The following is a 54,650-nucleotide window of genomic DNA, read 5'->3' as shown; positions in this document are numbered from 1 at the left end:
GTCGCGTTCGAAGCCGTGTACGACGACCTGCCCGGCGAGATCGCGCCGAAGCTCGCGCTCGGCGTCAGCGCCGAAGGCGTCGGGGACTACTTCGCCGCCGCGCGGTTCTACGAGCTCGTCTGGCGGACCGACCGCACGTACGTCAGCGCCGCCTTCGGCCTCGCCCGCGTCTACCTGGCGCAGGGCGCGCGCTCCAGCGCGGTCGAAGTGCTCGAGACGGTGCCGCCGTCCTCGACCCACTACGTCGACGCCCAGGTCGCGGCCATCAAGATCAAGACGACGGCGACCAAGGCCAACGGCCGCGAGACCCCGGTCACCGAGCACGACCTGCTCGACGCGTCGGCCCGGCTCGAGCGGCTCCGCCTCGACGTCGAGCGCCAGACGCGGCTCACCGCCGGCGTCCTCGAAGCCGCTTTCGAGTGGCTTCGCGGGCCGAACCCGGGCCGTCCGACGCCGGGCGCGCGCGTGCTCGGGTGTTCGCTGGAAGAGCGTGAGCTGCGGTTCGGGCTGGAGCGCTGCTACCGGGCCCTGGCGCGGCTGGCGACCACGGTCGAACAGCGCGTCGAGCTGGTCGACCGGGCCAACGCCATCCGCCCCCGCACCCTCACCTGACCGCTCGTGAGTGTTTAGGGCGGTTCTAACCGCCCTAAACACTCACGAGGCGGCGGCGCGGGATCAGGGGTTGATCTCCCAGTCGCCGCGCTGACGCTGGTTCTTCTCGTGCTGCGCGGCGAGCTTCTCCAGCGCCTGCGGGTCACCGTGGGTGCTGAAGTGCTCGAACCCGACCACGACGAACAGGGCGCGGGCGCTCACCGCGATCGGGCCGTCCGCGGCGTCGAGCCGCCCGTCCGCGCTGACGTAGATCTTGCGGCCCGCGATGCCGTCGAGCCGGGTCTCGATGAACAGCGTCGTGCCGACCGGCACCGGGCGCCGGAAGTCCGTCTCGAGCTTGCCGGTCACCGCCGGACGGCGCATCAGGTTGCCGACCGCCGAGCCGAGCGCCTCGTCGAACGCGCAGGCCAGCAGGCCCCCGTGGGCCAGGCCAGGCGCGCCCTGGTGCGCCGCGGTCACGGTGAACCGCGAGTGCACGACCTGGCCTTCGCCGACCGTCGAGCGCAGGTGCAGGCCCGCGTCGGCCTCGTCACCGCAGCCGAAGCACTCGGCGAAGTGCACCCCGAGCTCGGTGCCCGGCGCGGGCGCCTTGGGGTGCGGCTCGGCCGGCTCCACCGGGACCGGCGGCCAGGGTTGAGAAACACGACTCATGCGCTGACGTTAACTCGCCGGTAGACACGGTCCGCGCCCGACCCGCGCGGTATGCGAGCAACGTATACCTCTCAGTAGCCGGAAAGTTCCCCACCGTAGAAAAATTTCGGCTCAGACTGCCGACCCGCGAGACCCGGTTAAGACTGGGCTGATGAGCTCGAACGGCCCGATGGGCACTGTACGGAGGAGGTCGTCGCCGGCATGAGCGAAGCAGCTACGACGGGCAAGCCGTCAGTGGACGAGAGAACCGTCAAGCGCGCTGTGTGGGCGTCCGCCATGGGGAACGCCACCGAGTGGTACGACTACGGCGTCTTCACCTCGGGGGCGATCGCCGCCAGCATCGGCAGCCTGTTCTTCCCCGGCGAAGGCAACGCGGTCCTGAAGTCACTGGCCCTGCTCGCGGTCGGCTTCATCGTCCGGCCGTTCGGCGGGGCGTTCTTCGGCCCGCTGGGCGACAAGATCGGCCGCAAGCGCGTCCTCGCCATCACGATCCTGCTGATGTCCGGCTGCACGTTCCTGGTCGGCGTCCTGCCGACGTACGCCGGCAGCTACAGCATGGGCATCGCGGCCCCGATCGCGATCCTGCTGCTGCGGATCATCCAGGGCTTCTCCACCGGCGGCGAGTACGGCGGCGCGGCGACGTTCATCGCCGAGTACTCGCCGACGAAGCGCCGTGGCTTCTTCGGCAGCTTCCTCGAGCTCGGCACGCTGGGCGGGTACGTCCTCGGCAACCTCGTGGTGCTGTCGGTGACGCTGTCCATGTCGGCCGACCAGGTCGACGCGTGGGGCTGGCGGATCCCGTTCTTCGTCGCGCTGCCGCTCGGCCTGATCGGGCTCTACCTGCGGAACAAGCTCGAGGACACCCCCGAGTTCCGCCGGATGGAAGCCGCGGGCGAGGCACCGCAGAAGGCGCCGCTCAAGGAGATCTTCGTCCGCAACTGGCGGATGATCCTCAACCTGATCGGCATCGTGCTGCTGCTGAACGTCGCGGACTACCTGCTGCTGACGACGATGCCGACGTACTTCACGGACACGCTGAAGATCAACGACAACACGTCGACGCTGATCATCATCGCCGTCGAGGTCATCCAGATGGCGATCATCATCCCGCTCGGGGCGCTGTCCGACCGGATCGGCCGGAAACCGCTGCTGCTCACCGCGGCCATCGGGTTCCTGGTGCTCAGCTGGCCCAGCCTGAAGCTGATGCAGTCCGGCAGCATCCTGTGGCTGTTCGTCGGGTTCCTGGTCGTGGCGATCCTGCTCGTCTTCATCCTCGCGGTGATCGGCTCGACGTTCCCGGCGATGTTCCCGACGCGGGTGCGCTACGGCTCGTTCGCGATCGGCTACAACATCTCGACGTCGCTGTTCGGCGGCACCGCCGGGGTCGTCGTGACCGCGCTGATCAAGAGCACCGGCAACGAGGACTGGCCGGCGTACTACCTGATGGCGGCGGCACTGATCGCGATCATCCCGATCATCAAGATCCCGGAGACGTCGCAGGTGCCGATGGACCAGATCGAAACCGAGGACAGCGGCAGCAAGCTGGCTTCCGCGACCGCTCAGCGCTGAGCGGCCGCCCGATAGACGTGTGCCCCGTCCGGATCACCGGGCGGGGCACACGTGCGCGCTGAGGTCAGTTCGCGTCGCTCCGAGGAGTGAAGCGCTTGCGGGACCAAGCGGCGAGCGCACCCGCGACCACGACAGCGATTCCGGTTTCGACGATCAGTGCGGCGAGCACCATGTGCTTCCTCCTCGGTTTCTCGGGCCGGACCGCGTCCGGCTGAGCAGTTCCTGCGGTGTCCGATCGGAACACCACCCGGCATATCGCCACGACCGGGCCGGGTATTTCGTCAGGAACCCACTTCGGAGCGGTGATCTGTACCACGTCGCTGACCTGCGGAAACGCTAACGGCTCGTGGTGGTCTCCGGCGTCGGCGGCGCCGAGTTCTCCGTCGGGCCGACGGAAGGCCGCGACGTGGTCGACGGCGCCCGTGGCACCGACCGGCTCGCCGTCGGCGGCAGCGGAGCCGACCGCGGCGAGCGCCCCGCCGACGTGCGTTCCGGCTCGGCCGCGGGTGGCGCGACCGACGTCGCCGGGACCTCCTCCGGCGTCGGCGCGGGGGAGGTGGTGCCGAGCGTGGACAACCCCGGGTCGGCGGGCTGCACCGGGTCCGGCGGCCCCACGCGGTGACCGGCGAGGAAACCGGCCACCGCGAGGATCACCGCCGTCGCGGCCGAAGTGCCCGCGACGGCGAAGCGCTTGCGCCGTCGCCGGACCCGGCCGCCGCGCTCGATCACGTCGGCGGCTTCGAGGCGCATCGGCGGCTGCGCGCCACCGGCCGCGCCGGTCAGGAACGCGCGGACGTCGTCTTCGGGGTCCATGTTCGTCACCTCCTCTCCGTGGACGCGCTGAAGGTCAGCGCACCGTAGTGCGGGCCGAGCCGGGCGCGCAGCGTCGCCAGGCCGCGGGAGGCCTGGCTCTTCACCGTGCCGGTGCTGCAGCCGAGCGCCTTCGCCGTCTCCTCGACGCTCAGGTCCTCGAAGTACCGCAGCACCAGCACGGCGCGCTGCTTGGGGGCCAAGACGGCCAACGCCTGCCGGACCAGAGCGTCCTGGTCGCTCGCGGCCGGTTCCGCCGGCAGCTCCGGCGGGGTGTCGGTGAGCCGCTCCCGTTTCCACCTGCTGCGCCGGTGCTCGGCGAGGAACGTGCGCAGCACGACCTTGCGGGCGTAGGCGTCCAAGGCGTCGTGGCGCGACAGCCTCGGCCAGGCGAGGTACAGCTTGAGCAGCGCGGCCTGCGTCAGGTCTTCGGCCTGGTGCCAGTCGCCGCAGAGCAGGAAGGCGGTGGACCGCAGGCTGTGCGCGCGCTCGCCGAAGTACCGGGCGAACTCGCCGTCCCACGGCGAGCCCGGCCCGGTCGACGGACGGGAGCGGGAGATCACCTGGCTACCGGGACACCCCGACGGCCGGCAGGTGCAGGTCACCGGTCGGGCCGGCGGGCACGGCGCGGGGGACGCGCTGCGGCCGCGCGGGCCGCGTCGTCTCCCGCGGCGCGGGAGCGGCGGTCGGCGGCAGCGGAGCGCGGGTGACGGTCGGGACCGCGGACGGCGCCTCGGAGGGCCGCGCGGTGGTCGGCGGCGCGGGCTGCGACTGGTCGGCCAGCGCGATACCACCGGTCAGGGCGCCACCGGCGAGCACGAGCGCGCCGAGGGTCAGGGCGATGCGGATGCGCAAGACAGCTCCTCTTCTCGCGGGCGCGGCCGGGATCGCCGCGCCTCTGCCCCTAGTCATGCGGTGGGTGATCACCGGGGTTGCATCGAATTTCCCGCCGGCCCCGAAAGCGTTCGCGCGGTGAAACCGCGAACGGCCGGGAAGCCCAGTGGACTTCCCGGCCGCCCGGTGTTCCTCGGTGGTCTTCGACGACGGCGTCAGCCCGCCAGGGCCGACAGCTTCTGCCAGCTCGCCCAGTCGTAGGTCCAGTCGCTGTAGTCGCCGTCCTTGGCCGTCAGCGTCTGGGTGCTGCCGGTGATCTCCACCGGGTCGCCGACCAGGACGCCGTCGTAGTACTCCTTCGCCCGCGCCGGGGACAGGTTCAGGCAGCCGTGCGAGATGTTCTTCTTGCCCTGTGCCCAAACCGACGCCGCGAGGCCGTGGATGAACTCGCCGTTGTTGGAGATCCGCACCGCCCACGGCACGTTGACGTCCGTGTAGTTGTAGCGCGGGTTGCTCATCGAGTACGTCGCGTGCTTCGACATCACCACGTGCACGCCGCTGTGCGTCACGCGGCCCGGGTCGGAGTCGAGGCCGTAGCTCACCGGGTAGTCGGCGATCTGCTGGCCGTCGCGGATGACCTGCATCGTGTGCTGCGTGGTGTTGCCCTTGACGATCTGCGAACGGCCGATGGTGAAGCTCGCCGAGACGTCCTGCTTGCCGTACACGCCGTCACCGATCTTGACGCCGTAGATCTTGGCGTTGACCTTCACCTGCGTGTTGGGCTTGAAGTACTCCTTCGGCCGCCAGTGCACCGAAGTGTCGCCGTTCAGCCACGCCCAGGAGCCTTCGGTCTTCGGCGTCGTCTCGACCGACAGCGCCTTCTCGACCGACGCCTTGTCCGTGACGCGGCTCGGGAACGTCAGCGCGATCGGCATCGCGATGCCGTACGTCTGGCCGTCGCCGACGTTCAGGCTGGCCGACATCTGCCGCTTCGGCTTGACCGTGGTGAACGCGCCGCCGATGGGCACGTTCTTGCCGTCGGCGCCCTGCGCCTGGCCGGACCACGTGTACGTCTTGCCGTAGCCGAGCTGCTCGGTGGTGCTCCAGCTCTTCTTGTCGGCCGACGTCTGGCCCTGGACCTGCTTGCCGTCCGGGTTGGTCAGCGTGACGGACAGGATCGTGCCGTCGGCGACCTGGACCCCGACGGGCTCGCCGGGCGGCACGTCCTGCGCGCCGGCGGCCGGCGTCACCGTCAGCTTCGCGGGCTGGGCGGTCTGCGCCGGCGGCTGCGTCGGGCCCCCGCCCGACGTCCCGCTCGCCGACACCGTCGGTTCACTGCTGCACGCCCCCAGCGTGAGTACCGCGACCAACCCCAAAACCACAGCCGCGCCCCGGCGCCGCGTGGAAGTCCTGACCGTCACACCCATTCCCCTTTGCCCCTTTGGTGCTTCCCCTCTCCGAGACGTCCCGCGGACCGGCAACGTTGAGCACGCGCCGAGTGACTAAGGTCACAGTCGTCCACGGGGGCTTTAACGGAGGGGGCACAACCGACTCCGAGCCGTATCCGGTGATCACGGTGTCGCTGTGCTGCGCAAGACTATCCGGTGGGTCTGACAGAACGTGGCCCGGAGCCCTACGACGTTCCGGTGACCTTGGTGCGCACAGCCGGTTTTCGCCTCGATCACGGGGTTCAACTTTGGCCAGATCCCGGTAGTCTGCTCTCAGGCCGTCGTTTTGCGTGTTCGTGGCTTCACACTCGCGGAACTTCTGACGCGAGCCATGGAGCCGACACGCTCTTGACTCGTCTCGTTGGAACCGCCCGGGACGGTCGGGGTGCCGCTTCGGTGGCATTCGAAGCGGATCTGTGTAACGAGGAGTACAGCGGTGGCGCAAGGCACTGTGAAGTGGTTCAACGCGGAGAAGGGCTTCGGCTTCATCGCGCAGGACGGCGGCGAAGGCGACGTGTTCGTGCACTACTCGGAGATCGAGGGCCGCGGATTCCGCACCCTCGAGGAGAACCAGCGAGTGGAGTTCGAGGTGGGCCAGGGCCAGAAGGGCCCGCAGGCCCAGAAGGTCCGCGCGATCTGAGACAGGCCCTCTGCGTGTCTTAAGGCCTGAGCGAAGGGCCCCCGGCGATCACTCGCCGGGGGCCCTTTCTCGTGGTTCGGGTCAGCTGGTTCGGGTCAGCGGCGCCCGAGGGCCGGCGCGTCGAAGGCGTCGGCGGGGAAGTGGAACTCGTCGGTGAGGTCGCCGAGGTCGCCGGCCTGCTGCCGCTGGTCCTGCAGCGACGAGGCCTGGCCTTCCCAGTTGAGCCGCTCGAGGATCCATTCCTGGGCGAGGGCCTGGGGCGAGATCTCCCGCTCGGCGGCGATGTCCTTGAGCTGCTGGTTGGCGATGAGGCTCATCCGCAGCTGGATGACCTGGGCCTCGCCGAAGCGCTTGCCGGAGCCAGTGCTCTCGTTGTCGGCATCGGGCGCGAGGGCGGCGAGGTAGGAGGTGAGTTCCTTGTCCTCGACAACGCCATCGTCCGCAGGCTTCGCGGCACCACGATGACGTCCGGAGGACGCGGCTTTGAGGTTCGTCCGGCTGCTGAGGCGGCCAAGGGAGGGAAGAGGCACGAGGGCCACGATAACGGTTAGGTCTCGCAGCACAAACCACTGTGAGCCACAACACGCAGAGAAAGTTCCCCATTCAGAGCAACCCCCACCCACAAGGAGCAGTCCTATCGAGACGCACTGCAATGCCCCACTAACGCAACGAGTCGATCACGCCGGAGGCGCAGCGCTCGAGCTGGGAGCGCCGGGTGCGGCGGCGAAGACCGGACCGCGCCTGGGTGGAGTGGAAGGCGGCACCGGAGGGCTGGGGTCGACTTGGGGGTCGCCGCCGGAGATTGGGTGGCGCAGGGGCGGCACTGGGGGCCGGGGCGCGCTGGGAGACAGCGACGGCGCCGGAGAGCCAAGGGCGCGCAGCGCCCGAAGGCGGGGGTAACGCTGGAACGGGCACCGAGGGGACGGGACCACGCTGGAAGCCGAGCGGACGGCACCGTGGGGGTCCGGGGGCTCGGCCCCCGGGCAATACGCCGAAATGAATCGGGGCACCGCAGGGCGAAGCCCGAGGAGCCCCGAGAAATGGAGGACCCCCGCGCCAGGGGGAGGAACGCGGGGGTCGGAGGGGATCTCCACAGGCGCTGACCGGGGGTGTGTCAGCACTTCGATTGTTGCACGAGTTTCCGGGCTGGGCGAGTGGAGAGCGGGAAATTTCCTCGTGGGGTGTCACTTTGCGCGGGGGTGACGTTCGTTCGGGTGGTGTCGTTCTCCGAGGTTGCCGATTGCGCTGCGTTGAGCGGAGCGTGGCCTCAGGTTCACTCTCCGGGGGGCTGTGTGTGGCGGCCGCTGCTGGTTAGCCTCGCGGCCAAGTTGTTGTGAGCCGTGTGGAGGGGCTATGAGCGGGTCTGTTGAAGTGCGGCAGTTCCTCCTTCGGTACGAAGGTGCCGATGGGGGGAGTGCTCAGTTCGCCGGGGGGTTGCCGGCGCAGCGGAGCGGTGCGGCCGATGCGCAGCGGGTGTCGGACGATCAGGTCCGGCGGGCTCGGCTGGCGGTGGCGCATGGTGCGCTGGGGGTCGAGGACTGTGTCCAGTTGCTGGAGATGCTGGGTCTGAACCTGGATGAGGACGGGCAGGCGCCGGTCCAGCGGTGAGCGTGTGGGGGCTGGGGGGTCCGGTGGGTGCCGCCGGACCTGTCCGGTGATGTTTGTGCAGGTTGTCGCCGTTTCCGGCAAGTAATTGGCAGGGCTTGGCGCCTTCCTTGACGCTCGTTTCGTAACAGTGTTACGGTTGGCGGGTCGAAAGGGGACGGGCATGACGACGATCGAGGGCGCGGCCGGACTGGCCAACCGGATCCGGCCGGTGGTGCAGGTGCTGGGCGGGCGGTTCATGACCTCGCCGGAGCTGGCGGAGGTCGAGGCCGAGGTGGGGCTGCCGCCGCGCTCGCTGTACGTGCGGGGGCGCTCGGCCGTGCTCGGGGACGTCCCGCCGAAGGTGGCCGCGGAGCTGTTCGGGATCTTCCCGCACTGGCTGTTCGACTTCGTCCTGCCGCCCGCGACGGCCGCCCTCGACGCGCCCGCCGCCGTCCGGGCCTACGCGGAGTCATCGGCTCGCTGGTCCCGTGTCCACCTTTCGGCCGTACCGGAGCCTGGCCGCCTGGCGGACCTGCTCTTCCGCGTGGTCGACGCCGCGGACGCCAGCGGGCTGGCGCTGTTCGCCGGCTGGAAGGACGCCTCGCGTCCCGAGGGAGACGTCGAGCGGCTCGGGTTCGCGTTGATGGTGTTCCGGGAGCTGCGCGGCGGCCTGCACTTCGCGGCATTGCGGACGGTGGGCCTGTCGGTGCCCGAGGCGGTGATCGTGGACCCGGAGGGCGGCCGCGCACGGTTGCTGCGTACGGCGTGGCCGGAGGAGGCGGCGGACGAGCTCGTCGCGGCGGCCGCGCGCAAGCCGGACTTGCGCGAGCGGTGGCACCGCGCGGAGGCCCTGACCGACGACCGGGTCGACGAGCTGCTGGCGTCCGAGTTGGCGGACTTGGAGCGCGTCGAGCTCGAACACCGCCTGGCCGAGCTGTTTGCGCAGGTGGAGACGTCGCGCGGGGCTTAAGGAACCCCCTGTGCAAAGCGGTGGCGGCGTGCCCTATGCTTGTAATCGCTCCCGGGGGGACCTGAGAGCGCGGTCGGTCGGTCACCCGAAACCGGCCGGGCTCCCATCGTCCAGCGGCCTAGGACTCCGCCCTTTCAAGGCGGCAACGCGGGTTCGAATCCCGTTGGGAGTACGCAGTACTGTAGTAGATGCAAGGCCCTGTGGCGCAGTTGGTTAGCGCGTCGCCCTGTCACGGCGAAGGTCGCGGGTTCGAGTCCCGTCAGGGTCGCAAGATCGTTCGGCTCCTTGCCGGCGTTCCCGGCCAGGTAGCTCAGTTGGTACGAGCGTCCGCCTGAAAAGCGGAAGGTCGCCGGTTCGACCCCGGCCCTGGCCACTTTTCACCCCTGACCTGCGGAAATATCCGCCGGTCGGGGGTTTCTTCGTTTGCACAGTGCTCAGTGACACTCCGCTTGGAGGATCTGAGTATGCAGTTACCCCACGACTGGGCGTCCCTGATCAAGGACTGGGAGAGGGCGCTCAAGGCCGAGAACAAGTCCGATCGGACCATCGGCATCTACACCACCGCGGCCCGCGACTTCGGTCTCTGGGTCAACCGCGAGGACGACATCGCGCCCGACGAGGCCGGCACTCATGAGGTCCGCGACTTCGTTGCTCACCTCATCGAGAGGACGTCTCCCGGCAACGCGAACACCAACTACCGAGCCCTACAGCAGTGGTTCAAGTTCTTGATCATCGAGGACGAGATCGAGACGAGCCCGATGGTGAACATGAAGCCGCCATACGTGCCCGAGAAGCCGGTGCCGATCGTGCCGGACGACATGCTCAAGCGCGTATTGGAATCGTGCAAGGGCAAGGACTTCCAGTCGCGCCGCGACACGGCCCTCATCCGGATCTTCTTCGACACCGGTGCTCGCTTGTCGGAGATCGCGAATCTCACGCTTGACGACATCGACTTCAACGTCGACGCCGTCCGGGTCGTGGGCAAGGGCAGCAAAGAGCGCGTGGTGCCGTTCAGCCCGAACACGGGCACGGCGTTGTCGCGTTATCTCCGTGCGAGGAAGTCGCACAAGCTGTCTGAGCACGAGCGGGTTTGGCTCGGCATCAAGAACCGCGGCCCGATGACGCCGAATGGCATCGGGCAGATGCTTCGTCGGCGCGGTCGCGAGGTCGGTGTCGAGGCGGAGATGGGTCGGCACCTGCACGCACACCTCGGCCGACACGCTGCCTCGCACCACTGGCAGGCCAACGGCGGTTCCGAGAGCGACCTCATGCTCGTGATGGGCTGGACTTCGCCGCAGATGCCGAAGCGGTACGGCAAGAGCGCAGCAGTCGAGCGCGCCCACGCGTCGGCCCGGAAACTGCGGCTTGGTGATCGGTTCTAGTAGGTGACACGGGGTGCGCTGTGCTGGTGATCATGAGCGGATCGAAGATGACACCAGCGCAGCGCACCCTACGAGCCAAGCTCGCCGCACACGCGTCATGGGCAAATACGGCGAACCGAGCGGCCAGGACGGAAGCGGCACGCAAGGCGTCGCACGACCGATTCGAGCGACAGGTCGACCCGGACGGAACCTTGCCGCCCGACGAGCGTCGGCAGCGCGCCGAGTCGGCGCGAAAAGCGCACTACACAGCGATGGCCTACCGAAGCGCACAAGCTCGTCGCCGGCCCTCCTTGCCAAAGGATTAGGGCCGCGCAAGTTCGACGACGGCGGCATCTGGCGCCAGAGCTGCGCCGACGGCCTGTGGATGACACGCGGGCATTGCTGTGGGTACACATGTGGATAACTGACCCGTTCGTGTGGATAGTTACCGCTGTGGAGTGAATCCGCTGGTCAGAGGGTCATGCGGGCGCTAGAGCACGGCAAGAGTCGACATGTGGACTGGCGAGGGGTGTGTGCGCGGGAGACTGCCGTCGCACTCATGTTCTAGAATCCCAAAAGACCCCAGGGGTAGCTGACCTGGAAAAGGGCCAACCCCTAGGGCCTCGGGTGTTGCTGGCACTTCACCCTAACGCGGTCTGTGTAACGAACACAGGCTCATCAACCCTAAGTGTGGCCCCGGTCACAGTGCTGCCTGCATTAGGCGGGTAGCTCGAACCGGGAAGGTGGGCCCGATGGCCTACGTAACTCTGCCGACTTTCGTCGGCTTCACCACCAGATCGGGTCCGAAGCGGGCTACGTTCGCTCAGAACGCGCGTCGGCTCTACGAGAACCCCGAGAAGGGCGCGTTCGACTTCTACCTTCGGGCGGTCAACGCGATTCGTGCTGGCCGGGCGAAGGACGCCGATGAGACGGCTATGGCGTCCTTGGTAGACCAGGCCAACATCAAGTCGCGGGCGCACTTCGCCGCCGTTTCCGAGGGATGGCTCGCCTACCTCGGTCGCCGACGTCCTGAACTTGTCGACGTCGGTCGCAGTCGGTGGGGATATGGCGCCTTCGAGATCGGCATCAGCCCTCACCTGGCCATCAAGCGCGGCGGTCAGGTGTACGTGGTTTGGCTCTACCTCAAGGCCGAGCCGCTCAACCAGGACGGTGCCAACGCGGCTCTCTGGCTCATGAACGAGGTCATGGACGACCTCGCTCCTGGCGCCAAGCCGATGGTCATCGATGTCCGGCGGTCGAAGGAGTACCACCTCTCCGAACGCGACCGCCTCCGCATCGGACGGTGGGTTCGGAGCGAAGCGTCTTCGTTCCTGACCCTCTGGGACGCGGCAGCGTAAAGGGGCTGGCTGTGATGGGGCTGTGCTCCATCACAGCCAGCGTCGCGCAAGCGGCCCCCGCGTGATCTGTGTGCACCACGCGCCTTCCAGTTTTGAAGCGCCGTAGCATCTGCCTACGTGGCTATGGAACCCAACGGGCAAGAGCTGACGCGCTGGAAGATCCACGGCGAGCGACTCGTCGACGACACGCGTCGCGACCGCGTAAGCATCGCCTCGGTTGAACTGCCCGACGGCGTGAAGTTCGAGCAATGGGTGTTCCGCATCCGCCCGGCCGCGATGATGGCCGTCCTCGACGATCAAGACCGCGTGCTCATGCTGTGGCGGCACCGCTTCATCATCGACCGGTGGGTGTGGGAGCTGCCCGGCGGTTACGTCAACCCGGACGAAGACCCTGCGGTGACTGCCGCGCGCGAGGTCGAGGAAGAGACCGGCTGGCGTCCGCTCGACGTCGAGCCGCTCGGTTCGCTGCAACCCATCATCGGCAGTGCGGACGCCGAGAACCGGCTGTACGTGGCTCGACGGTCCGAGTACATCGGCGAGCCCGCGGATATCAACGAGGCCGAGCGGGTCGCGTGGATTCCTCTCGACACGGTCCGGGACCGGATATTGAAGGGCGAGATTGTCGGTGCAGCATCGCAGGTCGCGCTACTGCACATCCTCGCCTTCTACCGCTGAGCCCTACGCCGGCGTGGGAACGCCAACGGCGCTCATCTGCGCGTAGACGGAGCGCACTCGGCCGTCGGTCCGGTGGGGAGCAAGGCGCCGGCCAACGTCGGCGAGGTAGGCGCCGCCCCTGATCGACCGAACGTTCTCGCTCATCCGCACTGCCTTCGCTGCCTCGGCGCACGCTTCCTCAACGCGGCCTTGGTCAGCCAGGATCGACGAGAGAAGTGCGGTGTTGAACAACCGGCCGCGGTCGTACCCGTCGCTCATGGTGAGCGACCGACGGGCGAACTGCTCAGCTTCCGCGAGGTGACCGAGGTCGCGGAAGGTGTGCGCGAACTTGGCCGACAAGTAGGCGTTGTCGAAGTAGCTCAGCCAAGCCGGCCCGGAGCCAGGCACGAACCGCTCGAAAGCCCGTTCGGCCTCACCGAGCGCCGCGAAGCACGCCCCGGTGTTGCCCTTGAGCGCCTGGCCGTGAGCCTCCAACACAGCCGCCTCGGCTTGCAGCGCGACCAGGCCGGAACGCTTCGCCGTTCGCCTGGACGCGAGCGCCATGTCGACCGCGACGTCGCGGGACCGGTTGAACGCCGCGTGGTGCGACATGGCGGCGAGCATCTCGGCCTCGAGCGCATCGTCGCCGGCGTCCTGCGACAGCTTCAACGCGTCGCGCAAGTGCCGTTGCCCGTCCGCTGCGTTACCGACGTCGTAAGCACTCCACCCTGCGACCTGGTGTAGCTCAGCGGCTGCGGCGAACAGCTCGTTTCGAGCGGCTGTCGTTCTGCTGGTGTCGTTCAGCATCGGCGTCACGCTCGAGGTCAAGTAGCTGGTGATCGTGGTCGTTCCGCGACTGTGTCCGCCACCGAATCGGTTGTCGAGCTGGCGGAACGTCTCCGTCATGTGTCGGACGATCTCGGCGTCGGTGCTTCTGGGCTTTGCCGATCCAGCCGCGGCCGCCGGGGGCGAGCCGAGCAGGGACGCGCCAATTGCTGTGATGCCTACGCTTGCGGTCTTGAAGAACTGTCGCCGTTGCACGTCATCGAGGCTAACCGCGACTGTCGGCTCGGCCGATTCTTCGGGCGTATGGGAAACGCTGAACCAGAGCAGCGAGCGCGGCACGTGCAGAGCCGTTGCCCAACGCTCGAGCTTCTCGAGATCGCTCGGACGCCTGGCGTCGGGTGCCTCGAGGCGGCTCACCTGCGCTTGCGTGAGGCCGAGCCACAGGCCGAGCGCGGCCTGTGAGACGTGGGGCTTGTGTTCTTGACGGTAGGCCGCGAAGAACCAGCCGAAGTGACGCGCCTTGAGCGCGGTGCGGATGCTGTCGGCTTCCCAGAACGGTTCAGGCTGGGGCTGCGCTACATGGGAGATCAGCCGACGAGTGCAGGAGCCGCAGTAGTCGCTTACGCGGTCGCGAGCCAGTCGTGCGCTGCACGCTTCACACGTTCGCGCTGCTCTCCGCACCGTGGTCACCCCTCGTTCATCGTCCAACGCGCAGTGTATGTGACTCGGCACGCTATGTCACAGATTCCATGCGGGGCATGTATGGAATCCGGCGTTAAGGCGCTGTACCTGCCGGATCTCATGCGCCGTTGTCGTTTTCTGCGGACCGTCTACGGCGGACGCTCAGTGCATGTACGAGGTAGCTCACGGTAACAACGCCACGTCGCAGCGGGTGACGAGCCCGACTGTCGGGTTTCGCTCATGAGCGCCGGCGAGGTTGCCGTGCGCGCGGTGATCGGTGCTGTTGCCGGTGCTGCGGTGGTCGCTGCCTTGGTTCCGTACCTGCGCCACGTCCGCCGAGACCGTGCTCGCTTCCTTGACGAGCAGCAGTCGACGAAGCCACGCAACGGCCGAAAGCCGGAAGGCATGTCCGGCGATCCCCTCGAATTCGTGGCGGGTGCGGGGAGTGTGCCCCCCGGCCTCTCGCATCCGCCACGTTCCAACGCTGCGACCGCACGCCGGAAGGTTGCCAACACTGGCGAGGTCTTCGCTCGAGCGGCGGCGTCTATTCCCGAACGTAATCGCGTGATCGTGTGGCGCGAACTCACCGAAGAGAGTCGACCATTCCGCATCGCTTACCGTTGGGCGACAAGCTTCGGCAAGCTGTTCACGCTTGGCATGTTGTTTTTTGCGGGTTCCGTGGTTGCTCTCTTTGGTGACTATTCGCCTTTCTTTCTGTTCGCAACATTGACGGTTAGCGCGATCCTCGTGGGGCTTCCGGCGGTCAAGCTGCATCGTATCGCGTGGCAGGCGCTCAACCTGTCGGCCGGCGTGTACGTGGTCGCACTTAAAGGAGAAGATCATGTGGACGAGTGAAGACGCGCTCAAGGAACTGGTCTCCCGCAAATTCCGTGCTATTCAGCTCGCGGGTTCTCCCGGGCAGCCCGAAATGATGTTGTTCTCGCGAGGGTGGGAAGAGCCCTTTATGGACGAGGTGATAGTCAGAGCCGAAGACGACGCGACGGCGTGTAGGCGCCGTCTCGTGGATGGCGTCGACTTGCTCGAACGCAAAGACTACGTCTGGTACACCGACGGTTCGGTCGTCGAGGTTGTCGACGAGTTGATCTTTCATCTTCCGCACCCGGCCAACCCGAAGGCGCCAAAGCTTGTGATCCCCACGCCGGGCACACTTTGGCTCCCGCCTGGCGCTCGAACCGAAGTTCACGCATAGCGTTCGTCGTTCTCTGACTGTGGGGTGTTCAATGTCTTCCGTTACGATCGTCGGCGCCGTATTCGTTGTTGCGCTCGCGGTTTGTGCCGTGTTGTTCCTGCGATGCTTCGCTTTTGCCTCGAGTTCCGGTCGGCACGCCCTCGGTGTTCTGCGTGAGGATCAGGTATGTCCGATTGAAAGTCCTGAGTTGGGCGAAGTGGTTCTTGCTCCGGTTGGGCCGGAAATAGTCGACGATTACGGTGTCGGGTTGAGCGTAGATGACGACTACCCATCCGACTTCATTGGCGCGAGGCCGTACCTCGAGGAGTACTGGCGTACGTCGGGTCGGCACCTGGTCGACCAGACAATAGAATTTGCGGCCTTCGCGTGGGCCGACACGGACGACGAATACGAAAGCGTCAGCGGCCAACTCGAGTTGGTCGCGTGACACGCACGCATCGTCAAGTCGAGCGAGCGCCGCCCGCGCGAGAATGCCGGGAACCAACGCGAGAAGGGCCGAACGTGCGGCAACCGAACATGATGCTTGACCACCCCGGATGGCTGCGTGGCGACGATGGGCGCGCTCGGCGCGTGCTCCGGTCGGCCGGCTCGGTGTGGTCGGTGATCTGCACGCCGGTCCCCGCTGGCGGGCACCTGGTCGACCTTGTCCGGCTCGCCGGTGACACGGACGTCGCGCCGGTCGTCGACACCGTCGACCCGCGAACGTTGGCGGGCGACGCGGTCGTGTGCGAGCCGCTGCGGGCCGATGGTCCCGTCGCGCGCGTGCGAACCTCGGACGTATGGGAAGCGCTCGGTACTGCGGTCACCCGCCAAGTGATCAAGGCCGCGACCGCACGCGAGAACTACCGCCGGTTCTGCGAAACCTACGGCGAGCGGTACGACACCGCGGCCGGCCCGGCGTGGTTGTTCCCCTCGCCCGAGACTGTGCTCGCCCTGTCCGACACCGAGTTCGACGTGCTGCGGATGAAGTTCTTCCGCGGCGGCTTGCGCTCGGCCGCCGAGGCGAGCCTCAAGGCGGCCGACGACTGGGCAGGCATGACGGGCGAGCAGCTCGTCGCCGCGGTGCAGAGCGTTCGCCGGATCGGCCCTTGGACGGCCGGCGCCACAGTCGCCGACGTCACCAACGACTACAGCCTCTATCCCTTCGCCGACCTCGCCGTGCGCACCTGGGCGGGCAAGCTCGCCCCTTCGGTCGACTGGCCGAAACCCGAACCTGAGTTCGGGCGGGTGTGGCAAGCGATGGCCGGCGGGCAGTTGTCCGAGTGGACGCTGCTCACCCTCGCTTGGGGAGTTCGACATGCAACCGGAGTTGCCCTCTGACCTGATCGCCGGCGCCGACCTCCGCCGCGAGATCGACATCCTGTTCGTCAACGCGCCATTGCGCGACTACGACGAGCGCCCGCGGGTGAACGACTTCACGTTGCCGGTGCTCGGCATGGCCTACATCGCCACTTACGCGGCCGCACAGGGGTTCAACGTCGGCGTGCTCGACGCCGAGGCGCACGGGCTCGGCATCGAGCAGACTGCCCGCCTGGTGAACGCGGCCGCGCCGCGGTGGGTCGGGTTCAACCTGCTAGCCCCGACGTACGAGATCAGCGCCCGGATTGCCGAGCGGCTCGACCGCGACATCATGCTCATGCTCGGCGGGCACCAGGCGAAAGCCATGCCGACCGAGATCCTGCTCGACCAGCGGATGAGCCAGTGCGAAGCCCTGGTGATCGGCGAAGGTGAGACGCGAGTCGCTGCCTTGCTAGACGACCACAAGCGGCGGACCGAACTGCCCGGGGTGATGTGGCTCGACCCGATCATGCGCGAGCCGGTCACCGGCGGAATCGGGAAGAACGGGCATCACCTGGTGCCGGACATCAATGCGTTGCCGTTCGTCGACCGCGGCTACCTCACGCAAGACCCGCACCGGGACAACGGACGCCTTGAGGCGAACATGGTCGGCGCCCGCGGCTGTCCCTACGACTGCTCGTTCTGTGGCGCCGCGGTCTCGGCGAACCCGGATATCACCATCCGCACCCGCGAGCCGCACAACATCCTCAACGAGATGTACGACCTTCGCGGAACCGGCGTGAACGCGTTCCGGTTCGTCGACGACCTGTTCCTCGGCGCCGCGCGCATCATCAAGACGATGATGAACGCCTTCACCGCGGACCACGTCGGCGACTGGGCGAAGTGGGACGCAACGGGCCGAATCAACGTGTTGAACCGCATGAGTGACGACATGCTCGACACCCTCGCTGTGAACGGGCTGCGTGAGGTCGCGCTCGGTGTCGAGTCCGGCAACGCGCGGATGCTCGAGCGGATCGACAAGCGCATCACTCCGGACATGGCGCGCTCGGTGGTGGAGCGGCTCACCATGCGCGGAATCAACGTCAAGGGCTATTTCATCCTCGGGTTTCCGACCGAGACGCGGACCGAGATCGACGACACGGTGCGGCTGGTTCACGACCTGTGGGACCTCACCGACAACCAGCCGGGCCGGTTCCGCGCCTCGGCGTTCGAGTACCGCCCATACCCAGGTACGCCCGACTGGGGCGAGTTGATGAAGTCCGGGAAGTACGCGCCCGAGCAACTGCTCAACTACAGCGCCGTTGACCTCACCTCCGACGGCATCGACGAGTCGATGCGCGAGCGCGACGAGTTCAATTTCTCCGTCAACATCCAGTTGAGCGAGGCGCCCATCGACTACATCCGCCGCAACCTCGTCACGCTCTCCCGTGCGCAGTACGACCGGAAGGCGGCGGCGTGACCACCACTCACCGCGGGGCGTTCGTCACCCTCGACGGACCGGCCGGCGTCGGCAAAACCACGACAACCCAACTGGTGCGCGAGTACCTCGGCAAGCGCGGGTACAAGGTGCACGCCACGACCGAACCGTCGCACGGTGTTCTCGGCAACACAGCCCGGCACGGTACCGACACCTACCGCGGGCACACGCTCGCGTGCCTGGTCGCTGCCGACCGATATCACCACCTCGAGACCGAGGTGCGCCCCCGTGTGCAAGAGGGGCACATCGTCGTGTGCGACCGCTACGTCGCCTCGTCCTACGTGCTGCAACGCATGGACGGCGTCCCGCTCATATTCGTGGAGGCGATCAACGCGGCCGCCGACCGACCCGACCTCGCCGTCATCTTGCAGGCGCCGCCGGCCGTGACTGCGGCACGGGTCGCCGCTCGTGGTGCTCACGACCGATTCCACGCAGGCGAGGAAAGCAGCAAGCGCGAGAGCGCGCTGTACGAAGACGCTGCTAAGCGGCTCGCGCAGTGGCGGTACCCGGTCGTTGCCGTCGACACCGGGGAGGCTTCGCCGGTTGACGTCGCGACGTACCTCACCGACCGAATCGCCGACTTGGTAGAGGGTCCGGCCGCCGAGGCAGCGACGGCGTAGCCTGCCTGCGAGCCCGCCGGCGCGGGCGGGCTCGCAGGTTCGACACCGCTACCTCGTGAGGATCTCGCCGGATGCCCGACGGCCAACACACCATCATTGACGTGCACGTCTTGCTCGTCCGTGGTGACGAGCTGCTACTCATCCGGCGCCGAGGCGACTACGGCGGTGGCATGTGGCACTTGCCGTCGGGCAAGCTCGACGCCGGCGAATCGCTGCCGGCCGCCGCAGCGCGCGAAGCAGCCGAAGAGGTCGGCGTGCTCGTCGACCCGGCGGACCTGCGCCACGTGCACACGGTGCACGTCGCGAACTCCGGACCAGTGCCGCGGCTCGGCGTGTTCTTCGAGGCTCGCCGATGGTCCGGGGAGCCGCACAACCGCGAGCCCGACAAGTGTTCGGCCGTCGAGTGGTTCCCGCTCGACAACCTGCCTGACGAAGTGATCCCGTACCCGCTCGCCGGCATCCGCGCCTACCGCAACGGCGATTCGTTCGGCTTGCTCGGCTGGGCCGACCAGCCGCGGCCTGTGCTCGCCTGATCGGCTGCTCAGCGCAGCGAGCCCCAGAACTTCTGATTTGCCCTGGTCCACACGGCATCGTTCAGGTTGAGCGAGAGCGGCAACGGCGCGACCTGCCCGGACCGGTACACGCTGTACGGGGTTTCGTTGAGCAGCGCGGACGCGCCGGCGCCGGTGGTCGGCGTGGTCGAGGCGAGTCTCGGCGCGGTGCCGCTGCCGGTGGTGAGTCCGGCGAACGCGACGGCGTCGCCGCGGTTGACGGCGACCGTGCCGAGGTTGACCGGCTTCATGCCGGCGGTGGCTATCCAGCTCAGCCCGGACACAGTGACTTTCCGGTCGAGGCTGGACACGTTCGGGCCGACGTAGACGCCGAAGTCAAACCCGGTGAGCCCGGTGTGCACGGCGTAGACGCAGAACTTCGCCAATGTCGCGGCGAGCGAGCGCGACGCGATGGTCGCCCACACGGTCAGGTAACCGGGCGAGAGGGTCTCGCCCCAGATGGCATCGGCGCGCCGAAGCGTCGAGACCTGGTCGCCGTAGAGCGTGGTGTCGGTCGCCTGCGCTTCGGCGGTAGGAAACTGCCCCATGGTGGCGACGTCGACCCCGTCGACCGGGGCCGGTCCCCGGTACTCGAGTGCGCCGGCCACTACCCGACCACCACCACGCGGTAGGTACCGGCGCCGCCGAACGACAGCGCGACGTTGTCGGCGTCGGTGAGGTCCACGCCGGTGAGCACGAGCGCCGGCGTGGTGGTGCTGATGTCGTAGACCGAGACGTCGACGAACTGATTTCCGAGCCCGTGCCGGATGGTGATGGGACCGGCCGCGGTCGGGGTGACGTCGGCGATGACCTTGCGGGCGACGACGGCGGTGTCGATGGCGACGGCATCCGCGGTGACGACGATGCCGGGGCCGGCGCCGACGGCAATCGTGTCCGCGCCGACGGCGAGCAGGCCGGCGCCGGCGAGGGTGAAGCCGTCCGACCCGGTGCCGTAGACGGCCCACGTCTGCCCGGTCACTCCGGGCGAGATGCTGCCGTTGGTAGTGAGCAGGTAGAGCCGGTCGCCGTTGGTGGCGCCTTCCTCGACGGCGACGACGGCGCCACCGCGTAGGTCTCCGGGGCTGTCGGCGTCTGTGGTGCGCGCCCACGCGCCCGCCTTGGCGAGGTAGATGCCGTTCTCGATGGGGTCGGCCTGCGCCTTGACGAGCACCCGGTCGTCGGCGTTGGGGGTGATGCCGTCGACGGCGGCGAGCCCGGTGCGGGTGATCGGTCCGGTGGTGGCCAGGCGCACGGCGGCTTTGAACGAGACGCCGGCGGCCGCGGCGGCTACGGCGTCTTGGAGTTGCCCGTACGTGGCGAGGTCGCCGGCGGCCGAGCCCGGGGCGGCGTTGGTGATGCGCTGGGCGCCGGCATTGACGGGCGCGGTCGGTGCGGCGAACTCGTCGAGCCGGTAGCCGGTGACGGTCGCGCGTAGGTCGGACACGGTCGAGGCCGGCTGGTTGCCGGTGTGGTTGGCGCGGGCAGTCGGGTCGATCCAGTTGCCGGCGGCGTCGCGGATCTTCAACCGGCCGTTGTGGTAGATGACCTGCGCCTCGGCGCCGGCGGGCAGGCTGGCGACCTTGTGCGCGACCAGGTTGCGGGCTTCGTTGAGCCCATGGTCGGTGTGGGTGCCGAACTTCAAGTCGGCCATGGTCGGGACGCTCCTAGCTCAGGTAGGCCACGCCGGAGCACGGCGCGGAAAACTCGATGCGGACGTGTCCGGCGGCCGGGTAGGTGACCACGCCGAGCAGCGGCTCGCCGGTGGACTCGATGACGTGCACGCCGGCGGGGATGAACGAGAGCGGATGGAAGATGTTCCAGACCGCGGCGGCGATGGTCTGCTCGTGGCGATGGCCGAACTCGAGGACGTTGCCCGGCTCGCCGGGCGGTGCGGTGTCGACGGGGGCGCCGATGGCGAGCCAGTCGAGCGCGACCGGTGGGCCGGCTTCGGGCTCAAGGGCTGTCACGGGTCACCCCCCGAGACATGCGCACCGTGCCCTCGACGATCCGGGCGACACGGCCGGTGGGATCGATGAGCAGCACGTCGAAGACGCCGGCGAGCCACGACCAAGCGCGCGAGGTAGCCGCGGTCACCGTGAGTGTGACCCGCGAGTCCGCAGTGCTGGCGTTGCCGGCCGCGGTCGACCACTCGTGCAGCACGTCGCCGGCGTCGATCCGCTCTCGGACCTGCGCGCGCACCGTCCACCCGGAAAGGTCGAGCGGCCGGCCACCCGAGGTGACCGGCCACGCTCGACCCCACTCGGCGCCCTTCTCGATCACGACGTCGTCGTGCAGGGTGGGCACGGGTTACTCCTGCGGGTAGGTGGGTGGACGGGTCGAGCCGAGCAGGAACCGCGCGAGCCAGTTCGGCACTCGCGGCTCGAGCCAGCGCAAACCGGCGTAGACGGCGCCGAGCACGATCGGCACGGCGGCCGTCTGGCCGAGCCCGTTCGCCGGCTCGAGCAGCCACGCGGGCAGACCGAGCGCGACCAGGTACGCGACGCCGGCAGACCAGAGCCCGGGAACGACGGTGCGCACCCACGACGTGACGCGGTCCGAGCGCAGCCACGTGGCGAGCCGCTCGCCGAGCTGGTGCTGCGGGGTGGGTTCGGTCATGGTCACTTCGCCTTCTGCGGGAACGAGTAGCCAAGGCGACCGTTGGTGACGTTGCCGGCGGCATCGCGCGAGCGGTACCGAAGCGCAATGCCCTCGATGCCGCTGGGCACCTGCCAGTAGTTGCGCTGCCGGTCGGCGAGCCGGCCGCCCGTCGGCGCGGTGCCGGTCAGACCCACGAGCTTGAGCCCGCTGCCGATGGTGACGACTTCGTACTCGACTTCACCCCATGCGGCAAAGAGCGTGAACCAGGCGTCGCCGACCACGGTCGAGTTGGCGTTGCTCTCGAACGGGAGCGCAACGTAGTTCCAGTCGGCCGAGTGGGGCAGGGACACAGGGATGGCAGGCATATCGACCTCTTTCTCTGAATGGGACGGGGAACCGAGCAAGGCGGCGAACTGTTCGCGAGTGCCGTCGAAGGCGTTCGCGTCGACTGGTGCGTGTCCGGCGACGGTGGCCGAGCTGGTGAACTGGAGCAGCGGCGCGGACAATCCGCCGTAGCCGAGCCAGAAACGGCCCGGGATGCGCTGGTAAATCTGGGCCGGGGTGCCGCCGTTGTAGTCCAGGTAACGGGAACTCCACAGCGGAGGCAGCCCGTCGAGCGCGGGCGCGCCCCAGGTCTGCCAGTACCAGCGGGGAAGGTAGATCAGGGGCGAGCGGTAGCCGGCGGCGAGCACCTTGCCGTACAGCTCACGCACCAGCGCCAGAGACGGCGCGCTGACTACCTTGCCGTTCTGCTTGATGGATTCGACGTCGAGAATCAGCGGGACGTCTTTCGGGACCACGCGGGCGATGTTGGCGAGCTGCGCCGCGGCCGAGGAATCGCTACGTACGAAGTGGTAGGCGGCCACGATCAGGCCGGCGTCACGGCCGGCGGCGAGATTGCGGTCGAACTGCGGGTCGCGCCACGTGTTGCCCTCAGTGGCCTTGAAAATCGCGTAGGCGATGCCCTCACGGGCGGCGCGCGCGAGGTCGAAAGAGCCGCCCTGGTGGCGGCTGATGTCGATGCCCCAGAGCATCGGATCACCTCTTTTCGTTTGCTGGCTTGGTGTTCGGGGTGTCGGCGACGGCGTTCTCGACGCGGTCGATTGCGTCGCGCAGGCTCGCGCCGGAGTTGGGGCGTAGTTCGTGCTCGACGCGGTCGACGCGCTCGACCAGGTCGCGGACGTCATCGCGAGTGGCAGCGCCGTCGGTTTCGATGGCGGATATGCGTTCCATGACGCCGGGGCGTGCAGGGACGCCGTCGCGTTCGGGCTCGCCGAACCAGTCGTCGGCGAAGTGCACGAGCCGCCGCAGACCGCGGCCGGCGTTGCGGGCCGCAGTCCAAATGCGACGGATGATCAGATAAGCGGCCACAGCGACACCCGCCGTCCCGGCGATGTCGAGCGCCGTCAGGTCGGCGAGATTCACGGGGGCGGTTTCCTTGCTGTGTCAGGGTATGAAGACATGGCCGCGGGTCGCGGCCGACGGAGTGGGACGGGTCAGAGGAAGTAGCAGCCGAGCACTTGACAGGCCAGGACGCCGGTGCCGGTGGCCGAGGCGGTCACCTCGACTTGGACCCAATCGCGGCCGACGAACTCGGCGACGCTGTAGCGGCCTTGCCGGGCGACGACGGCGCCGGCGTTGACGTTCCACGCACCGACTTCGGTGCCGTCGAGCTTGAGTCGATAGGTGGTGTTCGGCTGGTTCACCGCCCAACCCCAGATGCCATCGATGCTCATCCATGCGTGCGAGACCGTCGCGCGGCCTTCCCATAGCGTGGTTTCACCGGTGAGCTGTTGGGTGGAAATGCTCCAGTAGCCCACTTCGCCGATGCCGGGGTCGTTCGAGAAGGTGTGTGGAATGAACTGCGGGTAGAGCACGACGGGCAGCCAGGGGCGCGCGAGGCCGACGCCGGTCTCGGCGCTGTCGGAGACGATGATGCGGCCCGACGAGTCGGTCATCGCCCAGTAGTCGCGGCCCCACTGCGCCGCGCCCGCAGTGAACATGAGGGTTGCGCCGCCTTCACGGCGGAGCACAAACCGTTGCTTGCCTTCGGAATCCGGGCCAATGTAGAGGATTCCGACGCCGTCGGAGTCGGTCATTCTGATGTAGCTGTCGTCGGCGAGGGTCAAACCACCGCGGGTGATGATGGCCGAGGACAGGCCGACCTTTTTACGGACGGCGGCTAGTTCGCGTTCCAGGGCGATGACGCGGTCGATGATGTTGGAAGGCTGGTTGACCTGCATTAGGCGGCGTCCTCGATGAGCGGGCTCATGGTGATGGTGACTGTTTCGGCGGCTTCGCTCGGCGCGTACTGCGCGTCGACAATCCGCATGGGGGTGTCCAGGCCGCGGCGGATGAACTCGTCGCGGATGACGACCCGGACGTCGTCGCCGGTGTCCCACTCCCCCACGTAGGGCGCGGTGTTCCCGCGGACGGTGAGCGTGGGCAGGGCGACGGGCAGCCGGGCGACGAGCTGGTCGGCGTCGGCGTGGCCTTGCAGCGTGTCGGCGTCGGAAACGCTGGTGTAGCCCTGTTCGGACTCGAGCAACGGCCAATGCTGCGTGTACTTGTCGACGTCCTCGGCGACGGCGATCGGGGTTCCCTCGGCCATGCCGTCGCCGCTGGCGAAGGTGCGGGTTGCCATGCGAGTTGCGTCCGAGGGCCACGTGTAGTTGACGATGTTGCCGCCGGTCTCCCACACGTGCGCGGTCCCGGCCTGGCCGAGCCGGGGCGTGCCTACGCGCATGAGTCGGCGGATGCGGCCGCCGGTTCCGGGTGCGACGCCGAACATGATGTCGGGGCCGTTGATCACTGCGGCGAGTTGCCGCAGAGCTTCGCCGACCGAGGTCAACTCGTGTCCGGTGTAAGTGCGGTCGCGGTAGATGAACGATTGCGAGTCGTCGAACTCGATGCCGATATCGCCGCCGGCGTGCGTCTGCGCGAGCTGCACCAGCGCGCGGGCGATGTCGTTTTGCTCGACGTCGTTCGCTGCCATCTTCAAGCCGGCGACGTGGTCCAGCGGGAGCGGCGCGGCCGGCAGGATCGGGAGCACCTTGCGGTGATCGAAATAGCTCCACCAGTCCGCGCCGGCCACCTCGACCTTGTGCGAGCCGCTGTCGTACTTGCGGGTCCAGATCAGTCCGCCCCACATGGGCCGGTCGTCGCGCATCACGTAGAGCGCGCGGCGGGCCGGCATGGTCAGCTCGTACGGGTCGCGGCGCGTGCTCGAAGGATGCCGGGTCAGATCCCAGGTACCGGAGAACTTCCCGGAGTCGTTCAACGGTTTGTTGTACTTGACGCCGGTGAGCGGCAGTTCGTCGAGCACGCGGCCGCTGCGCAGGTCGGCGACCAAGTAGGCGTAGGTAGGCAGCCGCATCACGGACCCCGCCACACCGCGGTAAACCCGCTGATCAGGTCACCGGCGGATTCCTTGGTGACCGCGCTCGGCGCGCCCGAGTAGCCGTAGCACCGGATTTGCGCGCCCTTGTCGAGCCACCTCGAGGTAGAGGCCGAGATGTTGTTGCCGCCACCGGCAACGCTGTCCTTGGCGAACAGGTTGCCCGCGGAGGAGCCGCCGATCATGGCGTACTTGTCGGTGCTCACGATGGTGTACCGCAGGTTCAGGGAGAGATCCCACCACCCGGGTTCGCCGATGGTGAACACCCCGCCGGCGAGCGTGATGCCGACCGGTGGCCGGTTGACCTGCGGGAAGGCGAGCAGAGCCGGAGTGTTCGAGGTCGGCTGGTTGGTGGTAATGGTCCAGTCGCCGCCAGGCGTCGCGCCGCTCACGAGCGCGGCGTACAGCCACTTCTCGCCGTTCCAGCGGTAGAGCCCGCCTGTGCCGGCGAGGACGACAAGTTGCCCCGGGTACGGGTCGGTGATGTCGGCGAGCGCGGCCGCGGTCACCTGCCCGCGCACCCGCCACGCGGCACCGTCGTAAACCTCGGTCCAACCCTTGTCGAGCCGGTAGACCTGCTGCCCCGCGTAGGCAGCGACCGCGTTGCGCTCGGCGAGGTTGCCCACTGGAAGCAAGCCGCCGAGGGCGACCGTCCACCCGGGCGGTAGCGGGTCGATCATGGCGTCGGTGACCTTGTCCGCGCCGGCGGTCACCCGGACCCGGCCGAGGGTGAACCAGTCGCGCGAGCCGTCGACGACGGGGTCGCCCGGCGTCGCCGAGGCGGTCCCGCGCACGAGCCGAACCTCGAACTTCGTCGCGGTGTCGAGGTAGAACTCGTCGGACTGCTGTGCGATCACCAGGTCGTGACGGTCGTTGGCCGGGTCTGCCGGTACGGCGAGTACGTCGAGCGTCTTCGGGCTGTCCAGCGACACCAGGTACGAGCCGATGCCGCGCGAGGCGCGGATGCTGCCTTGGAACGGCTCGACCACGATCGAGCCGCTTGCCGTGCCGGCTGCGTGCACACGGCCCGGGGTGCCGGGTCCGGGTCGGATACCGTCGCGCGCGGTGACCCCACTCGGCCCGGGAATGAGTAGCGCGGACACCGCGACCCGGGCATCTTCGGTGGTGATCAGTGGCGCGGTGTCAGAACCGACGGCCCACGAATTCCTTTCAGGCATAGGAAAACCTCCGTCTCACATCGCGGTGTTGTGCACGGTCACCGACAGGCGCGAGTCGGAACTCGTTGCGGCAGAAGCAAAAACGGCTTGTACTTCGCGGTCGGGTGGGAAGCTGAACCACCCGCGGGTGAACAGGCGGTCGGAGGCCGAGACGTTGCTGCCGACGAACAACACGGTTCGGGCGAGCGTGTCGACCTCGACGACTTGGCCGGCCGGGATGATCCAGTCGGGATCGAACTCGAGGGCTTGCCCCGTGTCGCGCCGGGTGATGGAGGGGCCGCGGACCGGGCCGGCGATGCGCCAGACCGGCCACGCCTCGGCCGTGCCGGTGTTGGTCCAGGTGATGACTCCGCCGCGGGCGGCCGCGCCGAACGGCATCGGGAACCGCACCGGGAAGGCGAGTCCGCCGGAGCCCACCGCGCCGAGCGTGGTCGAGGCGGTGTAGCCGGGCAGCTCGAGCAACCGCGGATCGGTGGCGACCCACTGCACCGCGCCGGCGACGTAGCCGGCGTCGTAGGCGAGCCCGGTCGGCACCGACCGGCGAGTGCACCGGGCGAGTGCCTGCCAGGTCCGGCCGGCGAGCCGGATTACGAGCGGTTCCTCGTCGGGGTTCTCCGTCGGCGTGGTGGCCGCGCGCAGCAGCTCGACGGCGGCCGCGTACTGCTCGCGCGTGGCGCGCCGCGCCGAGATCACGAACGAGTAGGTGATCGTGCGCGACTGCGCGAGCAACTGCCCGGGGAACGCGCCGTGTTGTCCGGGCCGGTCGACGTCGCCGCCGCGCATCTGTGGCAGGTCGAGCCATCCCTCGAGGGCGCGCCATCCGTACGCCGTGCCGGCGCCGAGCAGGATGCCGCGCCACTCGAGTTGTCCGTCGCGGGTGATCAGGTCTCCGGCAGCCACTACCCACCCCCGCGGCTCAACCAGTCCAGCTCGCCGGCGATGTCGGCCGGCGACTGCGCCGGCGTCGCGTGGAACTGGTCAATGTGCACGGTGGGTCGGCTCGCGGTTGCCGCGTAGGCGCCGGCCGCGCCACCGGTGCCGGCGTTCGGCGCTCCGGCGAATGCGAGCGCCGGCGTGGTCAGGCCGGCCGCCATCGTGTCCGACACGCGCGTCGCGAGATCGGACGCCGAGCGCAGCGCGACGCCGGCCGCCTTGTCGATACCGCCGGCCAGGCCGGGCGGAATCCACCGGCCGATTCCGGCGAACACCGTCGACGGCGAGTTGATCCCCAAAATGTCTTTTGCCCATCCCGGGAGCAAGTCGCCGAAGAACCCGAGCACCTTGTTTTTGAGCCAGCTCGCCGCATTCTGAATCCCGTTCCACAAACCGGTGAGCAAGTCGCGTCCCGCGTTCAGGAGAAGCGAGCCGAAATTGCCGAGTCCGTCGAGTACGCGCCCCGGCAGGCCGCGTAGCCAGTTGACCAGCTCGGCCGCCTTGCCGATCGCAGCCCGCGTTAGATCTCCGAACCAGGCGGCCACTTTCCCCGGCAGGGAGCCGAGCCAGGCGACCGCGTCAAGGACCCAGTTCACCGCGGTACGGACACCGGCAACGATGGTGTCCCAATGCTTGATGATCAGCCCGGGAAGTGACCAGTTCAAGAACAGATTGACGATGAAGTCGACCGCGCCGGAAATGAAATTTCCGATCCAATCGAGCGCGGCGCCAATCGCGTTCTTGATCGTGTCCCAATTCGAGATGATCAATACGGCGAGAAGCGCGACGGCCGTTGCGATCAAAATAAACGGGTTGGTCATCATCGCTACCCGCAAGGCGTTAAAAACCGTTGTCACTGAGCGAAAAGCGGTCGAGAGGCCACCGATAAGCGTCGTGAGCGGACCGGCGGCCACGGCGACGGTGGCAAACCCGATCGCCAGGGGGCCGAGCCACGTCATGTTGTCGGACAGGAAACCGGCGAGCATCGCCAGAAGCGGGCCGGCGACCTGGAGTGCGGCGGCGAGAACGGTGCCGATCTGGCGCGCGAGCGTGGCCAGACCGGGAGCCAGGGCGACGACGGCGGGCTCGAGCGACGTCACGGCCGAGGCCAGTCCGCCGGCCAAGCTCTGCGCGACCGCGGCGACCACTGGGGCCAGGGCGGCGAGCATGCTGCCCAGCGGCGCGACGGCGGGTGCCAGGGACGCGAGCGCGGCGCCGAGCTGCGGGCCGAGGGTGGCTAGCGCCGGGCCGACGTCGGAGACCAGAACGCGCCCGATCTCGGCGAACACCGGGGCCAGGCCGCGGCCGGCCGCGGCGATGCCGCCGAAGACCTGTTGTAGCAGGGTGGCGCCCTGCGCGGAGGTGAGGAAGTCCCGCACGGCGCCGGTTGCCTGCACGAGCACGTCGAGGGTCGACGCGCCGTTCGTCGACATCGCCGAGAAGACGGCCGAGATGATGCCGCCGACGTTGCCGGCGAGCTGGCCGAGCTGCTGTAGCGCATTGAGTCCGTTGCGCATCCACGCCTCGAGCTGCCCGGACTCGCGCGCCGCGGCGATGAACGCGGCGAACCGCTCGGCGGCCGAGCCGGCACCGGTGGTGAGGTCGGCGAACACAGTCGAGCCGACGGCCGCGACGTCGCGGAAGACCTGCGCGAGTGGCTGCGTGACCTCGGCCAGGTTCGACACCGCGGTCGAGCTGTTGTCGAAGATCGTCGCCACGTCGCGCCCGGTCTGCGCTTCGCGCAGGAACGCGGCCAGGCCGGCGGCGCCGACGCCGAAACTCGAGGCGACGTCGGTCATACCGCGCTTGAGAATCGGGAGGTACTGCGCGCCGAGCTGGCGCACCACGTCGCCCCATCTCGGAGAACAGCTCTTGCTGTACCGAGCGTTTGACCGCGTCCCACGCCGGCGCCAAGTCGCGCACGGCGTTCGCCGTGTCGCGCGCGGCGGGGGCGAGTTTCGCGGTGGCCTCGGCGAACTTCGCCGGATCGTCAATCGCCTTCAAGGCGTCGCCGAACCCGGACAACCCGACCTTGAGCGACGCGAGCGCGGCACCGCCGGCGACCGCGGCACCGGGCAGGATCAGCAGCGCGCCCGAGGCGGTGACGATGCCGCCGCCGAGGGCACCGAGCGCGCCACCGGCAAGGTTCGCGGCACCGGCGAGCGCGCCGACCCTGAGCGCGCTCGCGCCCGCGGAGAGCGCCAGGTCGCGCGCGGACTTGCCCGCGCGCATGAGCGCGTTGTCGTAGACGTCGGTGTCACGTGCTGCGGCGGCGAACCGGGCGCGGGCCTGCGCGAGCTTGCCGGCGACGCCCTTGTCGTCGATCCGGAGGTAACCGACAAGCTCGCCGATGGTGAGCGCCACGGGGACCACCCCCGTACCGCTATTCAGTTATGGGTGGAAAAGTGTTCTACAAGTGCAAGCGAGGTCTAGCTATTTAGAGTTGGCCGCCGCGTGGGCAGACTTCTCTATACTTCGAAATCTTCTAGCTCTTTCTTTGGCGGATTCCATGTTCCGCTTGCGTAGTCGATGAGTCGCTGGATTCGATCGGGAGGCCAGGGGTCGAATTCCTGGTCGGACTTCCATCCACACGAAGAGCATTCGTCGTAGAGGAAGGTGCCGAATTTTCCCTCGTGCTCTACGAGTCCGCTGCTCTCTTCGGCTAATTGGTATGAGTCGCAATTCGGGCAACGCTGCTCGTCGGGATTCTCGACGCGAATTCGAAGCAAGGTAAAGATCTTCAAGATTTGCTGTGTAGCCTCAAGCACTATCTCGGCGTCGCTCTCGGTGGCGTCGACGTAATGCTGAAGCCACACGGTCATATCCCAAGTTTTTTCTGCGAGCGTTTTCATGTACGAACGGAGCTTGCTCTTTTTTGTCAGGCTCCTGGAGAAGATCTCAAACCATTGTTTGGCGCTTGCGTCTTTGGGGCGCTCTTCGGGTTGTTGTACCCAGTCGGCGTCCGTGTAGTCGCGGACCAACGCTAGAAGTACTTCACGGCAGCGTATGCCGACGGCCTGAAAATCTTCTGCTTCCTCTGCGGTGGCCATCGCCTCGACGGCTCCAATGTATCGCCGCCATGACCTGCCGACATGCTCGGTTTGCTCTTCGTTTGGCTGTACTTTGAATTGTTCTTGGAGAACGATGTTGAGGCCGATATGGTATGTAAAAACTTGATCAAGACTCTTGAAGTCATTTTGTGAGTAAAGATTCGTCATGTCAGTGATGACCCACCAGCGCTGACCGCTGGACATCCACACGTCGTAGAGGTCGTGAGTCCGCCCGGCTAACCGCCGACGGCCCACCTTCTGTACTAACGTGACTTCATCCTGCGACTCTCGCGGTGTCTGAGATGCGACGTACTCGCGGATATCGCGTTCTTCACGCTCGGTCATCGAGGTCATCGACAGATTGTTGCATCTACCAGGGGTTGTTCTGTCAGGCTCGGTCACTCTCGGGGTACAGCGCGCGACGTAGCCGGCTCGCGTCGGTGGAGAACAAGCCGGCGATGCGGATGCGCAGCCAGCGCCACGAGCGGGCGCGCAGCAAGCCGGGCACCTCGAGGTCGAGCCCGTAGACCTCGTGCAGGTCTAGCTCGACGAGCGACCAGCGCGCGAAGATGTCCGACCAGCGCGGGCCGTCGCCGGCGCCGCCTTCCGTGTCCGGGTCGTACCACTCCCGGATGCCCGTTGCGGGGTCGATCGGGCCGCCGCGCGACGGCTCGCCCGATTCCCCGCCGAGGCTTCCGGGCGGCCGCCGGCGTTCCAGTACGCCTCGGCGGCCTCCGGGCTCTGCGTGTGGTGCAGAAACGCAGTCATGCCGGCGACCTTGAACCGCGGCCACGCGACACCGTCGGCGACCATCTCGTCATAGGCCGTGCCGAGCGACTTGCGGTACATGTCGATTTCCTGCGCGTCCGACAGCAGCTCGCCGCCCGGTTCCGGCACCGACAGATCGCCGGCGTCGGGGTCGTCCTCGTGTGCCTTGACCGCGGCCGCCACGCCGAACATCCAGTCGTGAAGCCGCTGCAACCTCAGACCGGTCTCGGCGTCGACCGGCGGAACGGCGTAGACCTTGCCGCCGATGGGCAGCTCGAGCCCGCCGTCGAGCAGCTCGTCGAGATCCCGATACGCCATCACTTACCCACGCTCATCGATGCGACCGAGGCACCGCCGGCCGGTTGCGTGGTCACGGGATTGGCGACCTCGAGCGGCTCGCCTTGGCCCAGCAACGTGAAGTTGAACGGCTCGAGGTCGGTCGTCTCGCCGCCCTTGGTGAACTCGGACACCTGCGCGTAGCCCTCGGACGCGTCCGGCGAGCCGTCTCGGCGGTACCACCGCACATGCACGTCGGCCGAGAAGCCGACCTTGCGCGCGGCCTTGCGGATGAACTCCTGCCCGGGGTCGGGGGTGTAGACGGTCGCCGCGGTGTCGCGCTTGCGCTTGCCCTCGGCCTCGACCTTCCATTTCCGCTGCGTGATGACGTCCGCGCCCCACCCGGGCGCGTCGTTGGTCGAGTCGTCCTCGGTGTTGTCGTCGGTGCTCTCCGAGAAGTTCGACAGGCCGCGAACCGGCGTCCACTGCGGAGTAGTGGCGCCGCTCGCGGCCGTGTCGACGTCGAGCGCCCAATCGCTGGCGAGCATGGAACGTAAGGCCATAGAAACTCCAATTGACTAAGGGTATGGGATGCCGAGATCCATTCGCATTCGCGCAAGCATCTTCATGTTTGCGGCGGACATCTTCGAAATCTCGTCGCTCAGGTCGGCGTCGGGATTTCTTGCGCTCATGTACTCGTCCACGCTTTTTTGAAAGAACTCTGAATAGACGTTGACGGCCGAAGCGTACGCGTCATACACGTCCTTTGGTGCCATGAGTCTAAGTCTGGGGCGAAATTTCTTGATTTTGTCGCTGTTCTTGGCGAATTTCTCAATCGAGGTCATAGTGTCCTCGTGTGGGTAAACTTTACTGTCGATCTTCAAGCTAAGGTTTGAGTTCTTCTGAAATAGGTTGATTAGTTCGACGTAGATCTCAACCTTTATATCCCGCCAGATGGCGGCGCGCCTGAAGGCTTCTTCTTGTAAAACCTTGTTCTTGTCGCGCCAGCCGTTAATGACTTGCCCGAGAAGGACTCCGACTAAGCCGATGGCTCCGACAATAATGGGAACCCAAATCGGGACTTGTGACGTCTGCATGGGGATATACCGTAACCAGCTCGGTTCACGGCCGGTACTTGGTCGGGTGGTGTGCCCGAATCCGGTAGGTGTCGGTGTGCACGTAGCGGCCGTTCTGGTCGGTGCCGCTGGGGTTCGAGGTCTCGCGGGTGACCAGGTGGACGCCGAGCCCGAGCTGGTGCTCGCCGGCGCCGGCGAGCGCGTCGAATGCGGCGTCGACGAGGTCGAACAGGTCGCGCGGGTCCTGGTCGGCGGAGCGGAAGCGGATGCGCAGGCCGTACTCGGCGTCGGCGTCGGTGTCGTGGGTGAGGGGGTAGAGCAGCAGGGCGAGCGCGCGCGGCGGGTCGGCGGGCAGGCCGCCGAACACGATGCCGGTTTCGTTGGCCGCGTAGCCGGCGTCGGCCCGGTAGGTTCCGACGCCGGCCGCGGCGAGGTGGCGGGCGATGAGGTCGCCCAGCTCGACGACAAACCTCATGAGCGGGTGGCCTTGCGGATCTGCGCGGCGATGATCTGCCGGGCGACGTCGATCTCGTCATCGAGTGCGGTCTCGAGGTACTTCGCTTCGCCGTCTTCGTGGTGCCAGGTGGTCTCTTCGTGCTGGCGCACGGCGTACTCGGTGTCGAACGAGACGGCGCCGGTGAGTCCGTCGGTGGTCGCCGTGCCGGTGTTGCGGAGCGCGCCGGTGTCTTTGGGCGCCCGATTTACGGCGACGCTGCGGACGTGCTCGGCGGCGAGCTTGACGCCCTTCTCGGCACTGCGGGTGAAGTCCTCGAGGACGTGATCGCCTTGCCAGTGAAACTCGGTCTTGAGCCGCACGGCGGGTACCTCCTTTACGTGAGGGTGATCTCGAGGTGCGCCGGCGCGCTGGGGTGGTCGAACGTGCTCGCGGTGATCACGGTCGCCGTGCGTTCGGCCGGCGCACCGGGCCACACGGTGACCTCGGAGCCGGCCGGTACTGCGGGGCCGGGCCTGGTGATCACGGTCGTTTCGCTGATGGTCTCGGCGCCATCGGTTGCGCGGACCAGGCGCCGGCGGTCCTCGACGTAGGCGCGGCGGACGGTGAACGGTCGGCCGAAGGTCGGGCCGTACGCGCCGGTGCCGGTGTAGGGCTTGATGGTCACGGTGTGCGGGAGCAGGAATGCGGGCATGGTCAGCGCCACCGGGCGACCTCCTGCTCGACCGGGCCGTCGCCGAGCAAGCCGGCCGCGGTGAGTATCTGCATGGCCTCGGGTGACAGCCGGGCGGCTTGCGCACCGCTCGGTGTGCCGGCGGCCGCGGTGGTCGCTCGGGTGAGGTTCACGGACCCGATGCCGGCGGAGGTGAATCGGGCGGCTGCGCCGGAGTCGTCGCCGGTGTCTTCCCACCACGCGACGGTGGCGCACGTGGCGTCGCGTACCGCCGCGCGCACGTCCGGGTCGGCCGGGTAGCCGGCCGGGTCGGTGAGGTAGACCGCGGTGACGAGCAGCCAGTCGACGAGCTGTGACGCGCGGGCGAGCTGCCGAGTGATGCCCTCGGGTGGGGTGGTGAGGTCGAGCCAGTTCGCGTAGTCCTCGGCGGTCGCATACGTGCGTGCCACGGCGACCCCCTCTCGTTCGGTGGAAGCCGCGGCCGGCGCCCGGTCGGGGGCACGGGTGCCGGCCGCGGCGGCTACTTCGCCGGCGTGCGGCGGCTGGTGCGCTTCGTCCCTTCCAGCTCGGCCGGAGCGTTCGCGGCCGGCGTCTCGTCGGCGGGCGCGGTGTCGGCCGGCGGGTCGTCGACGGCCGGCTCGGCGGGTTCGACATCGTCCTCGACCGGCGTCACGGTGTAGCCGTGCCGCTGGAAGTAGGCGACCGCGTTCTCGTCGTCGGTCTCGCCGCGGCCGGCGGCAAACCGGACTCCGGCGACGGTGCCCGTGTAGTCGGCGACCGGGGTTTCGATGATGTGTCGTGGCATCACTGCACCTTGATGTTGCGGAAGACGGCGGCCGCTTTCGTGGCCTTGAGCGCGACGGCGACCGGGCCGGCTTCACCTCGCCCTTCTTGACCGCGCCGGCGACGGTGAAGTCGGGCAGCCAGCTCTCGACGAGCTGCGTGCCGACGGTCGCGACCCCGTGGAAGCCGTCGAGCCCCACGCGGTAGGCGTAGAGGTCGGTGAGCCCGGTCGCTGCGGTGCCGCCGACGGTCCGGCCGAGAATCGGCACGATCGGGTTGTTGGTGCCGGCCTTCGCGCCGGCGTCGACGAGCAGCACCCCGCCGTAGGTCTCGCGGACCACCGGCCGGCCGTTGACGCCGATCAGCCCCTCGACCGGGTCGCGGGTGTACATGCCGGCGCGGCGCGCGGCCGCCCGAACTCGAGCAAGCGACTTCGCGTTTCCGATGACCACCGACGGAGCGCCGTCGAGCAGCGAGAGGAACTCGTCGACGGCGTCGAGCGCCTTGTGCTCGGCGCGCGCGTTGGTGTCGAAGTCGGTCCAGTCGGTGACCTGACCGGCGCGAAACTCCGTGGTAGAGCCCACGAGCGCCTTGTCGAGCCCGTCGAAACCGTTGCTCTCGACAGCGGTGTCGCCGTTGATCACCGCATCCTGAAACCGGGTGTTCGCGGCCTTGATCTTCTGCGACATGTTGAGCGACACCGCGGCGGACGCGGCCGGGCCGACCTTCGCGATAACCCGGTCGACCTCGAACGCGCCACCGAGCACGGCCAGGTTGACCGAAAACGGTGCGGTGGTGACGTTTTGCGGCGCGTACTCGGAGTTGAGCGCGCGGAAATCCGCGGTCGGCTGCGTGATCAGCCGGCGGTACCCGTAGGTGAGCGTTGCGCCCCCACCGGAGGGGTTGACGACGTCATCGAAGATCAGCGAGTCGAGGATCGCCGACTCTTTCCGGAACTCGTCGATCACGGCCGGGTCGTAGTCGGTCTGTGCGTTGTTCTTGGCCTCGGCCAAGGTCACGGGCATGGAACTCTCCTAGATGCTTAGTTGCCGTAGTGGCGGGAAATGGCGTCCGTGAGCGACTTCGCAGCGGGCTTCTCGCCGGACCCGCCGGCGTGCTGCCCGCTGCTGCGCGGCGGCACCTGGCCGGCGGCGCGCAACTTCGGGTTGCCGGTCACGGCCTTGGTGATCGCCGCGCCGACCTTGTCGGCGAAGTCGGCCGCGGTGGGGTCGAGCTGCTCGACCGCCGAGAGGAACGCGCGCGAGTCGACCAGCGCGGCCGGGTCGGCGCCGAGCGGGCCGGCGGACTTGAACACGGCCAGCTCGACCGCGGCGGCGCGGGCGCGCTGCTGCTCGGCGGTGACCTGCTCGGCGAGCTTGGCTGGGTCTGCCTTGTCGTCGTCGCCGGCGACCAGGCCGAGGGCCTTGCCGATGTCCTGCGCGAGCTGCTGCAGCGCCTCGTCGGCCGCCTTCGTCTTCGCGTTCGTGCGGTCCGCGGCGTTCTCGGTGCGCAGCTCGCGCACCATCTTCGCCAGCGTCGCCGGGTCCAGCGCGGCGAGATCGTCCGCACCCGGCTCGGTCGGCGCCGGTGCGCTCGGCTGACCGGCGGCCGGCGGCTGCTCCCCGGTCGCGGGGTTGCTGGTGGTGCCCGGCTCGCCGGGTGTGCCGGTCGGTTCGCCGGCCGGGGTGATGGGTGCGGACACGGTTGCCTCCTGGGCGGTCGTGAGGTGGGAAAACTTGGCACCTGGCCAAGACAGAAACCTTGTCTCGATTCTTGACAAGGTTTGCGGAGAGCTTTAACGTTGTCTCGTTCCAAGACGACGTTTTGAGGGGATCGCGATGCAGGCACTTTTCGAGGTCGCGCCGCTGCTCGAGGCCGAAGCGCTGCGCAAGCACATCGCCGACCAGGTCCCCGGGCAGGTCGACATCTGGGAAGCGTGCGCCGAGGTCGCTGCCGAGCGCGCCGTCGTCGCCCCGGAGCCGTTTGCGTGGCCGGAGCCCGTCGGTGCTCTGCCGCTGTACGTGCGCGACGAGCTATTCGGCGGAGTGGTGCTCTCGTGAGCACTGTTCGCTACCTCGGCATGAACGGTCTGGCCGAGCGCCTCGGCGTCACGCGCCACGCTGTCGACAAGTGGCGTCGTCGTTATCCGGCAGACTCGGCGCACCCTTTCCCCGAACCTGACGTCGAAATCGACGGCGGGGTGCCGGGTTGGTTGCCGGAACGGCTGCCGGAGATCGAGCTATGGCGCGAGGGGATGCCGGGGCGCGGCGCTGGTGGCGGCCGGCCCACGCTGCGACCCGCGGATGAGCCCGGAACCCCTACGCGCCCGGCGTTGGAAGAATGGGAGCGAGACCTACTCGACGGCGGACCGGGCAGCGATTAGCCGATCAGAGGTCGGGCAAGTCGTGCTCAGCGGCGTAGGCGGCTTGCCCGTTCTGATAGGCCGTTCGCCACACGCGCGCGAGCGTGAGCGGCCCGCGCTCGGCGTTCGCTCGGTGAGCGCGCTCGGCTGGTGTCCGTGGGCCGAGCCACTCGGGCGTATGCGTTGGTGCGTAAGGGTTTGGCGTCGGTGGCGCGAGTCCGTAGCCGGCCGCGTAGCCCTGTTCGCGGGCGGCACGGACCTGCTCGGCGGTTATTGCAGCCACGACTCACCCCCGGTGCGGAACCGTTCGCCGTTGCCGCCGCCGAGCTGCTCGGCGACGAATTGGTCGAACGTGACCCTACCGTTTTCGTCCCACCACTGCTTTAGCTCGTCGGACGCCCAACGGCGGGCGTAGTTTTCGTTCTGCCGCCACAGGTTCCGCGGGTCCAGTCCGGCGCGTTGGCCTTCCGGCGTGAGGAGGAATCCGTTGGTTGCAGCCTCTGCGGCGAAGTAGTCGCGTTCGAGGCGGTCGGCGTAGGCGGCGCGGGCGAGTTCGTCGAACCCGCGGCCGCGGTAGCCCTCGCGCCGAAGTCGGGCGATGGCGTCCTCGCGGCGCATCTTCTCGACGTCTTTGTCGAACACCTCGGCGTACGCCTGTTCGTAGTCGAGACCGGTCTCGACGAGCCGGTCGACCTCGGCCCACTTCTCGGCGTCTGGGTCGTCGGCGACCGCGTCGGCGTACTGCTGGTCGGCTTCGCGCCGGTCCAGCTCGGCGAGCACCGCGGCGACCGCGTCCTCGTCGTCGCCGACTTCGGCGAGCCGGTCGCCGAGCTGCTCGTCGGACAGCTCCCGCAGGTCGACGGGCGCGGCCGGCGGCGCGATACGCCGTTCGATCTCGTCGCGTACTGCCTGGTGCGTCCGGCTGACCTGACCGGGCTTGCCGAGCAGTTCGGCGCGCTCGGCGAAAACCCGGTCGGCGACGGCGAGTTCGTCGTCGCTCAGCTCGGCCGGCGTGCGCTGCTGCGCGGCGAGCGCGTCGGCGACGGCGTTGTCGGCCGCGGCCTTCTCCGCGGCGAGCCGTTCAGCCTCGCGCCGGCGGGCCTGCTCGGCGGCGATGGCGTCGAGCAGGTTCTGCTCGGCGCTGCCCTCGGCAACCTGGTCGGCGAGCTGGTCGCGCCGGCGCTCGGCGGCCCGGAGGTCGCTGTGTCCGAGGTTGACTTGCTCTCGGTAGCGCTTGCGGTTGAGCCCGGTCCGCTTCACATGTTCGCGGATCTCGGTTTGCGTCTCGCGCACCCGGCGCTCGGCGGCCTGGCGCTCGTCGTCTGTGAGCGCGGCCGCGGCCTTGCGCTTGTTCTGGCGCACCTTGCGCTCGAGCGCGCGCAGGTCTTCGCGGTCCTGCTCGGCCTTGGCGTCGTGCTCGCGGATCTCGTCGAGCTTGGTCACCCCGGGCAGGTAGGGCACGAACTGATGCCGACAGTTCGGGTGCATGAGCCCCTCGAGCCGCGCCTGCTCGACGGTGGCCGCGACGTCGACGGTGACCGTCTCGTCGGTGAGGGTGTGCTCGACCTGGCGCTCGCCGGCCGGGCCGGACAGCGCCAACACCCGCCCTTCCCAGCGGGTACAGAGCCGGCAGGCATGGCGCGAGCGGGTGATCGTGACCAGCTCGACGCCGGCGGAAGCCATGCGAGCGAGGTGCCCGTCGTTCCACGCGCGCCCGGTCGCGGTGCGCACGGCCATCTCGACGTAGCTCGCGAGATTCCAGTCGCGGCCGGCGCGGTCAACGAACCCGGTCACGCCTTGGGCGGCGAGCCGGTCCCACGCGGCGCGCTGCGCCGAGTGGATCGTGCCGGTACCGAGCAACTGATCGGGCGCCGCGGCGGCGACCGCCGTTTGATAGGCGTCCTGCTGCCAGCGCAAGACGCGCAGCGGCAGAGCCTCGAGTCGGCTGGTGAGGTTCGCGGCGAGGATGGCGGCCGCCTGCATCCCGGGCACTACGCCGGCGAGCTGCTCGAGCTGCTCGGACGACAGCGCGCCGAGTTCGGCGAGCTGCGCGAGCCCTTGCTCGGCGCCGGCCTGCCACGCGGCGAACACGGAATCGGCGGCCGCCTGGCCTGCCTGCCCGGTGACCTGCGTAGCGATCCGCTCGGCGGCGAGCCGAAGCTCACGCGCCGCGGCGGCCTTCTGCGCGGCCCACTCGGGTAAGTCCTGACCGGCGCGGACGCGGCGGGCGATGTCGCCGAGCAACCGCGCCTCGGCCTGCGTGTACAGGGCGAGAATGTCCGCGGCGAGCTGCTCGACGACGTCGGCCGGATCAACTCCGGGCGGGGGTTCCCACGTCATCGGCGGCCCCCTCAACCTCGTCGTCGCCGAGTGCCGGCGAGTCGGGGAACTGGTCGGGCCCGCGGAACGTCGCCGGATCGGGCACGGTCCGGCCGGACTCGGCGAGGATGGCGGCGACCTCGTCCCGCACTTGGTCGTCGTGCCAATCGGGGTGAACCATCCGCACCCGCACGTCGGTCGAGGCGGCCTCGGCCGCGCCGAGTGCCTGCACCGTGCGCGCGAGTGCTTCGGGGTCCGGTTGCGTCCGGTCGGGAAACTCGACCTTCGGCAGGTCGGACACAATCGCCGTGCCACCGAAGACGGCTCGGTCGATCTCGACCAGCGCGGCGGAGACGTGCGCGAGCCCGGAGGCCCAGTAACGGGCCTTCTTGTCGCGGGTCCGGTTCGACAGCTTCTCGCGGGCGGTGACCTCGGTCGCGGTGATCGACGCGTCGCCGTCGTTGTCGCCGAGGGTGGCCAGTGAGTAGCCGGCGGCGCGGAGCGCGGTCCGGGTGATGTCCTCGGCGGTGTCGCGGTGCTCGGCTACCCGGATGGCGAATTGGTGCGCGGAGACGGTGAGGGTGTCCGAGCCGCCTCGCGACAGCGCGTTCAACTCGGTGTAGACCTCGCGGTCTTCGTCAAAGCTCGCCCCACGGCCGGCGCCGTTGTCCTGCAAGTACCCGGTGGGCACCAGTAGCCGCGCCTTGGCGATCCGAACGTCGCGCATCCAACTCGTGTAGACCTCGTCGAGCGCGTCGAAGAGACCTTCGACCCCGTCGAAGTCCGACCGGCCCAGCGGCGCGAGCTGCGGCGTGCCGCGCCACACCCGGTTAGGGCGGACGTTGGGCACGTACGCGGCGGCGAGCCGGTCGGTGCCGGTGGCGATGCTGCCCTCGGCGTCGACCAGCGGCGCCGCCCACTCGGTCACCGGGTCCTCGGTGAGCGGCACGGCTCGACCGAGTTCTGTGTCGGTGCCGACGTGCAACGCGTGCACGATCCGCCCTGGTTCATAGCGCTCAAGGTGGCGCCACACGGCCGGCCCGTCGACGCGCACCCGCGTGTAGAAGGTGACCGCGGCCAGTTCGCCCCAACGCCATTCGGGCACCGCAGCGTCGGCGTGGACGGCGTCAAGCATGGCGTGCTCGGCCACGTCGGCATCCCAGACCACGCGCAGGTAGGCGCCGCCGAGCGCCGAGGCGATCTCGGCCGCCTCGAGCAACCGCGAGTGCATCGCCGGCGAGTTGAGCGCGAGGTCGAGCCGAGCCTGCGCCGCGGTGTCGTCGACGACGATGCGCGGCGGTTCGGAGAACAGGAGGTCGGCCGCCGCGGTCGCGATGTCCGCGGCGAGCGGCACATGCAACCGCTGTCGGGTCTGACCAATCGGGACCGGGCGGCCCCAGAAGAACCGGGCGAGCCCGCCCACCAGGCCGCCGCGGAAGGTCGAGGGCCGGAGCCGAGGTGTAACAGCGCGCCGGCGTTCACCGGTGTAGATCTCGACGAGCCGCTCGGGATCACCGGTGTACCAGGCATCCCACTCGCGCATACGCGCGAGCGCGTCGTCGAACGGCGGGGGAGGCCACGAAGACGGCATGACACACCCCCTTTCACCGGAGCAGGGAGAAACGTGGGATTCATCAAGCAGGCCAAGGCGGACAACATCGCCAAGGAGGCGCACGACGCGTTCGCGGCCGGCCGGTACTTCTTCGCCGCTCGGCTGAACTGGCCGGCGACGCACCACTATTTGTCTGGCGAGGTCGCCGACTGGTCCATGCAGATTGAGGCGATCGAGCGCGCCGGTTGGGTTCTGTCCGAGTGGGCGGTCGGCCAGGACAAGCAAGGCAGACCGGAGGCGTACCCGGTGTTCAAGCGGCGGCGAGAGCAGGCCGCCAGAGCGCCTCAGTAGTCGTCACGGCGTAGCGGCCGCCGTCGAGCGAGTGATCAGCGATCTTGATCGGCTTGTCCTCGCCGGCGGCGGTCGCTTTGTCGTCCCACGAGTAGCCGGGTACCTCGGCGATGAAGCCGCGGCACCGGTCGGCGACGCGCAACCGGTCCTCGGCGAGCAGGCTCGACACGGTCCGGATGCCGTAGGCGACGTCGTTGTCGGCGGCTTGGGTGAGCACGCCGTCGGACTGAAGTTGCACCCGGAACGACGCGGCGGCCGGGTCGACGACCACGAACTCGGGCCGGCCCTGCTGGCGCGGGTGGTGCTCGAGGTCGAGCCACTCGCGCAGGCCGGCGGCGAGCTGGGAGTCGGTGAGCCGGGTCCGTGCGTGCGCCGGGTCGTGGCGCCACTCGTCGACCAGGTACAGCCGGCCGTCGGTGCCGAGGCCGAGCAGCAGCGCCGCGGTTGCGTTCGTGGTGCCGTAGTCGACGCCTGCGGCGAGCAGCCGCCGCAGGTCGGGCAGCTCGGCCCACGGTACGACGTGCCGGTCGGGGTCCCACATGTCGAACACGGCGCCTTCGGCGGCGACCCATTCGCCGAGGATGAACCGACGGAACCACAAGCCGGTGTACTCACGGCGGATGCTCGCCCGGTACTCGGCGGACAACGAGGGGTTGTCGTCGAGGGTGAACGCGAACGAGCGCCAGTCGGGTAGCTCGGCGAGCCGGTCGAGGTAGTCGTGTTTCAGCCAGTGCGCGGGGTTGTCGGGGTTGGTGGTGCCGAACAGTTGCGCGCCCGGAGCCGACATGCGGCCTAGTAGCTGCTTGAAGAACTCGCGGGCCACGACGGTGACCTCGTCGACGTACGCGCCGGCGCACGTGAGCCCGCGCAGGACTTTCTCGGCCTTGCTGTCGGAGGCGCCGAGCACGAACACCTGCCGGCCGAGAATCCAGCCGGACGGGGCGCCCGCGGTGTAGCGGACATGGTCGGCGACTGCGCCGAACAGGGTCGGGTCTTGCAGCGGCGCGAAGACGTTGCGTGCGACCGAGTCGCGGGTGCGGCCGACAACGACGAGTTGTCCGCCGCGGGGCGCGTGCGCGACGTAGATCAACCAGCGCAACAAGCTCGCGATCGTCTTTCCGCTACGAATTGCGCCCGACCAAATGTTAACCCGAGCGCTTGAGTGGTGGAGTGACGCGATTTGTGGTTCGGACAGGGGCAGGTGGGCCAATGGTGGTCCTTTCCGCCCATCTTCTCTCCCGTCACGTCAGCCCTTGATAGGTTGGGGACATGGGTGGAGCGAATCAGGTTGCTTGGGCGAGTCTCGTTGTGGCCGCGTTGTCGTTCGTGATTGCAGCATGTTCGCTGCTGTGGCAAATCTTGTCATGGATTAATTCGGGTGCGCGGCTGCGCGTTAGAATTGAAGGAATCGGCGAAGATGCCGCAAACCCAAACTATCCAGATCTAGTGTCCAAGACTATGCGCGTAATGGTTCTCAATAAGGGTCGGCAGGCTGCCACGGTGCACGACGCCTCTATTCGCGTCCCGCATTTCGTCGTTTGGCGGTCCATCGCCTGGCCGTTGGAGATCTCTTTGCTGTTGGCGCGTCCGGCCCGGCGCCATACGGAGTGGGTCGTCCGAGAAAAATTGAGATCTAGAGGTGAGGTAAAGACGCCGATTCGCGTGGAACCGGGTGACGAGGTAGAAGTTTTTTCGATAGCGACAAGCAAAATAAATTTTGAGTTTCTCGAAACTGTGCGGCGGCGACACCTTCGTGCTTGGGTTCGGTCAGGGAATCGCTGGTTCAGCGGCAAGTACGAAGTGACTCCCGAATCTATTCGAGACTTCGACGAATCGGTTCCGGAGGACTAATTGCAACGACGCCTAACGCCTCGGCGAGCCCACCGAGCATCGACCGAGCGCCCTCGGCGCCGGTGTCGGCGTCGACCTGCTCGAGCTTGGCCGCGGCACCGAGATGCGTCGACATCGCCGAGGCGAGCGCCTTCTCGTCCGGTGCTGGCACGTGGTCGAGCACCTTGGACTCAATGCCGTTGATCGTGGTCGCGGTGAAGGTGTACCGGTCGGCCTCGAGGCGGCCGAGGATGCGCTCGGCACGGCCGTAGAGCCGGCCGACGATGTCGGTGCGGCGGGCGCGGTTGTCGACCTGGCGCGCGTGGGTCGCGGCGGCAGTGGCCGAGCGGTCGAAGGACAGGCCGAGCGCGCGGGCGATGCCGGTCACCGTGGACGGCGAGCGGTTGATCTCCCGGGCGATGTCGTTGCGGGTCTTGCCCTCGGCGTGCAGCTCGCGCACGCGCTCCCGGTCGGCGTCGGTGATTAGATTGCGCGGCAAGGTGGTCACCTCGCCCCCGGGCAGCAGACAGCCCCGGACCGAGGGGGAGGGTAGTCCGGGGCCGTCAGATCGTGGTGCGGGTACAGCTCACCCGCTGCTAATCGCCAGTTTAAGCACAACTGGCCGGTTCGCGGGTTACACGCTTTCGCGCGGGGGTGACGAGCGCAAGGTCGATGACGTCGCCGACGCGGTACCGCGGTCGGCCGTGTTCGTCGGGCTCGCGTTTGTCGAGCTTGCCGACGCGCGCCCACGTGCGCAGCGTGTTCGCCGACAGTTCGCGGCCGAGCAGTTTCGGCAACGCGCGGGCGATCTCCGCCGCGGTCGCCTCGACGTCGCGGGCGGCGTCGAGCAGCTTCTCGCGCCGGGCCTCGACGTCGTGGTGCATTCCGCACTCGCGACAGGCGACGACGGCCCGGTCGGGGCGGGCGTAGAGGTCGGCCGAGCAGTCCGGGCACGGCCCGCAGTACACGCGCGCCGGCGGGAGATCGACGGCCCGGCGGACCTGCTCGACGGCGTCGCCGATCTCGTCGACTAGCGCGCCGCCGGCCGGGTGGTACTCGACCCACGACGGGTGTCGACGCAGCCACGCGGCCATTTCGTGCACGGTGTCGTCGAGGTCGAGCGGTTCCAGCTCTGCGACGGTGAGCGGCGTACCGTCCGGTGCGGTCTCGCCGGTCGGTACCGGCTGGCGTAAGCCGTGTGTCTCCCACAGGTCCCGCACCCACGTCGAGAGCACGTTGTGCACGACGTCGCGGACCTCGGCGGCGCCGACGTTGAACGGCAGCCCGGTCTCGGCCGGCCGAGAGCCGACCCGCGGCGGCCCGGTGTTAGCGAGCCGGGCGACGGTGTCCTCGAGGTAGTCGACCAGCTCGGCGACGTCGACCAGGTCGGACCGGAGCCGGCCGAGGCACGACGGGCAAACCGTGCCGCCGGTGGTGGCATTGGCGCAGAACGGGGCGGCGCACGTGTTGATCATGTGCTCGAGCCTCGAGTTAGCGGTGTCACCTACTGGGCTCACCACCTGGCCACCCAGTCCCCTGGAAAGAGACAAAAATCACGAGAGATTTGGTGTTTCTTTCCAGTCAAGTCCTGGTATGAACCATTCTAAACGCGCGCGTGCGCGCGCCCGCGCGCGATGTCCCCCGACTTCACGACGGTTTGCACGAAGTCAATCGAGGGCTCTTTAATGGCGACGGTCGAGCGTTTCGCAGCTTTCACAGCACAGGGAGGTGCTTCGACGCTCCCGCGCAGAATGGTTCCTTCGATATCCGAAGGGCTGCGCGAGGACGAGGAAGGATGCGATGCGCGACCGACCTGGGATGCCTCCCGAAAGGCCACGGCGCGACCTGCCCGACTTGCTTGATGGGTGGGCGTTGGGGGTGGATGCGGTCGGCTGGACGGCTGACACCCTCGGCATGAGCGGCCTCGCCACTTGGACAAGGCCGCTCGCCGGGACTCTCCGCTTGGCTGCTAGGACGCTACGCGGGCGGAGGTAGCCCATTTTGGTGGCCGGGTCGGTGGTGTTCACTGCACCGCCGGCTCGGCTGCCTCTTTTCGTAAGTGGCAAGCCACTTACGAACGGGGTAAAGGCTACACGAACTATCAAAACCGTCCTGCACTTCGCGAGCTGCGAAAACGCACGGCAGTGCCGTCACGCGGCCGCGCCGAGCGGCTCGTCGAGTTCGGCCTCGGCGGGGATCGGGAGGCCGGGCAGCGCTAGCACGTACTGACCGGCACCGGCCCACGTGCGGCCGCACCGGACTGGCTCGGCGAGCACGTATGCGCGCGGCACCGTGCCGCGCTTGCGCGCCCGTAGACGGGCACGGCGCTCGCGTTCGTATTCGGCGTGCGCCGCGGTGCACGCCGCACAGCGGCACCGGTGTTTCGCGTACCGGGCGTTCGTGCCGTGCGCCGGCCGAACCGTCGGGGCAGGGTGTCCGCTCTGCTCGGCGACCGCGGCCCGCTCGTCGGCGTCGAGCCCTCCCCAGATCCCCCACGCTTCCCCGGAGGTGAGCGCCTCGGCGAGGCACAGCTCGCGAACCGGGCACTCGGCGCACACAGCGCGGCACTGGTCGATCTGCTCGTCGGCCGGGTCGATGAAATCGAGGTCGAGGCGCCCGCGGCACGTTGCGCGCTCGCGCCACGACGGCCCGCGGGTCACTGCGGCGCCTTGTCGCTCAGCAGTGGCGCGGCGAGCATGGCCTCGGCGAGCCGACGAAGCCGGTAGGGCAGCAACCCCGTACCCGGTTGCCGCGCGAGCCCCGCGAGCGCAATGCCGAGCCGGCGGCCGAGGTTGCCCTCGACGACGGCCGGCCCGCGCTCGCCGGCCTGGCGCAGCAACGCGGCGAACTGGTCGAGCGCCGACGAGTCGACCGTCACGGGTCCGTGGTGGTCTGCACCGGAAGCGTCCGCCGAGCCGGCGTCGACGCGCGCGTGCGCGCGGAGGCGCCGGCGACCGGTCGCGTGTGTGGTCTCGTCGTGGTTGTTCATCGGTTCCCCCTGGTGGTCAACGTGTGGACGCAAGGGCGTCGGCGAGCCGGGCGTCGTGCGCGGGCTGCTTGGTGAGCGGCTTGCCACCGGGACCGGTGCACGGTGAGCCCGGTCGGGCTTTGCACCAGGTGCACGCCACAGCAAGGTAGGCGCGTCGGGCCTCGACTTCCGCCTCGGCGTACTCGGGATCGACTCCGCGGGTAATGGCGAGCGCTGCGGCAACCCGGGCGATCCCGTCTCGAATGGCGCGCAGGTTCGGCGGGCGCTCGATGGCACGGGCTCGCAACTGGGCGTTGTGCTCGCGCTCGGCGGCGTCGCGACGGATCGTTCGCCAGTACTCGACGATGTCGGCCGGCATGACGGTCTCGTCGTTGTGCCGGTAGTGCGCACGGACCGCGGCGCCGGCGACGTCGGCCGGGACGTCGTCGAGGATGCCGACCCACATCGTGAGCACGTCCGGATCGGGGTGTGGCACCTTCGGGTCGACGGCCGAGGCGGCGCCGAGCAGGGTCGCGACTTCGGCTCGGTTCATGCGCGCATCCCCTCGGCGAGCTGCTCGACGGGCTCGGCGTCGACGGGCGCGGGCTCGGCCGCGAGCGCGAGCCATCCCCGAACTTTTTCGCCTCGAGCGCTGCGGACCGGCGGACGCGCGGGCGGTCGCTCGGCGCGCCGGGTGGCCTTGACCGCGTCGTCGTACAGGTGCGGCAGCAGACCGGGCCGAGCGTCGGGGCGGCGGTCCCATTCGTCGAGCGCGACACGCAACGGAACCAGCGCACCACCGTTGCGCAAAATGCCGTCGGCCTGCTTGGCGAGAGCGCGAATCGTCGCCGGCCGGTAGGCGGCGCCGGTCTGGTCGCGCCACGAGGTCACCAGCCGGTAGGCATCGGGCCGAGACGCGGTCGCCGAGAGTTCCGCCGCGGTGGTGGTGCCTCGCGTGCGGGGGCGCGCGTGACGGCCTGGTTCCGTAGTTCGGTTCAGTAGTTCCGGTTCACCTTGGGGTGTCGCTGTGACACCCGCGTGGGGTGTCTGTCCGACACTCCGGGGGTGTCGTTCTGACACGGGGGGAGTGTCGTTCTGACACTCGGGGGTGTCGGTGTGTCCCTCCCCCTGGGGTGTCGGTGTGGCACCGTCGCTAGACCGGTTGAGCATGAGGCGGTACTCGCTGGACGTGTCGGCACCGGTGCCTCGCTGGCGTCGAGTGCGGGCGATGAGCCGCCGCTCGACGAGGGTGTCGAGCCCGCGCTGCACGGTTCGGCGCGACGCCTCGGTTTCACGCTCGAGCGTGGTAAGTGACGTCGTGGCGTAGCCGTCGCGGTTGGCGTGCTCGGCCAGGGCGTAGAGCACGAGTTTCGGCATGGGGCCGCCGACCTGTTGCTCGGCGGCCCAACGCAGGGCTTGAACGCTCATCAGGCCCCCGCTGCGGCGTACTCGTCGGCAATCATGAAGAAATCCACGTCGAGCAGTTCGGCGACCTGGTCGAGGGTGTCGCCGCGCCGGCGAGCGATTCGGACGACCTCGAACACATCGCGCGGGTGCAGCTCGTCGTACGTGCGTCGGCCGTTGAGCGCGGCCTCGACGGCGAGCGCGTCGAGCTTGCGTACGGGCGCGGCCGCGGTCCTGGTGCTGGGAAATTCGATGATCACGGTTCCCCCTGGGGTGGTGCAGCGGCGGACGCGGGCGCGCTTCACCGCGCCCGCCACTGGTCGGTGACGTGCTGCTGTTGCTGTGTTGACTCGAAACGCTAAGGAAGAAGTTGGGCGTGAAGTGACAACAAAGTGACAAGAAACCGCTCTACGACAGCGTTTCCACGACCGGCCCGCGAGCAATCCACACCCGGTTACGGCTCGCGCGACGACTTCGCCGGCGGCTGCGGTACTCCCCGCACGGCACGATCAGCCGACGCGCGGCCCACGTGCCGAGCACGGACGGAAGGACGTTCGGCGAGTGCGGCTCGACGTCCTTGGGAACGGCCTTGCGGACGTCCTCGGCGGTGAACGGGCGACCTTCGCGGACCAGCTCGGCGAGCGCGGCCTCGGCTGCGGCCCGGTAGTCGCGGTTTACGGCGACCGCGGCGGCGAGGTTGGCCTCTTGGCCGTCGTGCCGGTCGGCGAACCCTAGGGCGAGCTGGTCGGCCACGGCTTGGACCCCTCCCACGATCGCGACCGGATCTCGCGAGCCCACTCGGCCAGGTCGGCGAGTAGCTCGCGGTGTCCGGACATGTCGTAGACCCGCTGCCCCGGCGTGCGGCCGGCGACTACCGGGCACATCGGACACTCCGGGCAGCACGGCGAGCAGTCGGTCGGCTCGTCGGCGATCACCTTGAGCCCCTTCGCGCTGGTCGCGGTCATCACTCACCGTCCGCGGTGTCTGCCGGCGCTGCCGGCCAGTCGTCGACGACTTCGGCGTCGACGACGTCCTCGGCGGTGGGCAGGGTGACCGGCACGGCCGGCGGCGTCTCGGGCGGCGGGCCGTCGGGCTGCCAGACGCGCTCGGCGCTGGTCGGCACCCACTTTGCGAGCTGGTGCGCGGCCGACTTGAGCCACATCGCCTTGGGGTTCCACTGCCACGGCGAGAACGGCGAGTCGGCGCCCTCGGCCTTGGACAGAATGACGGCGATGTCGTCGGCGGAGAGCACCGAGACGTTGCTCGTTGCCCCGTCGCGCATCTTCGCGTAGGCGTAGACGAGCACCAGGTCGCCGCGGTCGGCGCGCCAGTTGATCTCGTGCACCGGTCGGTCGTGCTCGCCCGGGTTGTAGGCGAAGGTGTCGTGTTCGCGCACCACTTCGACCTTGACCGAGGACACCGCGCCGGCCCGGTACATGAGTTCGACCTCGCCTTGATACCCGGTGATGCCGAGGACCTCGGGACCGCGCTTGGTTTTGCGCGGGACTAGGTAGTACTGCTCCGTGCCTGGCTCGAGCCCCTTGCGCGCGGCATCGAGAAGTGCGACGAGCAACGACGTCGGGTTCTTCTCCGCGGCGTGCGCGAGCTGCGGACTCCGGCGCAGGGCACCGGTAGCGATGCGCAGCCAGGTCTCGGGCTTGATGTGGCTAGGAAGCACGGTCGCGAAGTCCGTGCGGTACTTGCGCACGAGCGCGGCCGGTGAGCTGTCCCGCTGCTGCGCGACGGCCGACGTGACGGTCTGAGTGGTCATGCTGCGGCGCTCACCTTCTGCGGTGTCGAACGGATGGGAGATGGGCGCAGCGACGGCGGCGAGTCGCCGGTGCCCGGTACGCGGATGGCGATCGACTCGCCGGCGACTACGGCGCGCCGGCCGGAGCCGAGCGCGTCGAGCACGTCGGCGGCCGCGCGACGCTTGGCGTCCTCGGCGGCCTTGTGCTCGGCGACTGCGGCCCGATACCGCTCGGCCAGCGTCGGGGCGATCTCGACCTCGACGTCGTCAATGAGCGGGTGCAGCGCGCGCACGGTGCGGTAGGTCGCGGTGTGCTCGTCGATGTCCGGGCGTTCATCGCGTTCGAGGGTGTCGAGGAATTCGCGGGCGGCGTCGCGGAGCACGGAAACCTCGGCGATGTTCCAGTCGACGACGTACTCGCGGTAGTCCGAGCCGGAGATCAACACGGCGATGTGCGCGCGGGACAGGCCGAGTGTGTCGAGCTGCCATAGGGCTTGTGTCCGGTAGTAGATCGGCACCTCGTCGGTACCCGGCTCGCCCCACTCGTCGGCGTTGTGCGCGGTCTTCACCTCGAGCAGTGCGCGCTCGGTGAGCGTGGACAGCAGCCGATCGGGCGTCGCCACCTGCCACCGACGCGCCCGACTGGCCCAGGTGCCGGACCGGCGCACGCGGTACTCAGGGTGCGCCGCGGCGAACGCGCGGGCGATAGGGTCCTCGAGCCAGCGACCCCACCGCATGACGTCGTTGTCATCTGCCGGACCGGTGTTGCCCTTCTTTCGGTGCCACAGCGAGAAACGCGATTCCCACGGCGAGAGGCCGAGAACCGCGGCCACCTCGGAACCGCCGAGCGCGGACGCGCGGGCGGCAAGCCATTCGGCCGAGCCCGGCTCGAACGTGCCCACGCGGACAGCGGCGGCGCTCATCCGGCCACCCCGGCGCACTCGGGCGTCGAGGCGATGTCGCCACCGGTTACCTCGAACACCACGTCGAACGGGATGTCAAGCCCCTTGATCGTTGCGGCGATGAACTCGTTTCCGGGCCACTGCTCGCCGTCGAGTACGCGCCCGACGGTGGACTGACTGACGCCGAGACACTTCGCGAGCGCGTACCGCGACCGCAGCCCCTTCGCAGTGGCAATCTTGCTAAGCGCATCCGGTCGGATGCGGACGTGCGATGTCACTAAACGTTCCCCTCCTGCTTCCGCGTGTGGAAGATCTCGAACCCCCGCGGAAGATCGACCATACGGGCAGGTGGAAAGGACTTTCAACGCTTCCGTGTACGCAAGTATGCGAATGACCGACTTGCGGCGGGTGTCGATACTTCCGTCTGCGGAAGTAGGATGGCGCTATGAGTGACGGGCAGTGGTGGACGTACCTGCAAGCGCAGCTCGAGCAACGCGGATGGAAGCCGGCGCACCTCGCGCGCGCCGCTGGCGTGTCCGAGAGTCGGATATCCGATTGGCGAAAGCGCGGGTCGCCGCCCACGATCCCGAACGCGCGAGCCGTCGCCGAGGCGCTCGGCGAGCCTCTCGTGCCGCTGCTCGCCGGCGCTGGATTGCTTAAGGCGAACGAGGCCCGGCAGAGCCTCGCGGCCTACTCGGTGCGCGAGCTGCTCGACGAGATCGACACGCGGTTCGGCGAGCTGACCTCGAGAGTTCCCGACGCGAACGTGAAACATCCCACGTTTGACCGAGGTAACTCTCTACAGCTCGTCGCCGACAGCCCAGGTACGGAACCGATGAGAGTTCAACAAGAACGCGAGTGGCTCAGCGAGGCCGAACGGCCCGACGAACCCGGCCCGGACACCGGCGCCTGACTTCCCACCGCCCGCGTGTTGGGGAGGAACACGCATGGAATGGGGCCGTGCCTATGACCCGTACCGGCACGCCGAGGTGCTCGGCGCCGAGGTCGTCGTGTCGGCTGCCGTCGCCGGATGGGGCGACTACCGCGGCGGTCGGATTCGGATTCACCCGCTCTTGAATCAGGCCGAAGCGCGGTGCACTGTCGCGCACGAAATCGTCCACCATGAGCGACGTGATGACGTGCTCGGCTACTGCGGCGTGTACTGGCTCGACACCCGTCTCGAGCGACGTGTGCACGCGGCCGCGTCGCGTCGGCTGATCGTGGTCACCGAACTGGCCGACGCCCTGCGGTGGTCCGACGAGCCCGACGAGGTAGCCGAGGCACTCGTCGTTGACGTTCGTACGCTCTGCCTTCGGGTGGTCGACCTGTCCCGGCGCGAATTCGACGAGCTGCACAAGCGGCTCGGCACGTGGGAGCGTCGAGCCCTCGACGACGTCCGCCGCTCTGCGGCGCGGCGGCTACGATCGTCCCGGCGAGCTGGCTAGCAAGATCGTTTAGCGAGCGTACAACTTTGGGGGTTGCGCTTGCTGATAACCTGCAATCCCGCAGGTGAGCACAGCGCTCGGAGAGCTACACCTGAAAAGCGGAAGGTCGCCGGTTCGACCCCGGCCCTGGCCACCGGAACGAAAACCGCCCTGATCCGTCAGGGCGGTTTTTTCGTCGGTGCGGCCCGGCATGCTGTCCGCGTGAACCTCTGGGACGCGGAAGCCGACACCTTCGACGACGAACCCGACCACGGCCTTCGAGACCCGGCCGTCCGGCAAGCCTGGGCCGACCTGCTTCTCCCGCTGATGCCGCCCGCTCCGGCCGCCGTCGTCGATCTCGGGTGCGGGACCGGCAGCCTCTCCCTCCTCCTCGCCGAAGCCGGGCACGACGTCTGTGGCGTCGACCTCTCCAGCCGCATGCTCGACGTCGCCCGGCGGAAAGCCGTCCACGTCGACTTTCGGCTGGGGGATGCCGCCGATCCGCCCTGTCCGCCCGGAACTTACGACGTCGTTCTCGTGCGGCATGTCCTCTGGGCCATGCCCGATCCCGGAGCCGCCGTCGGGCGGTGGGTGCGGTTGCTCAAGCCCGGTGGGCGGCTCGTCCTCGTCGAGGGGCGCTGGTTCACCGGTGCCGGGCTCACCCGTGACGCATGCCGGGCCCTCGTCCGCATGCACCGCCAAGAGGCCGATGTCCGGGTGCTCGACGATCCCGCCTTGTGGGGCAAGGAAATCGACGACGAGCGGTACCTCCTCCTCAGCCGACGTTGACCTTGCCCTCGCGGTGACGTGAGCGAGACCATCGGACGATGACCGGGGTGATCGCCGAACCGCACCGGCACGCCCGCTATGACGGCCTGGAAATCGGCGGGGTCCGCGTCGACACCGGCGAGTTCGTGCACGTCGCGATCGGCGCCGCCCCGCATCCGCGGGCTGACCAGCCTGCCCGTTAGGCCGAACGAGTGAACCACGCGCGGCCGTGTCCGGACGGCGAAACCCGCGCCGACCCCCGGGCATGAAATTCCTCCTGACGCTCCACATGAACCCGGCCCTCTGGGCCACCCTCACCGACGACCAGAAGAACGCGGTCTACGAAGGCCACGGCGCCTTCATCAAGCTGATCACCGAGTCCGGCGAGATGGTCGAGACCAAGGCGCTCGCCGAACCCGGCGACACCAAGACCGTCCGCGTCGAGAACGGCGTCGCGCGGACCACCAACGGCGGCTTCGTCGAGTCCGAAGCCTTCCTCTGCGGCTACTACGTCGTCGACGTCGAGAGCGAGGCTCGGGCCGTCGAGCTGGCCGCGAAGATCCCCGACGCGCAGTACACCGCCGTCGAGGTGCGGAAGGTCGTGCACGAGGGTTGACCTCGATCAAGGTCGAGGGTGCACGCTGAACCCATGACCGATGAATGGGGCATCGACGCGCTCGACCTCGACGCGTACCTGGCGCGGACCGGGCAACCACGGCGCGAACCGTCCGAAGAAGCGCTCCGCGACCTCATGCGGGCCCACGTCCAGGCGATCCCGTTCGAGAACGTCGACGTCGTTCTCGGGCAGCACCAAGGGATTTCGCTCGACGTCGTGAGCGCGAAGCTCGTCGGGCGGCGGCGCGGCGGCTACTGCTACGAGCAGAACGGCCTCTTCGCCGCCGTCCTCGAGCGGCTCGGCTACCGCGTGCACCGGCTCGCCGCGCGCGTCCAGCCGCGGCGGCCCGGGCCCGCCACGCACATGACCGTCGTCGCCGAAGCCGACGGGCAGCGGTTCCTCGCCGATGTCGGCTACGGGGCCGGGATCCTCGATCCGCTGCCGCTCGTCGACGGCGCGGTCGTCGACCAGGCCGGGTGGCCGCAGAGGCTGAAGCACCACGACGGCTGGTGGACCCTGCAGAAAGACGGCGAGGACATCCTCGAGTTCCGGCTCGACGGGATGCACCCCATCGACTTCGAGGTCTACCACCACTACACCTCGACGCACCCGAAGTCGCCGTTCACCGGACAACTGGTGATCATGACGCTCGAACCCGGCGTCAGCCGCAAGCTGCTCGGGCGGGAACTCACCGTCGAAAAACCCGATGGCAGCAAGGAAACCACCACGGTCGTACCCGAAGAGCTCGACGCCACCCTCAAGGACCTCGGCATCGAACTGACCCCGGACGAACTCGGCCGGCTCCTGACCGTCTACTGAGGACCGAACAGCTCGGCCGCCGCCACCGGGCGGCCGAGGTGGTAGCCCTGCGCCTGGTCGCATCCCAATGACCGCAACAGGTCTGCCTGTTCCGCGGATTCGACGCCCTCGGCGATCACCGTCAGGTCCACCGCGTGGGCCATCGCGATGATGCTCGTGACGATCGCCTCCGCGTCGTGCGATTCGGCGATCCCGGTGATGAACGAGCGGTCGATCTTCAGCGTGTCCAACGTCAACCGCCGCAGCTGCGCCAGCGACGAATATCCCGTGCCGAAATCGTCGATCGCCAGCAGGACACCCAGTGAGCGCAGGGAAGCGAGCACTTCCGCGGCCGCTTCCTGGTCGCGCATCAAAGCGCTTTCCGTGACCTCCAGGCACAACGCGCTCGCGGGCAGCCCGGTGCTCGCCAGCGCGTCCTGGACCGCGGGCACCAGGTGCGGGTCGTCGAGCTGCCGGGCCGAGAGATTGACCTTGAGCGTCAGGTCGAGACCGGCGGCGCGCCGGGTGGCGAGCTCGCGGGTCGTCGCGCGGAGCATCTCCTTGCCGATCACGTTGATCAGGTCGCTCTCCTCGGCCAGCGGGATGAACTCCGCCGGCGAGATCGGGCCGTGGCGGGGGTGCGTCCAGCGCAGCAGCGCCTCGACCGCCACCATCTCGCCGGTCCGCAGGTCGACCACCGGCTGGTAGGCGGGCCAGAGCTGGCCGTCCTGCACCGCGTCGCGCAGGTCCTGCTCCATCCGCAGCCGCCGCTGCATGCGCTCGCGCAGGCCGACGTCGAAGAAGTGGTGCCGGCCGCGCCCGAGCGCCTTCGCCTGGTACATCGCGACGTCCGCGTCGCGCAGCAGGTCCTCGGCGCTGCGGCGGTCGGCCGCGCCGACGAGCACGACGCCGATGCTCGCGTCGAGGTGCAGCTGCCTGCCCAGCACGCCGATCGGCTCGGCCAGCGCGGCGCGCAGGTGCTCGGCCAGCGCGCGCACCTCGCCCGGTTCGGTCACCTCGCCGGTGACGACGACGAATTCGTCGCCGCCGAGCCGCCCGACCAGGTCGTCGCGGCCCGAGCAGCGGCGCAGGCGCTCGCCGACGATCCGCAGCACCTGGTCGCCGACGGGGTGCCCGAGCGAGTCGTTGATGACCTTGAACTTGTCCAGGTCGAGGAACAGCACGGTGACCGCGCCGCGGTCGTGCGCGTCGAGCCTGCTCAGCACCAGCGTGCGGTTCGCCAGCCGGGTGAGCGGGTCGTGGGTGGCGTCGTGCGCCAGCCGCGCGCTGATCGCGCGGGTC

Annotated in this window: 67 protein-coding genes, 3 tRNA genes and 1 pseudogene (2 of these 71 running past the window's edge); 26 read left to right on the top strand and 45 right to left on the bottom strand. The window is 68.6% G+C overall.

Annotated elements, in window-relative coordinates; all coding sequences use genetic code 11:
• Positions 1–612, top strand: the final stretch of a protein-coding gene (locus tag QP939_RS10870) for a serine/threonine-protein kinase (protein ID WP_285456551.1). 2,067 nt of this gene lie to the left of the window's left edge; 612 of the gene's 2,679 nt are visible here — the last part of the coding sequence; the start codon falls outside the window, past its left edge; it ends in the stop codon at positions 610–612.
• Positions 613–675: 63 nt separating this feature from the next.
• Here QP939_RS10870 and QP939_RS10865 read toward each other — a convergent pair whose 3' ends face one another.
• Positions 676–1,263, bottom strand: coding sequence for a PaaI family thioesterase (locus tag QP939_RS10865; protein WP_285456550.1), 588 nt, complete (start codon positions 1,261–1,263; stop codon positions 676–678).
• A 234-nt stretch (positions 1,264–1,497) separates the two neighbouring features.
• Between QP939_RS10865 and QP939_RS10860 the strand changes: the two genes are divergently transcribed.
• Positions 1,498–2,832 (top strand): MFS transporter, encoded by a 1,335-nt coding sequence (locus tag QP939_RS10860; protein WP_285459709.1) that lies wholly within the window; start codon positions 1,498–1,500, stop codon positions 2,830–2,832.
• Between the two features lie 336 nt (positions 2,833–3,168).
• Here the strand turns inward: QP939_RS10860 and QP939_RS10855 are convergent, their stop codons facing one another.
• From QP939_RS10855 to QP939_RS10840, 4 genes are all read right to left on the bottom strand, one after another.
• Complete coding sequence (locus tag QP939_RS10855; RefSeq protein WP_285456549.1) at positions 3,169–3,645, bottom strand: hypothetical protein; 477 nt, start codon at positions 3,643–3,645, stop codon at positions 3,169–3,171.
• 5 nt (positions 3,646–3,650) lie between these two features.
• The gene (locus tag QP939_RS10850; RefSeq protein ID WP_285456548.1) at positions 3,651–4,205 is read right to left on the bottom strand and encodes a SigE family RNA polymerase sigma factor; all 555 of its coding nucleotides are present in this window, start codon (positions 4,203–4,205) and stop codon (positions 3,651–3,653) included.
• Between the two features lie 4 nt (positions 4,206–4,209).
• A complete protein-coding gene (locus QP939_RS10845) occupies positions 4,210–4,497 on the bottom strand; it encodes a hypothetical protein (protein WP_285456547.1) in 288 nt (95 codons plus the stop codon).
• A gap of 194 nt (positions 4,498–4,691) precedes the next feature.
• The gene (locus QP939_RS10840) at positions 4,692–5,903 is read right to left on the bottom strand and encodes a L,D-transpeptidase (RefSeq protein ID WP_285456546.1); all 1,212 of its coding nucleotides are present in this window, start codon (positions 5,901–5,903) and stop codon (positions 4,692–4,694) included.
• A 457-nt stretch (positions 5,904–6,360) separates the two neighbouring features.
• Between QP939_RS10840 and QP939_RS10835 the strand changes: the two genes are divergently transcribed.
• Positions 6,361–6,564: a cold-shock protein gene (locus tag QP939_RS10835; RefSeq protein ID WP_003097368.1), complete on the top strand. Its 204-nt coding sequence runs from the start codon at positions 6,361–6,363 to the stop codon at positions 6,562–6,564.
• Positions 6,565–6,659: 95 nt separating this feature from the next.
• On the opposite strand, the gene QP939_RS10830 is transcribed toward QP939_RS10835, so the two are convergent.
• Entirely contained in the window at positions 6,660–7,094 is a 435-nt protein-coding gene (locus tag QP939_RS10830; RefSeq protein WP_285456540.1) for a hypothetical protein, read from the bottom strand.
• An 823-nt stretch (positions 7,095–7,917) separates the two neighbouring features.
• Between QP939_RS10830 and QP939_RS10825 the strand changes: the two genes are divergently transcribed.
• The 8 genes from QP939_RS10825 to QP939_RS10790 all read left to right on the top strand — a co-directional run bounded on the left by QP939_RS10825 (position 7,918) and on the right by QP939_RS10790 (position 12,515).
• On the top strand, positions 7,918–8,172 hold the full coding sequence (locus QP939_RS10825) for a hypothetical protein (RefSeq protein WP_285456539.1): 255 nt from the start codon (positions 7,918–7,920) through the stop codon (positions 8,170–8,172).
• A gap of 160 nt (positions 8,173–8,332) precedes the next feature.
• Positions 8,333–9,121 carry an SCO6745 family protein gene (locus QP939_RS10820; protein WP_285456538.1) on the top strand — a complete coding sequence of 263 codons (789 nt, stop codon included), beginning with the start codon at positions 8,333–8,335 and terminating at the stop codon, positions 9,119–9,121.
• Positions 9,122–9,220: 99 nt separating this feature from the next.
• Positions 9,221–9,293 (top strand) — tRNA-Glu (locus QP939_RS10815).
• A 22-nt stretch (positions 9,294–9,315) separates the two neighbouring features.
• Positions 9,316–9,389: transfer RNA gene (locus QP939_RS10810), tRNA-Asp, on the top strand.
• Positions 9,390–9,420: 31 nt separating this feature from the next.
• Positions 9,421–9,494 (top strand) — tRNA-Phe (locus tag QP939_RS10805).
• Between the two features lie 91 nt (positions 9,495–9,585).
• On the top strand, positions 9,586–10,503 hold the full coding sequence (locus tag QP939_RS10800) for a tyrosine-type recombinase/integrase (protein ID WP_285456536.1): 918 nt from the start codon (positions 9,586–9,588) through the stop codon (positions 10,501–10,503).
• A gap of 731 nt (positions 10,504–11,234) precedes the next feature.
• Entirely contained in the window at positions 11,235–11,840 is a 606-nt protein-coding gene (locus QP939_RS10795) for a hypothetical protein (RefSeq protein WP_285456534.1), read from the top strand.
• A gap of 123 nt (positions 11,841–11,963) precedes the next feature.
• A complete protein-coding gene (locus QP939_RS10790; RefSeq protein ID WP_285459708.1) occupies positions 11,964–12,515 on the top strand; it encodes an NUDIX hydrolase in 552 nt (183 codons plus the stop codon).
• 3 nt (positions 12,516–12,518) lie between these two features.
• Here QP939_RS10790 and QP939_RS10785 read toward each other — a convergent pair whose 3' ends face one another.
• Positions 12,519–13,970 carry an NsdA family TPR-like regulatory protein gene (locus tag QP939_RS10785; protein WP_285456533.1) on the bottom strand — a complete coding sequence of 484 codons (1,452 nt, stop codon included), beginning with the start codon at positions 13,968–13,970 and terminating at the stop codon, positions 12,519–12,521.
• 231 nt (positions 13,971–14,201) lie between these two features.
• Between QP939_RS10785 and QP939_RS10780 the strand changes: the two genes are divergently transcribed.
• Together QP939_RS10780 and QP939_RS10775 are read left to right on the top strand one after the other, a co-directional pair.
• On the top strand, positions 14,202–14,816 hold the full coding sequence (locus QP939_RS10780) for a hypothetical protein (RefSeq protein WP_285456532.1): 615 nt from the start codon (positions 14,202–14,204) through the stop codon (positions 14,814–14,816).
• Positions 14,803–15,171, top strand: coding sequence for a hypothetical protein (locus tag QP939_RS10775; RefSeq protein WP_285456531.1), 369 nt, complete (start codon positions 14,803–14,805; stop codon positions 15,169–15,171). The genes QP939_RS10780 and QP939_RS10775 overlap by 14 nt, the downstream gene beginning before the upstream one ends.
• Before the next feature lie 28 nt (positions 15,172–15,199).
• Here the strand turns inward: QP939_RS10775 and QP939_RS10770 are convergent, their stop codons facing one another.
• A complete protein-coding gene (locus QP939_RS10770) occupies positions 15,200–15,601 on the bottom strand; it encodes a hypothetical protein (RefSeq protein ID WP_285456530.1) in 402 nt (133 codons plus the stop codon).
• Positions 15,602–15,741: 140 nt separating this feature from the next.
• Here QP939_RS10770 and QP939_RS10765 point away from each other — a divergent pair, with 140 nt between their 5' ends.
• From QP939_RS10765 to QP939_RS10750, 4 genes are all read left to right on the top strand, one after another.
• Positions 15,742–16,491 (top strand): DNA glycosylase family protein, encoded by a 750-nt coding sequence (locus QP939_RS10765; protein ID WP_285456529.1) that lies wholly within the window; start codon positions 15,742–15,744, stop codon positions 16,489–16,491.
• Positions 16,469–17,929, top strand: coding sequence for a B12-binding domain-containing radical SAM protein (locus tag QP939_RS10760; RefSeq protein WP_285456528.1), 1,461 nt, complete (start codon positions 16,469–16,471; stop codon positions 17,927–17,929). The genes QP939_RS10765 and QP939_RS10760 overlap by 23 nt, the downstream gene beginning before the upstream one ends.
• A complete protein-coding gene (gene tmk / locus QP939_RS10755) occupies positions 17,926–18,567 on the top strand; it encodes a dTMP kinase (protein ID WP_285456527.1) in 642 nt (213 codons plus the stop codon). Before QP939_RS10760 ends, tmk begins: the two co-directional genes overlap by 4 nt.
• A gap of 71 nt (positions 18,568–18,638) precedes the next feature.
• Positions 18,639–19,100: an NUDIX hydrolase gene (locus tag QP939_RS10750; protein ID WP_285456526.1), complete on the top strand. Its 462-nt coding sequence runs from the start codon at positions 18,639–18,641 to the stop codon at positions 19,098–19,100.
• Positions 19,101–19,108: 8 nt separating this feature from the next.
• Here the strand turns inward: QP939_RS10750 and QP939_RS10745 are convergent, their stop codons facing one another.
• The 12 genes from QP939_RS10745 to QP939_RS10690 all read right to left on the bottom strand — a co-directional run bounded on the left by QP939_RS10745 (position 19,109) and on the right by QP939_RS10690 (position 29,071).
• Positions 19,109–19,726, bottom strand: a complete 618-nt coding sequence (locus tag QP939_RS10745; RefSeq protein WP_285456525.1) for a hypothetical protein — start codon at positions 19,724–19,726, stop codon at positions 19,109–19,111.
• Positions 19,726–20,769, bottom strand: coding sequence for a hypothetical protein (locus QP939_RS10740; RefSeq protein WP_285456524.1), 1,044 nt, complete (start codon positions 20,767–20,769; stop codon positions 19,726–19,728). The genes QP939_RS10745 and QP939_RS10740 overlap by 1 nt, the downstream gene beginning before the upstream one ends.
• 13 nt (positions 20,770–20,782) lie before the next feature.
• Entirely contained in the window at positions 20,783–21,085 is a 303-nt protein-coding gene (locus QP939_RS10735; protein WP_285456523.1) for a hypothetical protein, read from the bottom strand.
• A complete protein-coding gene (locus tag QP939_RS10730) occupies positions 21,072–21,422 on the bottom strand; it encodes a hypothetical protein (RefSeq protein ID WP_285456521.1) in 351 nt (116 codons plus the stop codon). The genes QP939_RS10735 and QP939_RS10730 overlap by 14 nt, the downstream gene beginning before the upstream one ends.
• A 3-nt stretch (positions 21,423–21,425) precedes the next feature.
• The gene (locus tag QP939_RS10725; RefSeq protein ID WP_285456519.1) at positions 21,426–21,734 is read right to left on the bottom strand and encodes a hypothetical protein; all 309 of its coding nucleotides are present in this window, start codon (positions 21,732–21,734) and stop codon (positions 21,426–21,428) included.
• 2 nt (positions 21,735–21,736) lie between these two features.
• Positions 21,737–22,750, bottom strand: coding sequence for a glycoside hydrolase family 25 protein (locus tag QP939_RS10720; protein WP_285456518.1), 1,014 nt, complete (start codon positions 22,748–22,750; stop codon positions 21,737–21,739).
• 4 nt (positions 22,751–22,754) lie between these two features.
• Complete coding sequence (locus QP939_RS10715) at positions 22,755–23,141, bottom strand: hypothetical protein (protein WP_285456516.1); 387 nt, start codon at positions 23,139–23,141, stop codon at positions 22,755–22,757.
• Positions 23,142–23,212: 71 nt separating this feature from the next.
• The gene (locus QP939_RS10710) at positions 23,213–23,959 is read right to left on the bottom strand and encodes a hypothetical protein (RefSeq protein WP_285456515.1); all 747 of its coding nucleotides are present in this window, start codon (positions 23,957–23,959) and stop codon (positions 23,213–23,215) included.
• Positions 23,959–25,068 carry a hypothetical protein gene (locus QP939_RS10705; protein WP_285456514.1) on the bottom strand — a complete coding sequence of 370 codons (1,110 nt, stop codon included), beginning with the start codon at positions 25,066–25,068 and terminating at the stop codon, positions 23,959–23,961. The genes QP939_RS10710 and QP939_RS10705 overlap by 1 nt, the downstream gene beginning before the upstream one ends.
• Before the next feature lie 23 nt (positions 25,069–25,091).
• Positions 25,092–26,135 carry a hypothetical protein gene (locus tag QP939_RS10700; RefSeq protein WP_285456513.1) on the bottom strand — a complete coding sequence of 348 codons (1,044 nt, stop codon included), beginning with the start codon at positions 26,133–26,135 and terminating at the stop codon, positions 25,092–25,094.
• 171 nt (positions 26,136–26,306) lie between these two features.
• The gene (locus QP939_RS10695; protein ID WP_285456512.1) at positions 26,307–27,191 is read right to left on the bottom strand and encodes a phage tail family protein; all 885 of its coding nucleotides are present in this window, start codon (positions 27,189–27,191) and stop codon (positions 26,307–26,309) included.
• Positions 27,191–29,071, bottom strand: a complete 1,881-nt coding sequence (locus tag QP939_RS10690) for a phage tail protein (RefSeq protein WP_285456511.1) — start codon at positions 29,069–29,071, stop codon at positions 27,191–27,193. Before QP939_RS10690 ends, QP939_RS10695 begins: the two co-directional genes overlap by 1 nt.
• Positions 29,072–29,096: 25 nt before the next feature.
• Between QP939_RS10690 and QP939_RS10685 the strand changes: the two genes are divergently transcribed.
• On the top strand, positions 29,097–29,657 hold the full coding sequence (locus tag QP939_RS10685; protein WP_285456510.1) for a hypothetical protein: 561 nt from the start codon (positions 29,097–29,099) through the stop codon (positions 29,655–29,657).
• Between the two features lie 35 nt (positions 29,658–29,692).
• Here QP939_RS10685 and QP939_RS10680 read toward each other — a convergent pair whose 3' ends face one another.
• The 9 genes from QP939_RS10680 to QP939_RS10640 form a co-directional block, all read right to left on the bottom strand.
• Complete coding sequence (locus QP939_RS10680; protein ID WP_285456509.1) at positions 29,693–30,628, bottom strand: hypothetical protein; 936 nt, start codon at positions 30,626–30,628, stop codon at positions 29,693–29,695.
• A 186-nt stretch (positions 30,629–30,814) separates the two neighbouring features.
• Positions 30,815–31,360 (bottom strand): DUF7426 family protein, encoded by a 546-nt coding sequence (locus QP939_RS10675; protein ID WP_285456508.1) that lies wholly within the window; start codon positions 31,358–31,360, stop codon positions 30,815–30,817.
• Positions 31,360–31,866: a phage tail tube protein gene (locus tag QP939_RS10670; RefSeq protein ID WP_285456507.1), complete on the bottom strand. Its 507-nt coding sequence runs from the start codon at positions 31,864–31,866 to the stop codon at positions 31,360–31,362. Before QP939_RS10670 ends, QP939_RS10675 begins: the two co-directional genes overlap by 1 nt.
• Before the next feature lie 30 nt (positions 31,867–31,896).
• Entirely contained in the window at positions 31,897–32,415 is a 519-nt protein-coding gene (locus QP939_RS10665; RefSeq protein ID WP_285456506.1) for a hypothetical protein, read from the bottom strand.
• Positions 32,416–32,440: 25 nt separating this feature from the next.
• Positions 32,441–32,869 carry a minor capsid protein gene (locus QP939_RS10660; protein WP_285456505.1) on the bottom strand — a complete coding sequence of 143 codons (429 nt, stop codon included), beginning with the start codon at positions 32,867–32,869 and terminating at the stop codon, positions 32,441–32,443.
• Positions 32,866–33,210 carry a hypothetical protein gene (locus QP939_RS10655; RefSeq protein ID WP_285456504.1) on the bottom strand — a complete coding sequence of 115 codons (345 nt, stop codon included), beginning with the start codon at positions 33,208–33,210 and terminating at the stop codon, positions 32,866–32,868. Before QP939_RS10655 ends, QP939_RS10660 begins: the two co-directional genes overlap by 4 nt.
• Before the next feature lie 14 nt (positions 33,211–33,224).
• Entirely contained in the window at positions 33,225–33,554 is a 330-nt protein-coding gene (locus tag QP939_RS10650) for a hypothetical protein (protein ID WP_285456503.1), read from the bottom strand.
• Positions 33,545–35,329: a major capsid protein gene (locus QP939_RS10645; protein ID WP_285456502.1), complete on the bottom strand. Its 1,785-nt coding sequence runs from the start codon at positions 35,327–35,329 to the stop codon at positions 33,545–33,547. Before QP939_RS10645 ends, QP939_RS10650 begins: the two co-directional genes overlap by 10 nt.
• 17 nt (positions 35,330–35,346) lie before the next feature.
• Positions 35,347–36,006 (bottom strand): hypothetical protein, encoded by a 660-nt coding sequence (locus QP939_RS10640; protein ID WP_285456501.1) that lies wholly within the window; start codon positions 36,004–36,006, stop codon positions 35,347–35,349.
• A 136-nt stretch (positions 36,007–36,142) separates the two neighbouring features.
• On the opposite strand from QP939_RS10640, the gene QP939_RS10635 reads away from it, so the two are divergent.
• Together QP939_RS10635 and QP939_RS10630 are read left to right on the top strand one after the other, a co-directional pair.
• Positions 36,143–36,364 (top strand): hypothetical protein, encoded by a 222-nt coding sequence (locus QP939_RS10635; protein WP_285456500.1) that lies wholly within the window; start codon positions 36,143–36,145, stop codon positions 36,362–36,364.
• Positions 36,361–36,687 (top strand): hypothetical protein, encoded by a 327-nt coding sequence (locus QP939_RS10630; protein ID WP_285456499.1) that lies wholly within the window; start codon positions 36,361–36,363, stop codon positions 36,685–36,687. Before QP939_RS10635 ends, QP939_RS10630 begins: the two co-directional genes overlap by 4 nt.
• A 249-nt stretch (positions 36,688–36,936) precedes the next feature.
• Here QP939_RS10630 and QP939_RS10625 read toward each other — a convergent pair whose 3' ends face one another.
• From QP939_RS10625 to QP939_RS10555, 15 genes are all read right to left on the bottom strand, one after another.
• The gene (locus tag QP939_RS10625; protein WP_285456498.1) at positions 36,937–39,006 is read right to left on the bottom strand and encodes a phage minor capsid protein; all 2,070 of its coding nucleotides are present in this window, start codon (positions 39,004–39,006) and stop codon (positions 36,937–36,939) included.
• Complete coding sequence (locus QP939_RS10620) at positions 38,978–40,822, bottom strand: phage portal protein (protein ID WP_285456497.1); 1,845 nt, start codon at positions 40,820–40,822, stop codon at positions 38,978–38,980. The genes QP939_RS10625 and QP939_RS10620 overlap by 29 nt, the downstream gene beginning before the upstream one ends.
• A gap of 25 nt (positions 40,823–40,847) precedes the next feature.
• Entirely contained in the window at positions 40,848–42,098 is a 1,251-nt protein-coding gene (locus QP939_RS10615) for a PBSX family phage terminase large subunit (protein ID WP_285456496.1), read from the bottom strand.
• A gap of 603 nt (positions 42,099–42,701) precedes the next feature.
• A complete protein-coding gene (locus tag QP939_RS10610) occupies positions 42,702–43,226 on the bottom strand; it encodes a helix-turn-helix domain-containing protein (RefSeq protein WP_285456495.1) in 525 nt (174 codons plus the stop codon).
• Between the two features lie 100 nt (positions 43,227–43,326).
• A complete protein-coding gene (locus QP939_RS10605) occupies positions 43,327–44,193 on the bottom strand; it encodes a hypothetical protein (RefSeq protein WP_285456494.1) in 867 nt (288 codons plus the stop codon).
• A gap of 675 nt (positions 44,194–44,868) precedes the next feature.
• Complete coding sequence (locus QP939_RS10600) at positions 44,869–45,378, bottom strand: WhiB family transcriptional regulator (protein ID WP_285456493.1); 510 nt, start codon at positions 45,376–45,378, stop codon at positions 44,869–44,871.
• Complete coding sequence (locus QP939_RS10595; RefSeq protein ID WP_285456492.1) at positions 45,375–45,707, bottom strand: hypothetical protein; 333 nt, start codon at positions 45,705–45,707, stop codon at positions 45,375–45,377. The genes QP939_RS10600 and QP939_RS10595 overlap by 4 nt, the downstream gene beginning before the upstream one ends.
• A gap of 16 nt (positions 45,708–45,723) precedes the next feature.
• Positions 45,724–46,239 carry a zinc finger domain-containing protein gene (locus QP939_RS10590; RefSeq protein WP_285456491.1) on the bottom strand — a complete coding sequence of 172 codons (516 nt, stop codon included), beginning with the start codon at positions 46,237–46,239 and terminating at the stop codon, positions 45,724–45,726.
• A complete protein-coding gene (locus QP939_RS10585) occupies positions 46,236–47,114 on the bottom strand; it encodes a helix-turn-helix domain-containing protein (protein ID WP_285456490.1) in 879 nt (292 codons plus the stop codon). Before QP939_RS10585 ends, QP939_RS10590 begins: the two co-directional genes overlap by 4 nt.
• Positions 47,114–47,350, bottom strand: a complete 237-nt coding sequence (locus QP939_RS10580; RefSeq protein ID WP_285456489.1) for a hypothetical protein — start codon at positions 47,348–47,350, stop codon at positions 47,114–47,116. The genes QP939_RS10585 and QP939_RS10580 overlap by 1 nt, the downstream gene beginning before the upstream one ends.
• 148 nt (positions 47,351–47,498) lie before the next feature.
• Entirely contained in the window at positions 47,499–47,843 is a 345-nt protein-coding gene (locus QP939_RS10575; RefSeq protein WP_285456488.1) for a hypothetical protein, read from the bottom strand.
• Positions 47,822–48,055 (bottom strand): hypothetical protein, encoded by a 234-nt coding sequence (locus tag QP939_RS10570; protein ID WP_285456487.1) that lies wholly within the window; start codon positions 48,053–48,055, stop codon positions 47,822–47,824. The genes QP939_RS10575 and QP939_RS10570 overlap by 22 nt, the downstream gene beginning before the upstream one ends.
• Positions 48,055–48,861 (bottom strand): recombinase RecT, encoded by an 807-nt coding sequence (locus QP939_RS10565; protein WP_285456486.1) that lies wholly within the window; start codon positions 48,859–48,861, stop codon positions 48,055–48,057. Before QP939_RS10565 ends, QP939_RS10570 begins: the two co-directional genes overlap by 1 nt.
• Positions 48,858–49,763, bottom strand: a complete 906-nt coding sequence (locus QP939_RS10560; protein WP_285456484.1) for a YqaJ viral recombinase family nuclease — start codon at positions 49,761–49,763, stop codon at positions 48,858–48,860. Before QP939_RS10560 ends, QP939_RS10565 begins: the two co-directional genes overlap by 4 nt.
• Positions 49,760–50,020: a helix-turn-helix domain-containing protein gene (locus QP939_RS10555; RefSeq protein ID WP_285456483.1), complete on the bottom strand. Its 261-nt coding sequence runs from the start codon at positions 50,018–50,020 to the stop codon at positions 49,760–49,762. Before QP939_RS10555 ends, QP939_RS10560 begins: the two co-directional genes overlap by 4 nt.
• A gap of 167 nt (positions 50,021–50,187) precedes the next feature.
• Between QP939_RS10555 and QP939_RS10550 the strand changes: the two genes are divergently transcribed.
• From QP939_RS10550 to QP939_RS10525, 6 genes are all read left to right on the top strand, one after another.
• Positions 50,188–50,655, top strand: a complete 468-nt coding sequence (locus tag QP939_RS10550; protein ID WP_285456482.1) for a helix-turn-helix domain-containing protein — start codon at positions 50,188–50,190, stop codon at positions 50,653–50,655.
• Positions 50,656–50,689: 34 nt separating this feature from the next.
• Positions 50,690–51,187 (top strand): hypothetical protein, encoded by a 498-nt coding sequence (locus QP939_RS10545; protein WP_285456480.1) that lies wholly within the window; start codon positions 50,690–50,692, stop codon positions 51,185–51,187.
• A 201-nt stretch (positions 51,188–51,388) separates the two neighbouring features.
• A complete protein-coding gene (locus QP939_RS10540; protein WP_285456478.1) occupies positions 51,389–51,955 on the top strand; it encodes a class I SAM-dependent methyltransferase in 567 nt (188 codons plus the stop codon).
• 38 nt (positions 51,956–51,993) lie between these two features.
• A complete protein-coding gene (locus QP939_RS10535) occupies positions 51,994–52,137 on the top strand; it encodes a hypothetical protein (RefSeq protein WP_285456476.1) in 144 nt (47 codons plus the stop codon).
• Between the two features lie 62 nt (positions 52,138–52,199).
• On the top strand, positions 52,200–52,550 hold the full coding sequence (locus QP939_RS10530; protein ID WP_285456475.1) for a YciI family protein: 351 nt from the start codon (positions 52,200–52,202) through the stop codon (positions 52,548–52,550).
• Between the two features lie 33 nt (positions 52,551–52,583).
• Positions 52,584–53,369, top strand: a complete 786-nt coding sequence (locus QP939_RS10525; protein WP_285456474.1) for an arylamine N-acetyltransferase family protein — start codon at positions 52,584–52,586, stop codon at positions 53,367–53,369.
• Here QP939_RS10525 and QP939_RS10520 read toward each other — a convergent pair.
• A pseudogene (locus QP939_RS10520) lies at positions 53,363–54,650 on the bottom strand (sensor domain-containing protein); it runs 1,038 nt beyond the window's last position. The gene QP939_RS10525 and the pseudogene QP939_RS10520 sit on opposite strands and share 7 nt — an antisense overlap.

This window comes from Amycolatopsis nalaikhensis, from assembly GCF_030264295.1.
Classification (GTDB): domain Bacteria; phylum Actinomycetota; class Actinomycetes; order Mycobacteriales; family Pseudonocardiaceae; genus Amycolatopsis; species Amycolatopsis nalaikhensis.
The sequence above is the reverse complement of the archived record's forward strand: the minus strand, read 5'-3'. Positions and strand labels throughout refer to the sequence as shown.

Coding starts and splice junctions, on each gene's coding strand:
- QP939_RS10865 (WP_285456550.1), bottom strand. CDS start 1,263: ATGAGTCGTGTTTCTCAACCCTGGCCGCCGGTCCCGGTGGAGCCGGCC.
- QP939_RS10855 (WP_285456549.1), bottom strand. CDS start 3,645: ATGGACCCCGAAGACGACGTCCGCGCGTTCCTGACCGGCGCGGCCGGT.
- QP939_RS10840 (WP_285456546.1), bottom strand. CDS start 5,903: ATGGGTGTGACGGTCAGGACTTCCACGCGGCGCCGGGGCGCGGCTGTG.
- QP939_RS10825 (WP_285456539.1), top strand. CDS start 7,918: ATGAGCGGGTCTGTTGAAGTGCGGCAGTTCCTCCTTCGGTACGAAGGT.
- QP939_RS10820 (WP_285456538.1), top strand. CDS start 8,333: ATGACGACGATCGAGGGCGCGGCCGGACTGGCCAACCGGATCCGGCCG.
- QP939_RS10800 (WP_285456536.1), top strand. CDS start 9,586: ATGCAGTTACCCCACGACTGGGCGTCCCTGATCAAGGACTGGGAGAGG.
- QP939_RS10795 (WP_285456534.1), top strand. CDS start 11,235: ATGGCCTACGTAACTCTGCCGACTTTCGTCGGCTTCACCACCAGATCG.
- QP939_RS10790 (WP_285459708.1), top strand. CDS start 11,964: ATGGAACCCAACGGGCAAGAGCTGACGCGCTGGAAGATCCACGGCGAG.
- QP939_RS10780 (WP_285456532.1), top strand. CDS start 14,202: ATGAGCGCCGGCGAGGTTGCCGTGCGCGCGGTGATCGGTGCTGTTGCC.
- QP939_RS10775 (WP_285456531.1), top strand. CDS start 14,803: ATGTGGACGAGTGAAGACGCGCTCAAGGAACTGGTCTCCCGCAAATTC.
- QP939_RS10760 (WP_285456528.1), top strand. CDS start 16,469: ATGCAACCGGAGTTGCCCTCTGACCTGATCGCCGGCGCCGACCTCCGC.
- QP939_RS10750 (WP_285456526.1), top strand. CDS start 18,639: ATGCCCGACGGCCAACACACCATCATTGACGTGCACGTCTTGCTCGTC.
- QP939_RS10740 (WP_285456524.1), bottom strand. CDS start 20,769: ATGGCCGACTTGAAGTTCGGCACCCACACCGACCATGGGCTCAACGAA.
- QP939_RS10725 (WP_285456519.1), bottom strand. CDS start 21,734: ATGACCGAACCCACCCCGCAGCACCAGCTCGGCGAGCGGCTCGCCACG.
- QP939_RS10720 (WP_285456518.1), bottom strand. CDS start 22,750: ATGCTCTGGGGCATCGACATCAGCCGCCACCAGGGCGGCTCTTTCGAC.
- QP939_RS10710 (WP_285456515.1), bottom strand. CDS start 23,959: ATGCAGGTCAACCAGCCTTCCAACATCATCGACCGCGTCATCGCCCTG.
- QP939_RS10680 (WP_285456509.1), bottom strand. CDS start 30,628: ATGACCTCGATGACCGAGCGTGAAGAACGCGATATCCGCGAGTACGTC.
- QP939_RS10675 (WP_285456508.1), bottom strand. CDS start 31,360: ATGGCGTATCGGGATCTCGACGAGCTGCTCGACGGCGGGCTCGAGCTG.
- QP939_RS10670 (WP_285456507.1), bottom strand. CDS start 31,866: ATGCTCGCCAGCGATTGGGCGCTCGACGTCGACACGGCCGCGAGCGGC.
- QP939_RS10665 (WP_285456506.1), bottom strand. CDS start 32,415: ATGCAGACGTCACAAGTCCCGATTTGGGTTCCCATTATTGTCGGAGCC.
- QP939_RS10660 (WP_285456505.1), bottom strand. CDS start 32,869: ATGAGGTTTGTCGTCGAGCTGGGCGACCTCATCGCCCGCCACCTCGCC.
- QP939_RS10645 (WP_285456502.1), bottom strand. CDS start 35,329: ATGCCCGTGACCTTGGCCGAGGCCAAGAACAACGCACAGACCGACTAC.
- QP939_RS10635 (WP_285456500.1), top strand. CDS start 36,143: ATGCAGGCACTTTTCGAGGTCGCGCCGCTGCTCGAGGCCGAAGCGCTG.
- QP939_RS10625 (WP_285456498.1), bottom strand. CDS start 39,006: ATGACGTGGGAACCCCCGCCCGGAGTTGATCCGGCCGACGTCGTCGAG.
- QP939_RS10605 (WP_285456494.1), bottom strand. CDS start 44,193: ATGATCAACACGTGCGCCGCCCCGTTCTGCGCCAATGCCACCACCGGC.
- QP939_RS10595 (WP_285456492.1), bottom strand. CDS start 45,707: ATGAACAACCACGACGAGACCACACACGCGACCGGTCGCCGGCGCCTC.
- QP939_RS10590 (WP_285456491.1), bottom strand. CDS start 46,239: ATGAACCGAGCCGAAGTCGCGACCCTGCTCGGCGCCGCCTCGGCCGTC.
- QP939_RS10585 (WP_285456490.1), bottom strand. CDS start 47,114: ATGAGCGTTCAAGCCCTGCGTTGGGCCGCCGAGCAACAGGTCGGCGGC.
- QP939_RS10570 (WP_285456487.1), bottom strand. CDS start 48,055: ATGACCGCGACCAGCGCGAAGGGGCTCAAGGTGATCGCCGACGAGCCG.
- QP939_RS10565 (WP_285456486.1), bottom strand. CDS start 48,861: ATGACCACTCAGACCGTCACGTCGGCCGTCGCGCAGCAGCGGGACAGC.
- QP939_RS10560 (WP_285456484.1), bottom strand. CDS start 49,763: ATGAGCGCCGCCGCTGTCCGCGTGGGCACGTTCGAGCCGGGCTCGGCC.
- QP939_RS10550 (WP_285456482.1), top strand. CDS start 50,188: ATGAGTGACGGGCAGTGGTGGACGTACCTGCAAGCGCAGCTCGAGCAA.
- QP939_RS10545 (WP_285456480.1), top strand. CDS start 50,690: ATGGAATGGGGCCGTGCCTATGACCCGTACCGGCACGCCGAGGTGCTC.
- QP939_RS10535 (WP_285456476.1), top strand. CDS start 51,994: ATGACCGGGGTGATCGCCGAACCGCACCGGCACGCCCGCTATGACGGC.
- QP939_RS10530 (WP_285456475.1), top strand. CDS start 52,200: ATGAAATTCCTCCTGACGCTCCACATGAACCCGGCCCTCTGGGCCACC.
- QP939_RS10525 (WP_285456474.1), top strand. CDS start 52,584: ATGACCGATGAATGGGGCATCGACGCGCTCGACCTCGACGCGTACCTG.